General features: G+C 46.6%; 42 protein-coding genes and 1 pseudogene (1 of these 43 running past the window's edge). 7 read left to right on the top strand and 36 right to left on the bottom strand.

All coding sequences use genetic code 11. The features are described 5' to 3' along the window. The 16 genes from DFP97_RS30950 to DFP97_RS24105 all read right to left on the bottom strand — a co-directional run. Positions 1–107, bottom strand: the 5' portion of a protein-coding gene (locus DFP97_RS30950; RefSeq protein WP_181873661.1) for a hypothetical protein. 64 nt of this gene lie to the left of the window's left edge; only the first 107 of its 171 coding nucleotides appear in the window; it begins with the start codon at positions 105–107; its stop codon lies beyond the left edge, outside the window. Between the two features lie 148 nt (positions 108–255). Next, positions 256–1,569 carry a sensor histidine kinase gene (locus DFP97_RS24170; protein WP_181873660.1) on the bottom strand — a complete coding sequence of 438 codons (1,314 nt, stop codon included), beginning with the start codon at positions 1,567–1,569 and terminating at the stop codon, positions 256–258. 225 nt (positions 1,570–1,794) lie between these two features. Further along, complete coding sequence (locus DFP97_RS24165) at positions 1,795–3,003, bottom strand: HesA/MoeB/ThiF family protein (protein ID WP_181873659.1); 1,209 nt, start codon at positions 3,001–3,003, stop codon at positions 1,795–1,797. A 71-nt stretch (positions 3,004–3,074) separates the two neighbouring features. Further along, positions 3,075–4,298: a zinc metalloprotease gene (locus DFP97_RS24160; RefSeq protein ID WP_114383156.1), complete on the bottom strand. Its 1,224-nt coding sequence runs from the start codon at positions 4,296–4,298 to the stop codon at positions 3,075–3,077. 178 nt (positions 4,299–4,476) lie between these two features. Then, entirely contained in the window at positions 4,477–5,319 is an 843-nt protein-coding gene (locus tag DFP97_RS24155; protein WP_114383154.1) for a class I SAM-dependent methyltransferase, read from the bottom strand. A 5-nt stretch (positions 5,320–5,324) separates the two neighbouring features. Further along, complete coding sequence (locus tag DFP97_RS24150; protein ID WP_181873658.1) at positions 5,325–6,143, bottom strand: polysaccharide deacetylase family protein; 819 nt, start codon at positions 6,141–6,143, stop codon at positions 5,325–5,327. A 20-nt stretch (positions 6,144–6,163) separates the two neighbouring features. After that, positions 6,164–8,089: a DEAD/DEAH box helicase gene (locus tag DFP97_RS24145; RefSeq protein WP_114383150.1), complete on the bottom strand. Its 1,926-nt coding sequence runs from the start codon at positions 8,087–8,089 to the stop codon at positions 6,164–6,166. A gap of 676 nt (positions 8,090–8,765) precedes the next feature. Next, positions 8,766–8,939 (bottom strand): hypothetical protein, encoded by a 174-nt coding sequence (locus DFP97_RS30945; RefSeq protein ID WP_181873657.1) that lies wholly within the window; start codon positions 8,937–8,939, stop codon positions 8,766–8,768. Between the two features lie 159 nt (positions 8,940–9,098). Then, the gene (hutU, locus tag DFP97_RS24140) at positions 9,099–10,763 is read right to left on the bottom strand and encodes a urocanate hydratase (protein ID WP_114383148.1); all 1,665 of its coding nucleotides are present in this window, start codon (positions 10,761–10,763) and stop codon (positions 9,099–9,101) included. A 21-nt stretch (positions 10,764–10,784) separates the two neighbouring features. Continuing rightward, a complete protein-coding gene (gene hutH, locus DFP97_RS24135; protein WP_114383146.1) occupies positions 10,785–12,326 on the bottom strand; it encodes a histidine ammonia-lyase in 1,542 nt (513 codons plus the stop codon). Between the two features lie 234 nt (positions 12,327–12,560). Then, positions 12,561–13,454, bottom strand: a complete 894-nt coding sequence (locus DFP97_RS24130) for a carbohydrate ABC transporter permease (protein ID WP_114383145.1) — start codon at positions 13,452–13,454, stop codon at positions 12,561–12,563. A gap of 25 nt (positions 13,455–13,479) precedes the next feature. Then, the gene (locus DFP97_RS24125) at positions 13,480–14,337 is read right to left on the bottom strand and encodes an ABC transporter permease (protein WP_245976581.1); all 858 of its coding nucleotides are present in this window, start codon (positions 14,335–14,337) and stop codon (positions 13,480–13,482) included. A 206-nt stretch (positions 14,338–14,543) separates the two neighbouring features. Continuing rightward, a complete protein-coding gene (locus tag DFP97_RS24120; RefSeq protein WP_114383141.1) occupies positions 14,544–16,187 on the bottom strand; it encodes an extracellular solute-binding protein in 1,644 nt (547 codons plus the stop codon). A gap of 259 nt (positions 16,188–16,446) precedes the next feature. Further along, on the bottom strand, positions 16,447–17,829 hold the full coding sequence (locus DFP97_RS24115) for an ABC transporter substrate-binding protein (protein ID WP_245976576.1): 1,383 nt from the start codon (positions 17,827–17,829) through the stop codon (positions 16,447–16,449). Positions 17,830–17,852: 23 nt separating this feature from the next. Continuing rightward, a complete protein-coding gene (locus DFP97_RS24110) occupies positions 17,853–19,718 on the bottom strand; it encodes a cache domain-containing sensor histidine kinase (protein WP_114383139.1) in 1,866 nt (621 codons plus the stop codon). A 17-nt stretch (positions 19,719–19,735) separates the two neighbouring features. Further along, positions 19,736–21,340, bottom strand: coding sequence for a response regulator transcription factor (locus tag DFP97_RS24105; protein WP_114383137.1), 1,605 nt, complete (start codon positions 21,338–21,340; stop codon positions 19,736–19,738). 427 nt (positions 21,341–21,767) lie between these two features. On the opposite strand from DFP97_RS24105, the gene DFP97_RS24100 reads away from it, so the two are divergent. Continuing rightward, positions 21,768–24,161 carry a lamin tail domain-containing protein gene (locus tag DFP97_RS24100; protein WP_245976575.1) on the top strand — a complete coding sequence of 798 codons (2,394 nt, stop codon included), beginning with the start codon at positions 21,768–21,770 and terminating at the stop codon, positions 24,159–24,161. Between the two features lie 25 nt (positions 24,162–24,186). Here DFP97_RS24100 and DFP97_RS24095 read toward each other — a convergent pair whose 3' ends face one another. Both DFP97_RS24095 and DFP97_RS24090 read right to left on the bottom strand, forming a co-directional pair. Continuing rightward, entirely contained in the window at positions 24,187–25,029 is an 843-nt protein-coding gene (locus tag DFP97_RS24095; RefSeq protein ID WP_114383135.1) for a CPBP family intramembrane glutamic endopeptidase, read from the bottom strand. Further along, positions 25,026–25,592 carry a PadR family transcriptional regulator gene (locus DFP97_RS24090; protein WP_114383133.1) on the bottom strand — a complete coding sequence of 189 codons (567 nt, stop codon included), beginning with the start codon at positions 25,590–25,592 and terminating at the stop codon, positions 25,026–25,028. The genes DFP97_RS24095 and DFP97_RS24090 overlap by 4 nt, the downstream gene beginning before the upstream one ends. Before the next feature lie 182 nt (positions 25,593–25,774). Here DFP97_RS24090 and DFP97_RS24085 point away from each other — a divergent pair, with 182 nt between their 5' ends. Both DFP97_RS24085 and DFP97_RS24080 read left to right on the top strand, forming a co-directional pair. Beyond that, entirely contained in the window at positions 25,775–26,281 is a 507-nt protein-coding gene (locus DFP97_RS24085; RefSeq protein ID WP_114383131.1) for a TetR/AcrR family transcriptional regulator, read from the top strand. 87 nt (positions 26,282–26,368) lie between these two features. After that, positions 26,369–27,199 (top strand): hypothetical protein, encoded by an 831-nt coding sequence (locus DFP97_RS24080; RefSeq protein WP_245976574.1) that lies wholly within the window; start codon positions 26,369–26,371, stop codon positions 27,197–27,199. Between the two features lie 105 nt (positions 27,200–27,304). On the opposite strand, the gene DFP97_RS24075 is transcribed toward DFP97_RS24080, so the two are convergent. The 14 genes from DFP97_RS24075 to DFP97_RS24010 form a co-directional block, all read right to left on the bottom strand. Then, on the bottom strand, positions 27,305–27,619 hold the full coding sequence (locus DFP97_RS24075; RefSeq protein ID WP_114383127.1) for a cupin domain-containing protein: 315 nt from the start codon (positions 27,617–27,619) through the stop codon (positions 27,305–27,307). A 22-nt stretch (positions 27,620–27,641) separates the two neighbouring features. After that, positions 27,642–29,516, bottom strand: a complete 1,875-nt coding sequence (locus DFP97_RS24070; RefSeq protein ID WP_114383126.1) for an alginate lyase family protein — start codon at positions 29,514–29,516, stop codon at positions 27,642–27,644. Positions 29,517–29,597: 81 nt separating this feature from the next. After that, positions 29,598–31,004, bottom strand: coding sequence for an ABC transporter substrate-binding protein (locus tag DFP97_RS24065; protein WP_114383124.1), 1,407 nt, complete (start codon positions 31,002–31,004; stop codon positions 29,598–29,600). 142 nt (positions 31,005–31,146) lie between these two features. Further along, complete coding sequence (locus tag DFP97_RS24060) at positions 31,147–32,772, bottom strand: response regulator transcription factor (protein ID WP_114383122.1); 1,626 nt, start codon at positions 32,770–32,772, stop codon at positions 31,147–31,149. Beyond that, positions 32,769–34,532 (bottom strand): sensor histidine kinase, encoded by a 1,764-nt coding sequence (locus tag DFP97_RS24055; RefSeq protein ID WP_114383121.1) that lies wholly within the window; start codon positions 34,530–34,532, stop codon positions 32,769–32,771. Before DFP97_RS24055 ends, DFP97_RS24060 begins: the two co-directional genes overlap by 4 nt. 27 nt (positions 34,533–34,559) lie before the next feature. Then, positions 34,560–35,381, bottom strand: a complete 822-nt coding sequence (locus DFP97_RS24050; RefSeq protein WP_114383262.1) for a carbohydrate ABC transporter permease — start codon at positions 35,379–35,381, stop codon at positions 34,560–34,562. Between the two features lie 28 nt (positions 35,382–35,409). After that, a complete protein-coding gene (locus DFP97_RS24045) occupies positions 35,410–36,300 on the bottom strand; it encodes a carbohydrate ABC transporter permease (protein ID WP_114383119.1) in 891 nt (296 codons plus the stop codon). 303 nt (positions 36,301–36,603) lie between these two features. Continuing rightward, the gene (locus DFP97_RS24040) at positions 36,604–37,038 is read right to left on the bottom strand and encodes a hypothetical protein (RefSeq protein ID WP_114383117.1); all 435 of its coding nucleotides are present in this window, start codon (positions 37,036–37,038) and stop codon (positions 36,604–36,606) included. A 186-nt stretch (positions 37,039–37,224) separates the two neighbouring features. Then, a complete protein-coding gene (locus DFP97_RS24035; RefSeq protein ID WP_114383115.1) occupies positions 37,225–37,671 on the bottom strand; it encodes a VOC family protein in 447 nt (148 codons plus the stop codon). 323 nt (positions 37,672–37,994) lie between these two features. Beyond that, a complete protein-coding gene (locus tag DFP97_RS24030) occupies positions 37,995–38,648 on the bottom strand; it encodes a DUF4304 domain-containing protein (protein WP_114383113.1) in 654 nt (217 codons plus the stop codon). Positions 38,649–38,773: 125 nt separating this feature from the next. Continuing rightward, positions 38,774–39,667 carry a metal-dependent hydrolase gene (locus DFP97_RS24025; protein WP_114383112.1) on the bottom strand — a complete coding sequence of 298 codons (894 nt, stop codon included), beginning with the start codon at positions 39,665–39,667 and terminating at the stop codon, positions 38,774–38,776. A gap of 486 nt (positions 39,668–40,153) precedes the next feature. Then, a complete protein-coding gene (locus DFP97_RS24020; protein WP_114383111.1) occupies positions 40,154–40,768 on the bottom strand; it encodes a hypothetical protein in 615 nt (204 codons plus the stop codon). Positions 40,769–40,979: 211 nt separating this feature from the next. Then, the gene (locus DFP97_RS24015) at positions 40,980–41,690 is read right to left on the bottom strand and encodes an NHL repeat-containing protein (RefSeq protein ID WP_147275089.1); all 711 of its coding nucleotides are present in this window, start codon (positions 41,688–41,690) and stop codon (positions 40,980–40,982) included. 84 nt (positions 41,691–41,774) lie between these two features. Continuing rightward, positions 41,775–42,695 (bottom strand): aminoglycoside phosphotransferase family protein, encoded by a 921-nt coding sequence (locus DFP97_RS24010; RefSeq protein WP_245976573.1) that lies wholly within the window; start codon positions 42,693–42,695, stop codon positions 41,775–41,777. A gap of 400 nt (positions 42,696–43,095) precedes the next feature. Here DFP97_RS24010 and DFP97_RS30940 point away from each other — a divergent pair, with 400 nt between their 5' ends. Then, positions 43,096–43,269, top strand: a complete 174-nt coding sequence (locus DFP97_RS30940) for a hypothetical protein (RefSeq protein ID WP_181873656.1) — start codon at positions 43,096–43,098, stop codon at positions 43,267–43,269. Positions 43,270–43,644: 375 nt separating this feature from the next. Here DFP97_RS30940 and DFP97_RS24000 read toward each other — a convergent pair whose 3' ends face one another. Continuing rightward, positions 43,645–45,747, bottom strand: a complete 2,103-nt coding sequence (locus DFP97_RS24000; RefSeq protein WP_114383104.1) for an RICIN domain-containing protein — start codon at positions 45,745–45,747, stop codon at positions 43,645–43,647. Between the two features lie 880 nt (positions 45,748–46,627). Here DFP97_RS24000 and DFP97_RS23995 point away from each other — a divergent pair. Both DFP97_RS23995 and DFP97_RS23990 read left to right on the top strand, forming a co-directional pair. Then, positions 46,628–47,170, top strand: coding sequence for a DnaJ family domain-containing protein (locus tag DFP97_RS23995; protein ID WP_181873655.1), 543 nt, complete (start codon positions 46,628–46,630; stop codon positions 47,168–47,170). A gap of 347 nt (positions 47,171–47,517) precedes the next feature. Further along, entirely contained in the window at positions 47,518–48,204 is a 687-nt protein-coding gene (locus tag DFP97_RS23990) for a hypothetical protein (protein ID WP_114383100.1), read from the top strand. A gap of 91 nt (positions 48,205–48,295) precedes the next feature. On the opposite strand, the gene DFP97_RS23985 is transcribed toward DFP97_RS23990, so the two are convergent. The 3 genes and pseudogenes from DFP97_RS23985 to DFP97_RS23970 all read right to left on the bottom strand — a co-directional run bounded on the left by DFP97_RS23985 (position 48,296) and on the right by DFP97_RS23970 (position 56,445). After that, entirely contained in the window at positions 48,296–49,384 is a 1,089-nt protein-coding gene (locus tag DFP97_RS23985; protein ID WP_114383098.1) for an NAD(P)H-dependent flavin oxidoreductase, read from the bottom strand. 62 nt (positions 49,385–49,446) lie between these two features. Beyond that, positions 49,447–49,557, bottom strand: a pseudogene (locus DFP97_RS31740) (phosphotransferase); the annotation flags it as partial. An 852-nt stretch (positions 49,558–50,409) separates the two neighbouring features. Then, positions 50,410–56,445 carry a LamG-like jellyroll fold domain-containing protein gene (locus DFP97_RS23970; RefSeq protein ID WP_147275088.1) on the bottom strand — a complete coding sequence of 2,012 codons (6,036 nt, stop codon included), beginning with the start codon at positions 56,443–56,445 and terminating at the stop codon, positions 50,410–50,412. Positions 56,446–56,944: 499 nt separating this feature from the next. Here DFP97_RS23970 and DFP97_RS23965 point away from each other — a divergent pair, with 499 nt between their 5' ends. After that, positions 56,945–57,466: a DoxX family protein gene (locus DFP97_RS23965; RefSeq protein WP_114383092.1), complete on the top strand. Its 522-nt coding sequence runs from the start codon at positions 56,945–56,947 to the stop codon at positions 57,464–57,466. The last annotated feature ends 205 nt before the right edge of the window (positions 57,467–57,671 follow it).

Here is a 57,671-nt window from a genome sequence, read left to right as displayed (position 1 = left end):
GGATCGCCTGAAACGGGTCCATGTCCTTTATTCCAACTTTGAGACGTTTCAAAGCGAATCGGTTGATGCTTTAAAACCTTTGGCGCATGGTAAGCCGGCTTTTGCATTGTATCACCTCCATTCGCAATTGTTCCTTATAACGAACAATAAGATAAAAAAAAGGAGCACTGATCTGATTGTTTCAGTGCTGTAGTTACAAAACCACATCTTTTATTATACAAGAGAATTCGTTCTTTTTAAAGAACAAAATTTCGACTAATTCAAAGGAATGCTGATTTCGAAACTAATGGCCTTTTCATCCACTAACCTAACGGAGAGATTGCCGCCATATAGGTTAAGCTTCTGTTCCACAACGGCAAGACCGATTCCGCGGTCCCCTTTTTTGGTGCTGAACCCAAGCTTTGTGAAATTAGAAATATCCGCCGGATGAAGCGGCTTGGAGAGCGGATTTATTATTTTAAACTGAAAAACGCCGTTACTGGCCCGTCCCTCCAGCCCTATACGCCTATATTCATCTGCCACCAGCTTCGTTTCTTCAATGGCATTATCAATTAGATTTCCCATAATGGTAACGATAGCAATGGATCTGACTCCCAGCACCTTTCCTATGTCGCCGAAGTTAATATCCGTTTTGATGTCATGCGCCATGCAGGAGGAAAGCTTTGATTGGAGAAGCGCCACGATAGCAGGTTCACCGATTCGCATCAAATGGCTGACCTCCTCAATATCAAATTGAATGCCGTTTATGTATTGATTTGCTTCTTCCAGCTTGTTCAACTTCAATAGAGAGAGAGCAACTTGGGCGTGGTTCAAAAAGTCATGACGCTGCCCGCGGACGATCGTGAACATATCGTGAATTTCTTTGATATACACCTCTTTGGTCATCTCAACCACTTCGGTCTTCGTCCGGCTAATGACATGCAGTACGAAGAAAAAAACGGCGATGGAGGCGATACACAATAGGATAGAAGCAGTAATGACAGCTGACTCGGGCAACCCGAAAACTCCATTGGTGATGACGACTACGAGAGCGCAAAATTGTAAAACAAAAAAAAGAATCAGCGCGGGAAAGCTCGTGTTCCGATGCTCGGCCACATAAAGGGAGATAGGGACGCCGACATGAACCCTGCGTTTATCGAGATAAAAGAGCAAAAATAGAATACCGAGCAATAACGGGTCCACAATAAATAACCAAATATATAAATGGCTAAGCAAGTACTCTCTGGAAACGAACATGGTGAGGATAGAGCCTGCAATGCTTTCCAAAGCCACGTATATCAATAAAGACAGCACAGAGGCTTTGAATAGCGCTAACCACCTCAAACGGAAGAAGAATGCGCCGAAGATAACAAGAAAAGAAACAAGAAAGTTCACAAGATGATATTGAAGCGGAAGAAAATTAAAGCTGATAGCGGCATATATAGAGCTGACAAGAACAAAACCAATTGCGCTTTTCAAATTCCGCTCCGTTGTCCTGCCCCAAAAAACAAGCGAGGCGTACACGCTCACGCAAGCGAGGGGAATCGAGACAATTAATAAAGTAGGCAGGGCATCAATGATGTTTATCATAGAGGCATAAATTCTCCTTGCTGGAAAGTCTATTATGAACGAAAGTAAGTCCATTGTAACCCGTATGGGAGCTATGCGCATTAGAAATTTATGTCGCCCAAGCAAAAAAATAAAAGCTTGATTTCTCAAGCTTTCATCGTTATTACACCATCTATTTCTTAATCGCAAGAGTCAAGTCAGTTAAAAGCCAACCCTGTTGTTTTTACCGGTTTCACCGGTTTAATTTTAACTTTTTTCAAGGAAATCACCTCCTTTGCAGATTGAAATATCCCCCTGTTCCAAAGCACGAAAAAACTGAAAAATGGGATCCAAACCCTCGCCTTGACCGCATGTAGGGCAATCCGGGACCGGACTTGAAAAGTCCATCTTAATCGCCGTTTGCAAGGTTTCGAAATGAATGGAAACCACTTTCCCTTCCGATTGCAAAGGACCCGTCCCTGCAATCAGGCGAGCTAACTCCCCGCAAACCATCCCTGTGAGAAGCATGTAATTGGCGGCTATTGCCGTGCTTGGCATTCTAAAGCCGGATGACAGATAACTTTGAATGAATTGGAGATAGTCATCATCTTGCCGGCTGTGAAGAAGATAATTGCAATCCAGACAGCCTGTTATTCCCGGAACGACGGTATATAACTGCCCTTCTACTACATTCACTCCCCCGCCGATAAAAGGGATGCCTTTCTTTACGCAAGCTTGATTCACCCAACGTTCCACCAAAAAATGAGGCTGATCCGCGCAGAGAATGACCAAATCGCTATCTGCGATAGCTTTTTCCGCGTCTTCTGTTGATCTGATCTCGCCAGAAATACATTCCAATTTCAGCTTCGAATGAAAGCGATGGATAAAATCCCGGGCTGCATCAATCTTCCTTCTGCCGATATCTTCTTCTTTAAATAACAGCTGCCGATTCAAGTTGCTCCATTCAACAACATCAAAATCGACAATTCGTACTTTACCGACGCCCAAACCTGCCAGATTAAAAAGTACGCCCGATCCGAGCGTTCCAACGCCGATAACGGTTATTCTTGCATGGTTGAGCCTGCGCTGCATTTCCCATGGACCGTTCTCCAGATTGGAGAAGTAAGAAAAATAGTTCAAGTTCGCTTTGTATCTTTCCAGCTCCATAGAGGAAAAGCTGTTGTAGGCCGTTGACTCAGAGTTATCCAAAAAGCCAAGAGCATCAAATTCGGAGATGAGCTCCGATAGCTCGGATTCTGAAATCCGTATACCGCTGCCATGCAAATTGATTAGTATCACTTTTATCGTTCTGGTGCCATCCATTAGATTGATAAGCTGCAGAACGAATCCATTTTCATCTTCTATTTCAACAGCCCGATCAGGAAAAAGTTCGCCGACTCGAATTAAGCCTTGTTCCTTCACTCTTACAAATACTATTTTTTTCACCATCGGCTTCATATTCAAATTCAAAGCCACGTTCATCCCTCCGGTTCCCCTGCTAATTGAGGCAGAGACCTGTTGTTTTTATCGTTTTTACGGATTTGATCTTAATTTTTTTCATCTTGCTCACCTCCTTTCAAGTTATTTAGCCATGACCATATAAGAATTGCGTTTGGAAGCAAACAAATAATGATCAATAGCATGCCTGCTGCAAAACTCCACGATAAAAGAGACGTTCTGGATATTTGTATGATCGTATCTGTTAAGGACCTGTATAAGTTTGGAATTTGAAAGAGGATCAATATCGCTGCCGTTAATAAAACCCCGACCATATAAAACCATGAAAATCCGTATATGATTAGCTTTTCCTGCTTGGTGATCTCATCCCATTGTTCAGTAAGGTCAGTATTTTTAATAAAGAAGCGATTGAAGTATAAAAAAGTATGTTCAAGCAGATTCGGGCAGCGGAAATAATTCGTAAACACGTAATATAAATCGGTTTTCATAAAAAAGAGAAACTGGAACAGAACGAGCGCCGTTAAATGACAGTTGATCAAGCGGATCGTGTTCAGGACACTCTCACTAAAGACGATCAAGTTCAGATCATTAAGCCACTCGAGCCATATGCCCAAAGATAAAAAAACAATATCCCAGCACATACCCGCCGTATAGGCCCCGTATCTTTTATTGCGCGAAACTAAAACGATGCCGGACATATCCGTCTCGGCGACCGGAAATATCAATCTGTGCCCGAGCCCGATCCTGCATTTGACTCCCAAAGAACGGGCTGCGATGAGATGCGCAAATTCATGCAGAAAGAGGAAAAACCAAACTGCTATAATGGAAATAACGATGTTTAGGGGCATGGAAGAAGCCAGTAGGAAATCTCTGTGGCTCGGAATGTATCTTGGGTGAAATACTACGATGCATGCAGCGGATAGAAGAATAGCGAAGTAAATCAAATAGGAAAGCGGATTGAAGAAAATCCGGCCGGTTTTGGCAGGAATCCAAGCGAAATGCTCTTTGGCCTGTACGTTCTTGTTCACGACGATGCCATCCAAGCGGTATACGAATTTATGATCGTGAATGAGCTCATCGACAAATGCCGAGACATCGATAGGTTCAGCGTATTTTTGATACAAGATTTGCTCAGTTTCTCCGATTGTTTTTCCTTGCTGTAAATATTCGATGGTTTCGTGACCGATATTAGGCAGCACAATGAACGTCCTGGTTTCCGTGCGGCCGATGGTGACCTCCGTTTCATTCTCCTTATGAAAAGCAAGCTCGTGCATCACGATTGTGCTGTTTTTTCCAAATGCATTTCCATTCACTCTCGTTATCACCTCTTCTGTTCATGTTCATTATGGCGTATGTTTCGCATGCTGAGGAGGCTGAAATTTTATCACCCCGCTAGTTACCCTGCGTCTTCTGAGCTTACACAAAAAAAAGCCCAAGCATTAATTCATGCCTGAGCTTTGAATGATATAAATTTATCTAAATAAAACGCAGTTATCTTTTTGCGGTTACAGCGAAATATACAGGGAATAGCCCTAATTTTATCCACCTTTTAGATGTATATATTTTAATATCTCTGAATCCTGCAGCTAGCAGCTTGGTTTTTAAATGATGTATGGTTAGAAAATTGGCTTGTGAACGGTAAAACTTATGATTAGGGCCGCTTGAATAGAAATGTTTATTAACAAAATACTCGATATATTTTTTCTTAAATATCCCCTTTCTGGAGAACAGATAATCATATATATAACCTGAACCATGAACCAGAAAAAAAACTTTCCCGTGCGGGGAGATTACACGATACATTTCTTTAAGCACCTGTTCGACGTTCAAATATTGTAAGGCTACTCTACAAACGACAAAATCAACGGAATGGCTCTCAAGGGGGATGTGATGTGCATCAGCAGCCTTTGCAACAACCTTACTATTAACACCACTCCATACCTGAAGCAGTGATTCCAGCAGCTCGATCTGATTTTCGTTGGAATCAAATCCGTAGATAATCTCTGGCTTGTTTTTTAGCAAAGAGAATATCGTTGCCCCTCCCCCGCAGCACAAGTCCAGTATTTTTTTCTGATTTTCGGCTTCTTTCATAAGGAGTGAATCAAAAAAATCTGGAGCATAAATCTGCCTATGATATTCGTAACAGGCATAACCAAATTCTTTATCCACAAGCTTTAGTTCTTCAGACACGATACCCTGTGAAATCAAATCATTTATTTCTTCTACTAAAGGTCCTTGAAGATTTGGTCTGCTAACGCCAATTTCTCTGCTATACAAATAAGCTGCGCCATCCAACAATCGTCTATTAAGAATAATCTCTGTTTTTATGCTCACTCAACTTATCCCCCTATTCGAGGATAATACTTACTTATAGATGTACATTTAAAATCAGACAGTAAGCTTTTTATTTTTAGGTAAGTATCCCTTAATCCATAGTATCTTCTAAAACCATTTGCCCAAGAAGTATTAAAGATTTGAGGCTGTTCATTATCTAAATCATAAGGATGAATATAAAATACAAAATTACCTCCGTTTTCAATAATTCCTTTTGCTCCTAAATTAAAAAAACGGTAGGGATAAATCCGAAAATAACCGCCTCCGCCCCAAGGAATATTGACTCCGCCAAAACGTTTTATAGGCAATGGTATTTCCCATAGATCATTCTTTATTTTAAAAGCATGATTGACAGATGAAGCTAAGTTGAATTTAGAATAGAGATTGTTTAATGTATTGGGAATAATGCTTGAATCGAAAGAAAAACCTTCTTCAATCAGCATTTCAAGCCCCCAATCCGTCATTGAAAAACAAGGTGCCCGGTAACCATATACCCTGGAACCTATTAACTGTTCTAAAATATCTTTTGACATTCTAATGTCCTGTTTAAACTCTTTCGGTGACTGATGATAGACCAATCGATGGGAATAGCCGTGAGAGGCTATTTCGTGACCTCTTCGATGTATTTCTTTAATTAAATCGGGTCTTTTCTCTGCGATCCATCCAAGTACAAAGAAAGTCCCGGTCGAATCCCTCTCGTCCAAGAGATCAAGTATTTGATGAATAGGTTTCTCCAGCCTTAATTCGTAGCCTTCCCAGTCAGAGAGAGACAACTGCGGGCTGCAAAACCAATCCTCCACATCGACGGTAAATACCATTCTCATACGCTGCCCCCTTAACCGCTTCATCCCATCTTCTTCACGGAATGCTTTTGCTCCTGACGCTGCTGCTGAACCTCGTCCAAATAAAGCGTAAACTTGGAATCTCCACTGTAGGAGATGTAAAGCCACTCCATTGCGCGTGTCATAGCGATATAAAACAGCGATACCTCGTGTTCCTCCACCTCTTCGAGGGAGAAAGGCATGTTCTCGGCATTTACGATAAAGACCGCCCGGAAATCGAGCCCCTTCACGCTGTCGATGTCTGATACGATAATCGCATCCCCGCCGGTATAACCCAGTTCCTGCTCCGTACCGGCATTCTCAGAAATCCAATGAAACGGAAGCCCTTGCACCTTAAGCATCCTGCGGATCGTATCCATGTAGGAGGAATAGTAGTTGTCTTTCACCCGGTACAAGATCACCATCTCGGAATAAGGGACCCTATGGTCGTTATGCAAATACCGGATATGTTCGACGACAGCCCGCAGCTCTTCCTGAAAGCTGCCGCACCGCTTCATAGAGGGCTCCGGCCCGTTTCTCCGGGTACTCTGAGGCGGGATAATCTCGACCCCCTTGGCCGAGCCGAACTGTACCTTGTTCTGGAGCATCGAATGCCGCTGATAGAAATCCCACGCAAACTGGGCAATCTGGGCCGTGTTCCTGTAATTAATAGAGAGAAAACGTGAACGCCCCCGAAAATCTAGCCCCGTGTCCTTAAGCAAGCTCGATTTCCGCTTAAACAACGATTGAGCCCGATCCTCTACCAGCAGCAGATTTTGTGTAGCCGGATTAAGCAAATAGCTAAGCAGCTTCAGCCATTCCGGCTGAAAATCCTGGCCCTCGTCAATCAGAATCGCCTCATACATAGGCAAAATAGCTTCCTTCTTCTCCAGCTTGCCGATGAGCGAAGGGATGTCCTTATCTCTAGAGTTCAGCGCCTTGTTCAGCCACTCATGAAAGTTATAGACCTCGACGTTTTGCTGGCGGGGCCTGCCGTCCTTTTGCTCCTCCAGCCTGATCCAGTCCAGCAGATCCTCCGGCTCTTCCATCATCCGGTCAATCATTTGCTGAAGGCTTTGGGATAAGGCGATACTGCTGCAGAGGACGAGAATTTTCCAATCCGGATAATGATTGGACAGAAGCTTAGCACGGCTTGCGAGGACAAGCGTTTTCCCGCTTCCTGCCACGCCGCGAATCAGCCGGTGGCGATCGCCAAGCTGCTTTGCCATATTTTCCTGCTGCAGGTCCAGCGCCTTCATATTGTGAAAAGAAAGCACAAGCTGCTCCTGGTGCTTCGCCGGCTGGCGGAATTCCGCGCTGATCCGCACCTCATGGATGAGGTGATTACGGATGAACCTAATATCCTCCTGCGATAATATGTACCGGCTGCGGCTCCATACCGTAAACATGCCATGGATTTTCTCAATCAGGGAATCGGCGGAAAAGCCTTCATCTTCCGGATCGATTTCGTCACGGCACAGCACGAATGACTGAGCAATGGCATCGTATAAGCTATATTCGATAAAATCCTTCTGCTTCATCCGCGTAAAAACCGTTCCGAAGCCTTGCGGGAATTTGAGCTGTCCTTGAAATTTACCTTCCTGCTGAATGAGGTTATCATCCTTCTTAAGCTGCTCCACCACATGCCGTAAGCTCTCCCTTGCTTGTAGATAGGGGTTCTTAACGGCTTCCATTTGTCCGCCGGACCCATGCAGCAGCCACTCCTCGCGGTCAACCTCGAATAGGGCGGACTTCGTATAATCCTTGACTTCCAGAACGACCAGTCCCAGATCGGGGCCTATAATGACAAAGTCCGGCCTGCTACCCTGAATCTCCGACTCAAAATAAACCACATAATCGCTCGGCAGATGATCCTTAAGCGTCCGAAACAATAACCGTTCCCCGGCAGCCGCGCTCGTCCGGATAACCTCCGGGACCATATAAGCCATCCTATTTCACCTCTATTTTGATTTTCCAATTGGTTTAAGTATAAACCATCTTGGCTGGATTGGCAGGAGAAAATGGGGAATGGAATAACAAACCCTTATTCGCGGTCTTCCGAATTAAGAAGCTTATCTCATTTTCTAAGGGGATAAGTATGCTACATTGGATTCGGTACAGGATAGGAGCAGAAGTTTGTTGGCGTGCTGAGCTATGTTGGATTACGTACAGTGAAATTAGCTAAATTCGGTACTTTCGAGGACAACAGGTTACTATGGGGACTCTACATTGGATATATTCCATTATAGAGCAAACGCAAGGGGCGAAATGCCAAAAGTTACTGTATTTATCCATCATAGATGTGTCCATATCCAGATGTGTCTATATCAGCTAAGACAAGATCGAATATTAGAAAGATCTGTCCCTCGAGTAAGAAAGTAAGTTTACTTACTTATGGGACAGTCCCTCCTTTTTATTTGGTCCGACGTGCCAGCCGCTGTTTTCACGTATTCAATTGATTCGAGGTCCGAACAATCCCAACAACACTTGAAGTAAAGACTCCCGGAAAAGAAGGGAGTGCAGCGATAACGGAAGCTGTTGCGAATGCAGGTTGGTCCGCCTGAATAAACGATCTAAACGTTGCGGTAAATCCCCCTTTCGCGTCTGTTACCGTAATAGCAGGAATTACGCGCCAAGTGATGGGTCCACTGAAAATATGACGACGATCCCTGCGGCAGGACGACCCTTTACCCGCACTTGTCCTGAAAGAGTCGAAGCATCACCGGCCCTGATTATGGTCGGCACGGCAATCATGTTAATCGTTGCTTTCTTTCGAACGGGTTTTGCTATGGAATTCATACGATAACTCCTCCTTCTATGTTTAGCTATCACAGTGATAACATTTGAGAATGGAGGTAGTTTTGTATGTGCTAATGTAGACAAGCGGTATTTTCAATAGAAACGTAGAAACCTGCTGACGGTTGCAACTTGCGCGCTGCGTTGATATAGATCACAAGGTCACACCTCTTCGCCGCCGATCATCGGCATCCGAATCCCCTTCTTCTTAGCGGTTTCGATAGCCAAATCATAGCCTGCATCCGCATGGCGGACGATGCCCATGCCCGGATCGGTCGTCAAGACGCGCTCCAAACGCTCCTCCGCATCCTTCGTACCGTCCGCGACGACAACCATGCCGGCATGGATGGAATACCCCATGCCCACGCCGCCGCCGTGGTGAAGCGATACCCAGCTTGCCCCGGCCGCCGTATTGATGAGAGCGTTCAAGATCGGCCAATCGGCGACGGCGTCGCTTCCGTCACGCATCGCTTCCGTCTCGCGATTCGGCGACGCGACGGAGCCGGCGTCAAGATGATCGCGTCCGATCACGATCGGTGCCGATAATTCCCCGGAAGCAACCATGTCGTTGATAATGCGGCCAAAAAGAGCCCGCTCGCCATAGCCAAGCCAGCAAATCCGGGACGGCAGGCCTTGGAACGCGATTTTGGCCTGCGCCATTCGAATCCATTTGCATAGGTGTTCATTACCCGAAAACGTCTTTAGGATGGCCTCATCGGTTTTATAAATGTCCTCAGGATCCCCGGATAACGCCGCCCACCGAAACGGACCTTTCCCTTCGCAAAATTGCGGGCGGATGTAAGCAGGAACAAAACCGGGAAAAGCAAAGGCGTCCTTGACGCCTTCATCGTACGCAACCTGCCGAATGTTATTGCCATAGTCGAAGGCGACGGCTCCAAGCCGCTTCATCTCAAGCATGGCGTTCACATGCACGGCCATGCTCGCTTTTGCCTTCCTTACATAAGCTTCAGGATCTTCCTCACGCAGCCTGCGGCCTTCTTCCAACGAAAAGCCCGCCGGCAAATAACCGTTAAGCGGATCGTGTGCGGAGGTTTGGTCCGTAATAATATCCGGAATGAAGCCGCGGCGGATCATTTCCGGCAATAGCTCGGCCGCATTGCCGACCAGACCAATGGATAACGCCCTTCCTTCCTTCTTCGCCTCGTTTGCGAGAGAAATGGCATCATCCAAGCTTTCCAGCATGCAATCACAATAACGGGAATGAATGCGCTTCTCGATCCGCGATCTGTCGACGTCGATCCCGATCAGCACGCCATCGTTCATCGTGACCGCTAACGGCTGAGCGCCTCCCATCCCGCCCATGCCGGACGTTACGGTAATCGTTCCTTTTAGACTGGCGTCGAAGTGCTGCTTCGCGCATTCCGCGAACGTTTCATAGGTGCCCTGAACGATACCTTGGCTGCCAATATAAATCCAGCTGCCCGCTGTCATCTGACCATACATCATAAGCCCCTTCTTATCCAACTCGTGGAACGTATCCCAGTTCGCCCATGCCGGTACTAGGTTGGAGTTGGCTAGAAGCACGCGCGGCGCATCCCGGTGGGTCCGGAAGACTGCGACAGGCTTCCCTGACTGCACCAGCAGCGTTTCGTTTTCCTCTAACTGCTTGAGCGTTTCGACGATGGCATCGAAGCTCTCCCAATTGCGCGCAGCTTTGCCGATCCCCCCGTACACAACCAGTTTGCCCGGATATTCGGCCACATCCGGATCCAGATTGTTCATCAGCATTCGAAGTGCCGCTTCCTGGACCCAGCCTTTCGTATTCAGCATCGCGCCCCGCGGCGCGCGAATAACTCTTTCCTTCATACCGTTCAACCTCCACTCCTATTATTCGATAGGGATGACTGAAGCGATTTCTTCCAGCACATTCGTATTTCTCATCCATTCGGCGATGACGCGAAAATCGTCCGATAATACACGGTCCTCGTCCAGGAAGCTCACATGCTCGCGGCACCGGTCGTAGATCCATTTCGTTCCCTTCCCAAGATGCTCCGGATCCCGGAAATCAACGGCTTGCGCGGCGCACAGAAGCTCGATAGCGAGCACCGAATAGGCGTTCCCTACAATTTGATGGGCCTTACGGGCCGCGATTGTTCCCATGCTGACATGATCCTCCTGATTGCCCGACGAAGGAATAGAGTCAACGCTGGCCGGATGAGAAAGCGACTTATTTTCGGAAACAACAGCAGCTGCCGCGTATTGGGCGACCATAAAGCCCGACTGTACGCCCCCGTTCTTCGTTAGGAAGGGAGGAAGCTGCTCATTCAAATGCGGATTGACGAGCCGTTCGATACGGCGTTCCGAGATATTTGCCAGTTCGGAAGCGCTGATGGAGAGATGATCCATCGCTAAGGCGATTGGTTGACCGTGAAAATTCCCGCCGGATATGACGCGGTCCTCGGCAGCGAAAATAAGTGGATTGTCTGTTGCGGAATTGATTTCGATTTCCAGCTTCTCTTGGATATACCGCAGCGAGTCCCGGGTTGCTCCATGGACCTGCGGCGCGCAGCGGATCGAATAGGCATCTTGTACGCGCAGCTCCCCTTGACTTGTCATCAGCCGGCTTCCGAGCGTCAACCGCCTGATATTTTTTGCCGATTGTCCCTGCCCACGGTGTGGGCGAATCGCGTGGGTGAGCGGTTCGAAAGCGTCGCGAATACCGCGAAGCGCTTCTGCCGTTAACCCGGCCGCGCAATCCGCCCACCTGGATAAATTAATGGCATCAAAGCAAGCAAGCGCCCCGATCCCCGTCATCACCTGCGTCCCGTTAATCAAGGCAAGACCTTCTTTGGCCTCAAGCGCGATGGGCTGTAAGCCGGCTTTCGCCATAGCTTCGCTGCCGGGCAAACGTTCGCCGAGATAATAAGCTTCTCCTTCGCCGACCAACACGAGCGCCAGATGGGACAAGGGCGCTAAATCCCCGCTTGCCCCAAGCGAGCCTTGTTCCGGGATGACCGGCGTTACGCCCGCATTCAGCATCTCGGCCAGAAGCTGAACAACTCCCGGCCGAATACCGGAGTACCCGAGCGAAAGGGCATTTACGCGCAGAAGCATGGTTGCTCGTACGGCTTCTACTGACAGCGGCGGTCCAATCCCGCAGGCATGGCTTCGGATGAGATTGAGCTGCATGCGCTTGGCATCCTCCGCTGAGATATACGTGTCGCTGAATTTCCCAAAACCGGTCGTGAGCCCATACACCACCCGCTTCTCGCGAAGCAGTTTTTCGACGTATTCCCGGCTGAGCCTCATCTTCTCGACGCAATATTGACCTATTTTCACCCTCTCCATATAGCGGGCTACCCGGACAACCTGTTCAATCGTCATCGTTCCCCCATTAACAAGCACAAACCTATCGTCCATTGGCTGCATGCTACCACCTGCTTTTCCAGTAATTAAAAAAACCAATACCCTGGTTAAGGTACCGGCTTCTAATCACTAAACACGAAATGGCCGCTGGCCCTAAGGCTCAACCGCTGCTCTTATCTCATTTTATGCTCTTTGCTGCTCCTTAGTACGCGATTCATTAAAAAGGGGGTTATCCCTAGTCTTACGACTTAAGAGACAGCCCCTCCCTTTATTTAACCCTATCTAAGTCAGCCTCCATTAACCTTTGACCGATCCGATCATGACGCCTTTTTCAAAATATTTTTGCAGGAAAGGGTAAAGGACTAAGATCGGTAAAGTCGATACGATGATCACGCCGTACTTGATTTGATCGGCATACCGCTGCGCATAGCCCCCCGAATCTCCGCCGACGCCTGCGCCACTCGCAAACACCTGATTCGACAACAGAATGTCCCTTAAAACAATTTGCAGCGGCTGCAATTCATTGCTTCGGATATAAATCAAAGCCGTGAAGAAATCATTCCAATGCCCGACCAAGTAATAAAGCCCGATAACGGATATAAGCGCTTTAGATAAAGGCATGGCAACAAGCGCAAAAAATTTGAAATGGGAACAGCCGTCGATGGCAGCCGCCTCATACAATTCGGACGGCAATGACGTTTCAAAAAACGTCCTTGCGATAATAAGGTAAAACACATTCACGCAGAAGGGGATTATAAAAACCCACATCGTATTGGTCAGGTGCAGCCCTTTCATCAACAAATAAGTCGGAATCAAGCCGCCGTTAAAGAACATGGTGATGACAAAGAGAAGCATGATAATCCGTCTTGCCTTAAATTCCTTTCTGGATAAAACATAGGCAGCCGGCAGAGTGAATAATAAATTCACAAATGTACCCAGCGCCGTGTAAAAAACAGTATTCCGATATCCGGTCCAAATCCTGGAATCCTGAAAAATTTCCGAGTAGCCGAACAGACTGATTCCTTTCGGAATTAAGAATACCTTACCGGTTGATACAAGGGTGGAGTCGCTAATCGATGCAATAATGATAAAGTACAATGGATAGACAATGATTAGAAAGATAATCGTACATACTAGGAATAAAAATATGCTGAACAAGATTTCACTGCCGCTTTTTTGAGTAAGGCCCATAGCTATTCCCTCTTTCGAAAACCGATTAGAACAAGCTCATGTTTGAAGCTCTCTTTGCAATTGCATTTACGGCAAACAAGAAAATAAAGTTAATGACGGTATTGAACAAACCGATGGCCGCTGCGTAGCTGAACTGATTGGACACAATACCGATCTTGTAGACATAGGTTGCTATAACCTCTGTTACGGGAAGATTTAATGAATTTTGCATAAGGAAAATTTTCTCAAAGCCGGTGCTGAGTATCCCACCCATACTGAGAACAAACAGGATAATAATCGTTGGAACAATAGCCGGAAAATCTACATACCGTACCGTTTGCCATCTGCTGGCTCCATCAATTTTCGCGGAATCATATAGTAGCGGATCGACAGTCGAAAGAGCTGCCAAATAGATAATGCTGTTCCATCCGCAATGCTGCCAAATGTCTGAAAGCACATAAACAGGTATAAAAGTATTCGTCGAAGCCAATAAGTTGATATGGCCAAGCCCGATGGACTTCATTATATAGCCGACAATGCCCGTTTCCGGCGACAGCAGGACATTCAGCATCCCCACTAATACGATAATGGATATAAAGTGAGGCAAATACACGGTCGTTTGCATGATTTGCTTCATTTTTTTTCTTCGGATCTGATTAAGAATTAGCGCCAATAGAATAGGTGCGGGAAAACCGATGACAATCGTTGCGAGACTGATGAAAAATGTATTTTTCATTAAATCGATAAACAAATAGCTGTTAATAAATTGATCAAAATAATACAGTCCGCGCCATGCGCCCCCGGTAAGCCCCTTGCTGAAATCAAAGTCCCGGAAAGCTAATTGAATGCCGTACATCGGCAAATAGCTGAAAATAACAATAACGGCAATAGCCGGCAGGATCATGATCCACAATTGATAGTCGCGTTTAAAAGTGTTTAAAACCGTCGGTTTCTTCGATAACCGGACACCGGCCTCACTATTGCTGCCGATTTCTATCGTTTGAGAGCTCATAAAGGCATTCTCCTAAAAGTCGTTTTGTAGGCTAAGTTCAGGAAGATGCTGTACCGTACGGGGACGGTGCAGCATCTTCCATCAAGTTAGGGTTACAATTAATTCTTGCTCATGTAGTCATCGTAGTATTTTTGCATGATTTCAATATTTTTTTCCAATCCGGCTTTGACGCTTTCTTTCACATAAGCATCCCATTCAGATTCAACGCCGCCTTTGGTCACCCATTTCGCAAAATTAGTATTCGCCAAATTCATCACGTTGGTGTTGTTCAGGCTCATGTTGTTATTGTCCTCTTTGCTATACTTGATAAACATATCCGGTAATACATCCTTCTCTACATCCACACTCAATGCATCCTCCAAAGGCTCCGATTGGCCAAGGACCTCTTGCATATCTTTGCCAAGCTCCAAGCTTAACGTATCGGCAATGTACATCGGTCCGGCATCGGCCATTGTCGATGTCCACTTCCAGGTTCCCGGATCCATCTTCGCATCTGTCGGCGGCAGTACGCTGTAAGAGCCGCCTCCATTATCCTTGATATTCGTACCTAATGAACCGAATAACACCTGCATGCTTACAACCGGGTTATATAATTCATTGATGAATCTCATTGCCGCTTCTTTATTTTTCGTTTTTGCCGACACGACAATATGATTGGTACCATAGTTTAAATTGTTGTAATCATAGCTCCAAGATACTTTGCCCGCATAATCGGCTGACACCTTGAGCGGTGACATCGAAGTATATTGCGGCGCCAGCTGCTCGCCGAACCGGTCCGATGCGACCCAACCCCAAGTGAAGCCGACTTTCGCATTGTCCCCTTCTCCCCGGGCAGTCGATTGGAATTTTGTATAATCGTGAGTAAATACTTCTTTGTTAATCAATCCGGCTTTATTAAGCTTGTTCAAAAACGCAACCAATTGCTTATAACGCTCGTCGATCAGGAAGTTTTTCACTTTGCCGTCTTCAACAAAGTAGCCTTGCCCGCTTCCACCGGATAAAGTAACGCCCATGCCTCCGAGCAGGAGTGCCGGATTGAAAAATCCGCCAATGCCTCCCGGCCAGTCCATCGGGATTTCATCGTTCGGATCTCCGTTCCCGTTCGCGTCCTTTTCTTTGAATGCTACCAAGACGTCATATAATTCATCCCACGTCGTCGGCATTTGCAAGCCCAAATTGTCCAGCCATTTCTGATTAATATATTGTCTTGATGCGGAAGCAGGCCAGAATCTTTGGTATTTCGGCAGACCGTAAATTTTTCCGTCCGGCTGGGTCGCAATGACTTTCGTTTCCGGCTTCGCATCGAACATCGCTTGTACGTTCGGCGCTTGCTGCGGGATTAGTTCTGTCAAATCCGCAAACAATCCTGTAAATTGCGCAAAATCGGCGTCCGTAATGACATTGCCTCCGACAAACAAATCAGGGATATCGCCGCTGGCCAGCATGGTGCCCTTCTTCTGGCCCCAGTCCGCCGTAATCTCCTGCCAAACGATGTCCACACCTGCGTCTTCTTCCGCTTTTTGCAGCCATTCCATTTCTTTGAGCGGTTTCGTCAGCGGGTGTTTGACCATAACGGCCGTTAATTTTACGATTTCCTTTTTCTCGGTGCCTTTATTATCGCTGTTCACACTGCCAGTATTGTTTGCGGCGTTCTGATTTTCTGTATTGCCGCTGCCGCTGCAACCTGCCAAAGACAGGGCGAGCAGGGACGAGGCCAGAACAAGGCTTATTATTTTTTTCATATCCCCATATCCTCCGTTTTTTCGTTTGATATCGCTTACATTTCCTTCAGGCCAATCCTATTCTTTTCAGGTGACCCCCTGAAGGTTCGAGGGCGGGTTGTCTCAGCTGCAGCGTTTGACAGCTTTATCTTAGCAAGCGTTTACATGTCGGACAATTCGGAAATTGATTGGATTTGGGGTATTTTTATTGGATATGGGTTGGCTGAGACAAAAAAAAGGACCCGCGTTTTATTGCCGCGGGCCCACTGTGTTCGGTTTGTTACGGATACGTTCCTATAAACTCTGCATTGATTTGCGCCGAGACGCTTGTGAACGCTTCTTTGACGCTTTTCTTGCCAAGCCATACCTGATCGAGCGCCGGATGCAGAATCGCATGGATATTTTCTATATTTTTAAGGTGAAATTCGTAGGAATTGACCCCGTTCTCAAGGGTCTGGCGCATGACCGCATCCTCATAACCGTCAGGATGTCCCGGCTTCACGGATGCCCATCTGGCGATTAGCTCCGGCTTTAAATAGTAGTCCTTCAGAATCGGCATCCACAGGCCGCCGGCATGCATTTCGATCAAATTATCGGCATGAAGCAGCCATTTGTACAACAGCCAAGCTTCTTCCGGATGTCTGGTCGACGCGGACATGACCACCGGCTCACCGAACTGAATCGTCTTGCTGGTCTTCAGCTTCGGCAGCACGCCAACGCCAAAATTAACTTTGGCCGCGGCAAGGTCAAGCTGAATCCATTGCCCGTCAAGATCCATCGCTACTTTCTTGCTTTGCAGCGCGAGCGCCGGCTGCGGAAGGTTCTTCTCCTGAATCGGGGACGGGGCCACATGATGGACGAAAATCAGGTCGGCCAGCTTCTGGACGGCATCGATCACAGCCGGATCCTCCAGATTCATCCTGCTGCCGTCCGGCGCGATGATGCTCGTATCGTTGGAAGGCACCATCAAATACCACATCCACGAATGGAATCGCACGCCGTATTGCTTGATGTTTGATGGATCGAATGCCGGGCTCAGGGCGTTATGGCCATTGCGGTCGATCGTCAGCTTCTTCGCGGTCCGGACGAATTCATTCCACGTCCAGGCTTCCTCAGCTTTGACTGGCGGCAGCGGGACGCCGGCTTCAAGAAACATGTCTGTATTGTAATAGAGTGCAAAAGACTCTTCGGCTACTTTAATTCCAGCTACCTTCCCCTCATCCCAATACATGACGGCGTTCGGGATCAAGGAATCCTCATTAATTTCCTTATCGCGGGCAAGAAAATCATTCAAATTGTAAAGCTTGCCTTGTTCTGCCCAATGGAGAGCTTTATGCTTGTGCAGCGTGAATACATCCGGCGCTTTATTGCTTGCGTACAAGGTCGTAAGCTTTGCCCAATAATCGTAGGGAACATACAAATAATGAACGGTAATCCACGGATATTTCTCCATAAATTTCTTGATTATTCGCTCTTGGGCCTGTTTCTCGTTCGGCGAACCCCAGGAAGCGTACGTTAAGACGACGCGTTCCCGCTCCACGTCAGCAGAGTCCTTGCCGGACACTTCGCCTTGCGTATTGCCGCAGGCGCTCCGGCAGCCACTCGTAAGCAGTGCTGTGCATACTAACAGAATCACTATGAGTCCATATCCTTTTCCCTTCACCCGTCATTCCCCCCTTTCACCCATCATTGAATCTCGGTCCTGTCCTGCGTGTCCTGCGAGCCAGGCTGCCTGCCAATGCGAATCCGTATGCTGGTGCCCTTGCCTTCGGAAGAATAGATTTCGGTGCCATATCTTGGTCCATAAAGCAGCTGAATCCGCTTTTCTACATTGGACATACCTGTAGACCGAACCTGACCAGATTTGAGCTTGTCAATGTGCTCCCTGCTGATGCCGCTTCCGTTATCTTGAACCGAGAACAGAACCATACCGTCGTCAGCCCAACCTTTGATCACGATTTCCCCGCCATGCTCCATTTCGGCAAAGCCATGAATGATGGCATTTTCGACGAAAGGCTGTAGGAACAGCTTAGGAACCTCCATGTCCAGAAGTCCCTCTTCCACATCCATCCTGACGGAGAACAGGTTCTCAAACCGGCTCGACATAATATAAATATACTTGTCCAACCAATCCAGATCGGTTCGGAGCGGCCATGTTTCATTTTTGTTCCGAGTGGAGGTTTGCAGCATTTCCGCAAGGCTAAGCATGATCCGGCTCATCTCATGCTGGTTATTTTCCACCGCAATCCAGTACATCGTCGTCAGTGTATTATAGAGGAAATGGGGATTGAGCTGGAGGTTCAATGCCATCAGCTCGGCCTCCTTTTCCCGTAGGCGGGAAGCATAATTCTCTTCGATGAGCGTCTGAATCCGCCCATTCATCGTATTGAACATCCGGGTTAACTGGCCCAATTCGTCCCGGCCCTTCTCCGGGATATGGATATGGAAGTTACCGCGCTCCATCATCTTCATGGCCTTCTTAATCCGGATGATCGGCTTTGTAATGAATATCGACATCAGATAGGCGAGCAGAATGGATACCATCAGCATGACGGCCAGAAACAGTATGGAATACAAGCGAAGCGCCTTGAGATCGTACAGGGCATCCTCGACAGGAATTTCGATATAGGAGATCCAACCGGTGCTTTCCATGCTGCCAAAGCTGATCAGCATTTCCCTCCCGTCAATCACCTTCTGAAAGCTGCCCTGCTTCCTGTTTATGGCTTCGCCCAGCCACGAAGGCGGTTCACGTTCGGCGATTCGCTTCTCATCGGAATGGACGACAATGGTCCCGGTCCCGTCAACGATGCCGTAGGATAAATTGCGGAATTCACTCTGCCGCGCGTACTCGGCGAATAACCTTCCAATATAGTCCGGAGTCAGATTAACCATGAGTACCGGCCTTTTCATAGCCCTCGGCAAGGTGTGGAAATTGCCATTGTCGTCGATATAGGTGAGATTCAATTCTTTCACGGCCGACACCAGACGGCTATATTCGAAGCTCAGGTTCGTCATGTCAGGCTCCCCCAGGCTTTCGGCAAACGGGTACGTCGGAAGCCACACAAGGTCTCCCTGCCCCATGGTGGCTTTGCGATATAAGGCGGAATTGAAAAAGCCGTCAGGCGTAACGAACATCCTGTACATATTACCGAAGGTATATTCGGGGGTTAAGATAAACGAAGCGTAGATGCTTTCATCACCGCCGAAATACTTGAACAAGCTTTGCGTAATACGCCGGTCCGCCTTCATCAGAGATTCATTGTCAGCCGGGTCCGCACCGGTGATCATCTGGTATAAATCATTGTCGATCGGGAGCACTTCGCTCTTGTCGCGGATATTCTGAAGCTTCTCGTCCAGCAGCTGATTGTTGTTGAGCACGACATTGCCCAAGCTTTCCCTGACGTTCGAGAGCATGTTGCCGGCGCTGATCTGGTAGTAGGCGAATCCGAGAATCAGAATGATGAAGCTGACCAGCAGAAAGTAGGATACGATTAATTTGATCCGGAATTTCGCATTGGCTGCCAGCTCGGCCAGTTTTCTCATGATGCGCATCTGTAAGCCTCGTTTCATCAGTTTGAGAACATTCTCCGAAACTCTTCGGGTGAATACATAAACATTTTTTTAAATACCTTATTAAAATATTTGATATCTTTATAGCCGACCTGGCTGGCGATATCCGCCACCCTATGATCCGAGTGAAGGAGCAGACTGCGTGCTTTCTGCATCCGGGTTTTCACCAGAAAATCGGTAAAAGAAACTTGGAAATGGTTCTTGAACAGAATGCTGAAGTAAGAGGGATTATAAAAGAACCGCTGCGCTACCGTCTCCAGCCCCAAATCCTCGTGGAGATGCTCCTCCATATACTCACGGCATTTCTGCATGATCATTTCACTGCGCGAACCCTTATCCTTCTTCATCTGATTCACGATGTCCGTAAGCAAACGCGCAGCGGTGCCTTTCGTATCCTGCAAAGAGTCTGACGCAAGGAGCTCCCGATCGATCCGATCGGTGAGGCCGCGGCAGATTTCTTTGTCGAGTACCGGTTCGGCACGCTTGATGCACGTTAACAGCAGATGGATCGCATGACATTTCATGCGGAAAGGAGATGGATAGGCGGCCGCAATGTTATCCAGAATGGCATCCAGCTTTGCGACCGCAAGCTCCACGTCGCTTTCTGTCACCGCCTCATCTAAAGCATCGGTATCACCCGGCGTGATAGGCGCGTTTGCAGCTTTGTCCAGCATATTCTCAAGCGCATCCGCGGACAGCCACATGCCTTCGGGAAAATAATAAAGATATTCCAGCGCCGTTCCGGCACTCCCGCAGCACTTGCGGATATCCTTTTCGAGGCTGGCGGCTTCCGTACCGATTCCCGCGCAAATCGAACGGCTGTATACATTCCCGAGCTGAGCCAGAGCCGTCCGGAGCTTCTCCAGAACTTCCGTTCCCGACACACCGGGCTTCCATGCAACAACCACATAAAGCCGGTCCTTCTCGTGCTCGGGTGCAATTACCAGGTTCTCTCCAAAAGGGCAAAGCGTTTGCTTAATCGCCCGTTTCAGAATGCTCTTCCATTCGCTCTCCGATTCCATGCGGGCGGCCGCCTTAGTCTTTAGAATCAGCACCGTGCCGCATCCGGCAGCCGTGAAATGGCTGTTGACTTCACTCTCTTCAGACGGCTGCAATTCTTCGGTCATCCATTTATACAACAGGTGCTCCAGATAAACGGATTTCGTGTGGTCCAGCTGGTCAGTCAGGTTTTTCTCCTGCGTTTGCCGGCTGCTCTCCTTGTCGATTTGCTGTTCCAAATCGACAAGGATGGCTTCAACATGCTCGCTGCTTACCGGCTTTACCAAATAATCCTTGGCTCCGAGACGCAATGCCCGCTGCGCATATTCGAATTCGTGGAATACGCTTACAAAAACAACTTTAGGAGGTTTGGCTTCTTCTTTATTTAATGCTTCCAGAAACTCAATGCCGTTCACAATCGGCATCTGAATATCCGTAAATACAATGTCAAGCGAATGGTTCCGCGAAAGCTCGAATGCTTCTTTGCCATTTTTCGCCTCGTGGACCCGGTACTCCGGCCGCAGCGAGCGAATCATTGCGGCCAGTCCGCGCCGCTGCTTGGGCTCGTCGTCAACGACCAAGATTTCGGTCTGAATGGATGGCATGCGAATATCCCCCTAAACATTTCTCTCAATATATTGATGTTTGCACGGTATTTCCCGCGTATGTCTATTGTGCTCCGCTCGGCCTCGAACGCGCCACATCTGTGATATAGAGCTAAATTAGCTCTAAATCTCGAAAACTAACAAATATTGCAAATATAGAGCTAGAAAATAGCTCTATATTTATGTCACGCATGACAGGTAATTGCTACTTCTATTATAAATGGCGCTGTTTACTTTTGGATAGAAAGAACCGGCGAAAATGATTGGAAAGGAGGGATTTTATTGGGTTTCTCTGTAAAGTAACTTGTTGGCGGTAATTATTTCTCATACAAATTTTCACCAAACCTTATCATATGGCAACATTTGTATATGCTAGAATGATCCTGTGTAGAGAGATTCGAAAAATACTAGATAGGAGATGAGTTTAATGAAAGCTAGCTATCCCATGCTTCGTGTGTTCCTGGCTTCAGCTTTAAGCTTCAGCGTTTTATTCTCCAGTTTTAGTTATGCACCGCAGGCTCATGCAGAGGGTCCGAACGATCCGGCTCCTGAAATCCTGCATGTCGGAACAGCTAACGGAAAAAAAGTACTTTTCGATAATACGCACGGTCAAACGGCAGGTGCAGCGGATTGGGTCATTGATGGCGCGTTCTCCGACTTCGGAAATGCTTTGGCCAATGAGGGCTATGATGTCAAGGAGCTGCGTAAATCAACTCCAATCGTCCTAAGCGACCTGTCCGCTTATGACGTCTTCGTAGTTGGAGAAGCGAATATTCCATACAAAACGTCGGAGCAAGCAGCTATGCTCCAGTATGTGCAGAATGGCGGCAGTATTTTTTTTATAGCGGATCATTATAATGCGGACCGGAACAAGAACCGTTGGGATTCCTCAGAGGTGTTTAATGGCTACCGCCGCGGAGCTTGGGAGAATCCTGCACTTGGCATGTCCACGGAAGAAAGCAGTTCCGCAGCGATGAGCGGCGTGGCCAGCTCCGATTGGCTGGCTGCCAACTTTGGAGTCCGCTTCAGGTACAACGCCATTGGCGATGTAACGGCTAACCAGATTGTAGCTCCATCGCAAGCCTTCAATATTACAGCCGGCGTATCTACAGTAGCCATGCATGCCGGGTCAACACTAGCTATTATCGATCCTAATAAGGCAAAAGGGATTGTATACCTGCCTGCCACCACCGCAAAATGGAGCAATGCAGTCGATCAAGGCGTGTATGCAGGAGGCGGAACCGCCGAAGGTCCTTATGCTGCTATATCCAAGGTAGGCGCAGGCAAAGCTGCCTTCATCGGCGATTCTTCTCCGGTAGAGGATGCGACTCCGAAGTACAAAAGGGAAGAAACTGGCGGCACCAAAACAACCTACGCCGGCTTTTCAGAACAAAATGACGCGACTCTCCTAGTCAATACAGTGAACTGGCTTTCCACGAAGGAAAGCTATACAAGCTTGAATCAAGTCAGCGGTCTTACGCTTGACCAAGCTACACCGCTTCTTGCTATGGAAAATCCCCAGACATCCACCGAACCGCAAAGCGAGCCATGGGCTGCTCCGGCAGCAGGCTACAAATGGTATGATCCTTCTACGTTCAAAGCGGGTTCTTACGGCTACGGTACGACAGGCGGAGGATCCGGAGGGGGCGGAACTTCAGGGATCTTCTTCTCCGAATATATAGAAGGCAGCAGCTACAACAAAGCGGTTGAAATTTACAACGGCACGGGTACAAGCGTTGATTTGACCGGATATTCCGTTAGCTTATCGAACACCGGAACAGCTATTAATTTAAGTGGAACATTGTCAAATGGCGATGTTTACGTGATAGCGAATTCTAGCGCGTCCGCCGGTATTTTGTCAAAAGCAGACCTGCAATCCAGCAATTTAAGCTTTAATGGTGATGATTCCGTTACGTTGATTAAGAATGGAACTAGCCTCGACGCCATCGGTACCGCAGGTACTTCATTTGGCACCGATAAAACGCTTGTCCGTAAAGGAACGATCACTTCCGGTACAACCACTTACAATGCATCTCAATGGGATGCTTATGCGATTGATACTATTTCCAACCTCGGCAGCCATACGGTTACGGCGTCCAACCAACCTCCAGTCGTGGCGAATCCGATTGCCAATCAGAGCGCTGCGGCAGGCGGTAGTGCGATAATCATTGATGCCACGAATACATTCAGCGATCCTGATGGCAATGCGCTCACTCTTACGGCTGTTTCGAGCAATACATCCATCGCTACCGTTAGTGTTTCCGGCAAGCAGATTACCGTTAACCCGCTGGCGGCAGGCACAGCTACCATTACGGCTACTGCTGCTGACGGGAACGGAGGCTCCGTTAGCACATCCTTTACGGTCACCGTTACCGCAACAGCTGTCATGATTCTAAACGAAGCTTTCGAGAGCGGAAGCAAGGGCTCTTACACAGCAGGAAATGTCACTCTCGCGACAGGCTCATGGAATATGGATAATGCTTTAATCGGCAACCTGAGTACGGATAAGAAAAATGGACTGCAGGCTGCCCGTATTAAAGCAGCAGGCTCCATCTCGATGAACTTCAATGCTGCCGGTGCGAAAACGGTCAAAATAAGCCACGCCAACTTCGGCACAGACACAGGCGCGACCTGGAAGCTGCAGAAATCCATAAACAACGGCTCGAGCTGGACCGATGTGACGGGAACCTTTTCAAGCTCCTCCACCCTGGCTGTTCAGAGCATTACCGTAAACGAGACTGCCAGCGTTCGCTTCCGCATACTCGTATCCGGCACAGCCGGCAGTCGTATCAATATCGACGATGTTCAAATCTACAACTAAAGCTGCAATTCATCGAAAAAAAAGCTCAGGCAATGTACATGCCTGAGCTTTTACTTTTTATAAGCGTTGTATTCCTTCTATACAGCCAGAATCCCACTAGTAAGGCAATCACAATAGGGATTACTCCCGAAGTTGGCATAACCAAAAATTCATATGCTTTAGGTACGACCAGGTAGTTTTTTAAAAACAAAGTATCCAGAACGGAATTTCCTACTGTATGCATGATCAAAGCGGGCCATACGCTTCGGGTGATGATCCATATTTCCCCAAACACGATGGATAAAGCTGCAACGCCAATTAACATACGTGGAATAAAGGTGATCATACTTTCGGTAGTGTGCATAATGACAAAGGTATAGGGAATATGCCACGCGCCCCAAATCAGTCCGACGCAAATATGAAAGAAAAGCCTGTTGGATCCGATCGAATACAGCTTCGGAGCCAGGTAACCTCTCCAAGCAAATTCTTCGAAAATATTTTTAATAAAAGCAGGTATGAGGGCCATCCCAAATGCAGCTACAAATGATGATGATAAATTCGCTGCATCCAGCCACTTTAAATTATGCCCTAACAAAATAATGATCACAGCCAAAATGGGGAAGAAAAGAATGCTAACAATGTAAGGGAAGGTATTCCCCTTCAGGTTTAGCTTAATACCGAAATCCTTCCAACCATCTCCCATGAAAGAACGAAGAATAACCATCGTAAGAAGAGGTGAAACAATCCAAATCAGCATGCCAAGACTGCCGTTGTCATCCGTACCGACCTTCAAATCCACTAGCCGGCCTATCCATCCGCAGCTTAATACAATCAGTGAAAAAATAATGATATTTCTTAGCGTTTTTTTATCGTTTGCTCTTTCGTTCATGAGCCATCATCCTGCCCTATTTTATTTTTTATCTGCGTTAAATATTTCTCATACCACTCGTTCAAAAAAGTATAATAGTCCAAGCCAAATGTTAATGTAGCCATTCTGCTTTCGATCTTTCCGGTATCCAAAGGTTCTTTAATCTTCGCAATCTGTTCGAGTGACATTTGTTTCATCATCGTCATGGTTGCTATCACGGATCTAATTTCATGCAAATATTGTTCGACCAATTCAATCTTCCGGTCCTGTTCCACATAATTAAAGAAATACATTTTCACAAGCGCCGGATCTCTTGGCTTTTCTAAATCGATTGCTTGAGAAGCCCAGTTAAAAAAATCTTTTTTGCCTTCATCCGTAATTTGATAGACTTTCTTTACTCTCTCTCCTTGATACTCCTCCGAAAATGTAACATGACTATTGCTCATCAGCTTCTTCAGCGCAGGTTGAATGCTGCCTTGGCTCGCATTGTAAAAATACCCTGTACTTTTTTCCATCGTTTTTTGGAGATCGTACGAGGATTTATCCCCGTCCAAAAGCAATCCTAAAATGATTTTATCCTGCATATGCCCTCCGTTTATGTCTTATAGATATGTCTTATAGATATATAATGAATGTTTTATCTTGAGATGTCAATAGTTGGATATGTTGAAGCCTGACTATACCCGATATTAACACCTTGACATTATTTCAAATTCGAGAAATAATAAATTTATTTATTAATAAATAAATAAAAGGGGATGAGAGAATGGTCGTCCGCGAAGATCGGAAAGAACAGATCATCGATAAAGCCGTGGGGGTATTCGCGGAACAGGGATATTACAAAGCGACGACGGCTCTGGTAGCAAAGGCGGCGGGCGTAACGCAGCCTTATGTGTTTCATTTCTTCGCCAGCAAGGAAGAGTTGTTCAAGGCGGTCGTTGACCGGGCAGTGACCCGCATTTATGAAACGTTCTCGGGGATCGAAGCGCCGGCCGACCGGTTGGAGGAAACGATGGGAATGGCGTTCGTATCGATCATGAACGTGCATCGTGACGAAATTTTGCTTGTCATGCAGGCGTACACCATCGCCGAACCCGTCATTCGGGAACATGTCAGGGACAAATTCGCTATCATTTACAAGGTGATAACCGCCAAGTTCCACGAGGCCCATATTCCGAATGCGGAAGCGGCGGCAAGCCAATTCATCGGAACCGGTTTGCTTATTACACTATCGGAAGTATTGAATTTGCCTCAATTGCTTTGTTTCAAATAAGGGCTGAGCAAGCGGTTAATTAGGTGGCGGCAACATGCCGCCAAGGACGTGAACGGGAGGCTGTTCGCAGGTGAACGATTGCTTGTCATGATCGGTCTGCTAGGTTTTGCGCTTGCCGCAATCATTGCTCTTTACATCGGATTCAATGGAGCGGCCGTACTGCCGGAAGGGAATTTGGAAAGCGCGTTTTCGTTCGATGCAGCAATCGGGTTATTTATCCTGTCCATTGCCGCAATCATGCCGTTATCCGGCCTTAGTTCCCGCAAACGGGCAATAATCCGGTGGCTATTTATTCAAGGCACTCTCTATTCCTACGCCGCGGAGACGATCCAGCATTTCCGCGGCATCAATCCGCGGTTCTCGCAGGCCGGCACGATTGCCGACTCGATATTCAGCGCTTTATTCGGTCTGGAATCGCTCTTGATTATCGTCGCCACCGTGCTGCTTGCGATCCCTTTTTTCCGCAAAGGTCGGCCCGAAACGCGCCCGCTGCTTGTGCTAGGCATCCGCTATGCGTTCGTGTCAACGATGGTCGCCTTCGCCGGAGGTGTGTCGATGATCGTGCTGCAGGGCCGCTATATGGGAGACGCCGGCAACCTGATCGTCCTTCACGGGCTTGGCTTCCATGCGCTGCAGGCACTTCCGCTGCTCGGTTGGCTGCTTGAACGGGCAAATACAGACGGGAAGACCGCCCGCACGTGGATACACGCCGGCAGCATCGCATGGATGATAACGATCCTTCTCATCGCCGTCCAAACCGCTCTCGGCCTTACCGCATTCGAACTGACGGTTCTCCCGGTTCTCGCCGGCGTCATGCTGCTTGTATGGCTCGCTGCCGCCGCAGTCTCCGTTCGCAAGCTGCTGAAGTCGACGGATGGCGAATCGCTCTTCAATCTCTTGAAAGATAGGGGATTTTAACGATGGAGAGTCACCCTTAAACTTACTATAAATGCAGTAAGGGAGCCGCTACATGGCTCCCCAAATCCTTTCTTATCTTTGCCGTCGGCCTGCGGGCAGTCCGTGCTATCCGATTAAGTCCTGCCTGATTGGAGTGAAGGTGTCTAGCAGCTTGCTCTTCTGAAGGGCGCGGCATCCATGCTCGGCAAGGCTCGGAATGTAGATCGTCTCTCCCGCCGAAACGACGACTTTCTCTCCGTTGACCGAAAATTCCAACTGCCCTTCCATACAGTAAGAAAACTGTTCATGCACATGACTGTGCAAATAACCCTCCGCTCCTTCCTCGAAATGAACCTCCATCATCATGATCGTCTGGCCCGGAGTAAATATTTTCCGTTTTACGCCCGGCTCGGCGTTTTCCCATACGTTCAATCTGCTCATAGCAGCGTACTCCCCTTTCTATTCAATTTATATGAAACCGGGTTGTTTCTCCAGTCCTGCTCATGCTAAGGATGGGACGGCTGCGTTCATCCGTGCTAACTCTCCACTCCGCTGGCTGCAATTCACCGCTGCCGCGGCACGGCCTCAGCACAGTAATAAACCAAGCGCCTTCCTCCGATGTCATCAGACCCTGAAGCACCTTAAGGGGCTGCATCGTCATCGGATGGACCGATTCCCAGCTGTCCTCCACGTCAAGCTCCAACGCTTCAGGTCCAAAAACAAGCATTTCGCACCCGAGCGGCGAAGTTCCGCCTGCCAATCCGCTGCCTTTGGCGTAAAACTTGGCAGCATGCTCCTCCACCAGCTTTTCCACTTCCCAGTTCAGCAGCCTGCTGTGCAGACGATGTTGATAGGTATGACCTCCCGTTCCCGTCAAGCGGTCATAGATAACCCACTCGCCGCTTTCCAGAAACCACACGGCACGCTTATGAATAATGCCGCGGCCCGCATACCCGTCATGCTCCGCGCAAATCATCTGTCTCTGGGGCTCCCAAGCCGTCAAAGCTACCCGCGCCTCCGGCTCTCCCCACCGCTGCGTGCGCAAATAAGGCGTTTGATCCTGCCCGTCCACAAGGACGGTGTTATGCGCGGACGTACTTTTGAAATAACGGCGCCAAGGGTTCTCCATATAGGTGTAAGTCCCCGGATCCACGAACAAAGCTTCGCCGTATGCGCACAATTCGAAGGAAAGCGCATCCGCATGCCCATGAGGGCCCCCTAACGCAGCAGCATCGAAAATCAGCTTCTGCTCGCCGTCGCCAAGCCCGTAATACCCGGCTTCCGGGAATGCGAAAGGCAGCTTCTCACCGTTAGCAAAAGCCTGGAGCCTCCTGCCATCATCATCCGCAAGCAATTCGCCAATCCGCTCAGGACCAACCGTCCAAAACTGCTCATGCAGCTGCTCGGCAAGCATCCAGTCCGGGTAATTATAGTAAAGGGCCGCCGCGTTGAGATCAGGCGGGTGGCTCGCATAGGAATCCGCGAACGGAGCCATGCTGCCGTCCTGCCTAGTCATGCAGCACGAGAATCGCACCATCCCGGCCAAAATGCGCTCATACTCCTCAGAGAACGCGAGCCCCCGCTTTTTCAACATAACCGCGCAATCGATGAACAGCTCTAGCGATACCATATGATAGTGCGGAGTAAGCTCTGAATGAACGCCATCGGGCAGTACCTGCACGCGAATGCACTCTTCCAGCCTTTCGACCGCGATGCTGCACCACCCCGCGCTCTCCTCCCATGACGCGAAGGTAAGCCCTGCGCTAAGCAGGCCGATCATATGCATGATAGAATGGTTGATTTCTATGCTTGCGGTGTAGGTCGAGAGGAACCAGGCATGCTCCTTGACGGATTCGAAAAATCGCCGCTCCGAGCCTTCGGTCCAGCTTTCCGACCCATGAAAGAAATGATAAGCGTAAACCCATTGGCGAAGCCTAAGACCCGTCTCCAGCAGCCGCCAGGGACCGGGCCTTTGAAAATACGTGATTTCTTCTGCCGGCAAACCGCGCGGGCACTGCTGGGTATCGATCCATCCCATAATATGCTCCAAGGCTTTGGCCGCATATTTCTCGTCGCCGGTACAGGCATAAGCGATACCTAAGGAACGGAGATGCTTAAAGCGGTTAATTCCCCAAGTAAATTCCTTGTCTCCGGTCGGATTATGAAGCCAATCGATCGGAGAGCCCATGTCGATCCCGGTATTTTTCCAAATAAAGCTGCTCCACTCGTACCATCGGTTTGCCTCCGCAATCGCTTCCGACGCCTTCTCGGGAAAAAGCAGTTTGAAACGATCTCCCCACTCTCTTCTTTGCCCTGTTCGAAAGAACAAATGGTCCACCCGAATCCTCTCCTCCTCTCAGTAAAACAAAAATAAAAACAAAGGCTGCCCTTGCTGGCAGCCTCTCCTTCAACTGAACGGCTATTCGCCGAGGGAGCCCTGAAGGCTCTTGGCACTGAATGCCGGATCGGCCTTGATATTCGTCAGTCCTTCCGCACGCGCCGCTGCGAGCGCCTTTCCATATCTGACGTTCAGATCCGAAATGGCAGCATCCAGCTCCTGATTATCCGTCAAAATATACTCAATAAACACATCCGACATTTTTTTGCCTTCCAGCTTCGTCTCTGTGATCGACAGAGGAGTCGCCGGATAGATCCCGTCATACTTAGTTGGGAGAAATCCGTCTATACCTGGCAGCTCAGGCTTGCCTGCCGCCTCGTTGACGAATGGCAGAACCGAAATTCCAAGCCCTTTCTCCTGGTATTCCGAACGAAGCTCCGTGCTGTACAAGAACTCCAAAAACTTCACAGCTGCCTCCTGCTTATCCGATTTAGCGCTGATCCCCAAATAACCGGCTGCATTGACCCATGTAACGCCGTTAATTTGGCCGTCCTTCGTAGGTACGATCGTCGATGCCCAGCGAATGTCCGTCGGAAACTGCGAGGTGTACACCGCCGGTTCACTGGAATGGTTCACATACATCCCGATTTTGCCTTGTGCGAATTGCGCGCGCAGCGGATCGATGTCCAGTGATTCAGCCCCGGGGATCATGCTGCCGTCCTTTTTGATTTGGTGAAGCGCTTCCGCGATATCACGGAACATGCCGAAGTCGAATTCCCCTGTTTGATAATTAAAGCCTTCGTGGCTGGTGTCCGAGCCGAGCGAGCCCGATGCATAAGCCGGACGCGTAAATCCGGAACCGTTTTTAAAATTGCTTGCAAAACCATAAATGCCTTCCGACTTGCCCACTTCGGTTATTTTCTTTGCATACTCGACCATTTCATCAAGCGTTTTTGGAGGCTCGGTGTAGCCGGCCTTCTCCAGCAAATCCACATTATACAGCAGCCGCCAGAACTGACCGGTATTAGGAAGCGTATAGACATGGCCATCCATGGCATAAATATTTTCAACCAGCAGACCATCGAATTTCGCCAGGAACTCCTTGCTGAGCAGCGTATCAAGCGGGGCAAAGTAGCCTTTATTCACGTAAGTTTGAAAATCACCGCTCTTGAATATGTCAGGAGCCTGATTACTCGCAAACGCAACCTCCACCGCCTGATTGTAATTATCCGCCATTACCTTCATTTCCACTTCAATATTATCTGTATTCGTGGCGTTATAGGTATCCACCTGCTGCTGCATATAATCCATATCATGACGATCCATCGTCCAATAGGCAATTTTGGTCTTGGCAGCGCCGCTGCCCCCCTCCTCAGCCTCCGGCTTTGCATTCGGCCCGTTATTGGTCGAGCATGCCGCCAGCATTAATGCAATAACCAGCAAGTAACAGACCGAAAGCGTACTCTTCGTGACAAACCTATTCTTCATCTGCTGTACCTCCCCTTTGTTTGGCAAGCGGTGTTCCTCGGCACATCCCGTCCGGTTCACCTTGCTGACCTCATTTTAGCACCTAATCGCGTCCAGCCATGAAGGACAAAAACACGATCCTGGGAGGGGAAAATCACTCTGATTAGCCGTCATGGCCCGCTCCTTCATATTTGGTCCGAAATTCCGTGGGCGTTACGCCCGTATGCTTCTTGAACAGCTCGCTGAAATACGGCCTGTCCCGGTAGCCGAGCTCGAAGGTGATATCCTGTACCTGCATGCCTTCCAGAAGCAGCTCCTTTGCTTTCTCCATTCGCGCAGACGTCACGTACTGCATGAACGTCATCCCCGTTTCCTTCTTAAACAGGATGGAGAAATAGCTCGGGCTCAAATGCACGACATTCGCACATTCCTGTACCGTCAGGTCATTACTAAGCCGGCTGCGCACATAATTCAGAGCCTGATGGATCAGCTGGCCGACATCATTTTTCTGACGCTTCTGAAGCCATTCGCAGCCGGTTAGCCCCAAATCCTTCACATCCCTCATCAGCTCGGCGGTTGACAGATAGCGTCCCTTCTTCATGGCGCTTAAACGCTCATCAAGCCACATGCGCTGATTGGGGTCGGCTTTCTCGGCTATGACGCGGTACATGGAGAAAGCCAGCCCGTAGAATAAATTCGTCATGACTTCGGGATCGGGCGGTGCCGGATAGCGCAAGCATTCCTCGAAAATGCTTGCGAGCAGCCGCTCCGTCCCCTCCCGGTTGCCCGACCGCAGGCAGTACAGCAGCTCCATCTCCTTGTCCGCGGAATAATGCGGCGTAATAGGATCCTGCCGTTCAATATCGCTGTAGGAAATAATACAGCCGCTGCCGGAATAAAACTGGTAGCTGAGCGCCGTTTTGGCTTGATCATAGGAAAGAGCGATCTCGCCGATCCCTTCCACCCGGCCTCCAACGCCAATCGAAATATCACGTTTCGCATATTGCTTTACATTGTGCCTGCAGGCTTCTGCGAGAGCGGGCACATCCACTCCCTTATCCGGATTCAGCAAAATGACGAACTGGCTCGAATGCTCCCGGAACACGATCCCTTTCGCCAGCTTCTTAATGGTTTCCTCCATAATATTTTGAACGGCAAACCGGGTAAGCTCTACTTCGCGTACGGACAATGGTGAACGCTCGTTCATTAACCCGTCGATTTGAACGGACATAGCCACGAAACCGCGTAGTTCCATGTCAATGCCGAGAAACTCCCATTTGTCATAAGCCCGCTCAGGCAGCTCATCATGGCGGATCAGCAGACGGAAGTACTCCTGGCGCAAATAAGGGAGGCTTTCCCTTACCTTCCTCTCCAGCGCCATCCGGTCCAGCTGTTCCAGCCTTTGCGCCTCAATCAGGGCTTTGGCGCGCAGCACGACATCCACAATCTGCTGCGTCGTAAACGGCTTGACCAAATAATCGAATGCCCCGAGCCGTACCGACTCCTGAGCATAAGCGAAATCGGAATAGCCGCTGAAAAAAATAACCTTTGCCCCTTGCTCTCCGCCTTCCTTTAACTCCCGGACCATATCGATTCCGCTTCGCATCGGCATCCGGATGTCAGTCAGAACGATATCGGGGCGCTTGTCCTTGATCAATTGCAGGCCATCCTTGCCGTTCGCGGCCGTGCCCGCGATTTCTATTCCGTGCTCCGACCATGGAATCTTCTTCAGGATGCCGTCTATAACCGTTTTCACATCATCTATAACGCACATCGTAATCCCGTTCATCCGTTTATCACCTCTTGAATAGGAATGATGAGCTTAACTGACGTTTGCACGCCCGGCTCGCTTTCAAGCTTCATAGAAGCCTTGTACCCGTAATACAGCGATAGCCTGGCTCGAACGTTGGAAAGCGCATAGCTGGTTCGCTCCGCCTCTGTCCCGTTCAGTATCTTTTCGACGCGGGCCGCATCCATCCCGCTGCCGTTGTCGGTTACGGTGAGCGTCAGGAAACCGTCGGCAGCAGCAGCCTCGATCCGGATTCGCCCCTGATGAGGCAGCTCCTGAAAGCCGTGCAAAATCGAATTTTCCACGAGCGGCTGCAGCAGGATTTTGAGCACGGGAATATTCATCAGCTTCTCATCCACCGCCACTATTTCATATTGAAACAAATCGGGATAACACATCGCCTGCAAACTCAAATATTGCGCAACATGCTCGAGTTCCTGCCGGAGCGTTGTAATCTCTCTGCCATTGTTAAGCCCAAGCCGGAACAGCAGCGAAAGCGAAACAATCATCCCGCTGACATCTTGATGCTCCTCCATTTCGCTTTTCCAATAAATCGTATTTAAAGTATTATACAAAAAATGGGGATCAATCTGCGCCTGCAGCGCTTTGATTTCTGATTTTCGTTTTTCCTGCTCGGATGCCTTGACCTCTTCGATTAATTCGCCGATCTGCCCGAGCATCCGGTTGAACTTGTGGCCGACCTGACTGATCTCATCTTCGAACACGCTCTCGAATCGGACGTCGAGATGATTCTGCTCTACCTTAAACATAAGATTGCGAAGCTTGAACAACGGCTTTAGCAGAAGCTCCGACAGCATGCTGGACATGATCAGGGCCAGCACGACGCAGACGCCCATGATCGTTAGAATCGTCCAGCGCATATGCTGGACGGGAGCCAGCAGCTTAGACTTGGATTGATAGCCGATGAGCACCCAATCCGGATTCATGCCAAGCGCCGCATAGTTAACCAGATAAGAGTTGCCGCTCTCCGATAAATATTCAAAGTGGCCTCTGTCGCTGCTGCCGATCCGTTCATTCAGCTGCATATTCTCCGGCATGGCGGGCACGGAGGAGAATACTTCCTGACTGCTGCGGTCAACGACGAGCTGCCCGAGGTTGCCCTCCTGCAAATGAGCCTGTATCAGCTCTTGCAAATGATCTTCCCGGATATTAACAACTACATAAACGCCCGGCAGCTGCATTTCGAATAAAGGCTTAATGATTAAGGAAATAACCGGGTTTCCCCTGCTGAACAGCTCCTCGGCATGCCCCCGCACCCAAAGCGTGCTCCACCGCTTCTGGGTGTCCAGAATCATCTCATTGATCGAAGTATCTTCAAAATCAACCGCCATGCTGCGCCTGCTCTCCGTCGGATAAAAATCGCCAATTGGCGTATGCACCAATACCGAGTCTATTGACTGCTCGGCAAGCATCATTTGGGCAAAGGGAGTTTGCAGCTGGGAGAGCCTGTTATAGTAATCCTTGCTGTTATTTGCCTGGGCATCGCGCATTGTACGCTGAAACGGCTCTCCCATCATGAAGGTAGAGACCGAAACGACGATATTCCGCAAGCGTTCATCGAATACTTGCGCCGTTTTATTCAGCGTATCCTGGCTTGTCTTTGTCGCCTGGTTTTCCATTTCATGAGAAAAAAACACGGAAACATAGGTTCCCGTGACTGAAATGCAAACGACGGTCAGTAAAACGAATGAGACCCAAAGCCGTTTTTTTAGAGACATTTTTCTGAATAAACGTTTCATGTTGTCCAGCGCCTTAATATTAGATTATCAGCCCTTAACGGAGCCGACCGTTACCTGCATGAAGGAGCGGTTTGCGAAAATGTATACGATTAGAAGGGGTAAAATAGAGATACATGCGCCTGCCAGCATCAGCTGATTCTCCACCGCCGCCCCCGCCCCGTACCTCAGGTTGGCCAGGCCGACAGGAAGCGTTTGCAGATCAGGCCGCGACAGCGAGAAAACAAGCGGCAGTATATATTCGTTCCATGCGTTCCGGAAGGTGAACAACGCCACGACAGCCAGTGCAGGCCTGAGGAGCGGTAAAATGATTCTCCAGAAGGTGGAATAGAAATTGCAGCCGTCAATGAGCGCAGCCTCATCCAAATCCTTCGGAATGCCGCGGAAAAAGCCAATGATCATGAAAAACGCCGTAGCGTGGGCGCTAATTAAAATGATTATGACACCCCATAATGATTTCTGCAATCCAATGGATACCATCAGATCGAACTGCGGCCGCAGCACTACGGCTCCGATGGATATGAACAGCGTGAACGATTGGAGAAAAATGAACAGCTTCTTTCCCTTGAAGGCGACGCGGTCGACAGCATAAGCCGCCATAGCGGATACGAGTAAAGTACCAACCGTAGCGAAAACGGCTACATATAAGCTGTTAAATGTAAAGCCGGAAAAATCGGCTTGATTCCATGCTTGCACATAGTTCTGGAATTGCCACTTTAAAGGGAGAAGCGTCGCTCCCGTCGTCAGCTCCAGATTCGTCTTGAAGGAGCCCAGCAGCGCGATGATGATCGGAAACAGCATGAGCGCCCCCGTGATCAGCAGCAGCAGCCATAACGGCGTTCTGATTAGCATTTTACGAATGGTCAAGTTCCTTCCCCCTTTAATAAACGTTGTTCAGCTTTTTCGACATCGAGAAGTAAAGCCAGGTGACTAAACCGACGATTATGGCAGTCGTGAAGCCGACCGCGCTGCCATATCCGATGTTCTGAACGGAGGTCCCCGTCGTGGTCAGCGGGAAAAACAGCTTGTAAAGGTACAAGTACATGACTTCCGTTTTGCCGAAAGGGCCGCCTTCCGTTAATACCATGATGCTCTCATAGCCTTTAAGTGAGGTCGTGATTGCCAGCATGATGATCATCTGCAGCACAGGCCCCAGCATTGGAATCGTAATATACCACAAGCGCTGGGCCGGATTCACGCCGTCCAGCGACGCCGCCTCATAGACGTCCTCCGGGATGTTCTGAAGTCCGGCAATGAAGAGCAGCATATAGTTGCCTACAGCTCCCCAGACCGCGATAACAACGATAGTCAGCATCGCATAAGCTGCGCCTAGCCAATCGATTGGTCCGGACACGATATTCAGCTTTAGCAGGTATTGATTAATAATGCCGTTGTAAGAGTTAAATACGATATAGAATACGATGGACATGACCGATGCGCTGAAGATCGTCGGCAGAAAAAATATCGCCCTGAAGGCATGCCGCCCACGCAGCTTGCGGTTCAGTATAACAGCCAAAATAAGCGATAATGGCAGCGTAATAATGAGCTTGCCGCCCGCATATATGAAAGTGTTAACAACGGACTGCCAAAACTCGGTATCCCGGGCAACCCTCGCAAAATTGCCGAGTCCGATAAATTTTGGCGTACCGTAGCCCTGATAATCGTAGAACATATATCGAAGCGCCCATATTACCGGATAAATGCCGAGTGCCATTGTCAGAAAAAAGCTGGGAAAGCTGAACAAATAGGCTCCGATTCGATTTTTATGCATGCTTTCATCTCCTCCCGTCTCGTAGCTTCATTGTATAGGATGCCGCCAGGCATACGGGATGGGGCAATCAATGAAGCTGGGGGGACGAAACCACTATTGTCCTGTTTGTCCTTGATCGAAACTATAATCTTCGTAGGATTCTTTTTTTAAAAGGGTGGGTATTTTTTTGGCAGTAAAGATCTGGAAAAAATGTGGGGAATTAAACTCTGAAGAAACCAGCCCCTCTAAGGACTGGTTTATGATGCGTTCATTCAATATCGTTATCCGTTAGAGTCTTCAGGCTAGTCGCCCATCGAATCGAGTTTATAACTTCCTCATTGCCGTTTGAATCTTCTCACCGAACTTCGTATTTTTTTCTCGGGAGCTAAAATAAATTACCAAAGCGTTTTTTTGCTCATAAACTATGGGATATGACACTAATTTGGCTGTTTCTATGTGCTGATTAAAAATTTTAAGTCCTTCTATTCGAGCCTTTTCAGAATCGAAAATATAAACGGAAATAGATTCGGGTTTGGAACTTTCTATTGGATTCGAAATATTGAATACATTGGGTTTTACATTGTTAAGATTAGAAAATGCATCATCAGCTTGCCCTTTTGAAATTAACTTAGGACCTTCAGCTTGAATTGCTTGAATAACATTTTCTACCGTGAATTTGTCCTCTTCTTTTTCACTGTTTGTGCAGCCTGTGATAAAAGCAACAATTGCAAGCATGAAAATAATAATTCGAAATTTCATTTCACATTCCCCTTATTTCGCAGATACTCCTTTGACGTTCTATTTGTTCAATTGTTCCGTTCAACCATTTGGTAATTAGTGGGTCTTCTCCAGTGCTGTTAAGCTATCCTGAAAAACGGCAGCCGGATATTCGACTGCCGTTGATTCCTTTTTACAGGTGTGAATGTACTAATTTTTCTATTTCGATTATTCTTGCAGCCGTCCCTGAATTTTGAAATTCAGCATCTCTAAATAGTGAGAATTATACATAATGCCAAGAATGTTACCAAATGGATCTGTAACGGAAGCCGTGATGAAGCCCTCTCCGCGCTGTACGAGTGGTTCGTACTCTTTCGCTCCCATGGCTTTCAAATTGTTAAGTGTAGCTTCAATATCATCAACATGCCAGTACATGATGGCACCACCTGAGCCAGCCACTGCATTAGCCGGTTCAAAACGTCGATGGATCAGTCCCAGTTCGTGTTGGTAGTCCCCTATGCGAAACTCGGCATAAGCAAGTTTACCATCAGGCCCTGAGCGTTCAAAATAAGGCGCTATGCCCAGCAGCTCTGAATACCACACCTTTGCCGCCTCCATATCATCTGCCCAATAACTGATAGTCGCAAATCCTCGTAATGTTTGTTTTATACTCATATCAATTTTCCTCCTATAATAAAAATGACTATTCTTTATTGCCATTATAAAGAACTATTACTGACACCTATATGTCAGTGTTTTGTTTTTCTTTAAAGGGAATTGGCGTAATCACGTAACAACAGATTCATAGAAAACTGAAAAAATTCAAATCGGTGATCCACTAGCACAACTACCCGCTAGGTGAACAATAGGCTGCCGACTATGCCGGCAGCCTTGTCCTGGTGTTATTCTACCGTACCCGTAATAACAGGATGTGATGTAATGGTCCACAGTTCCTTCGTTTATGAAACTATTCATCTCCAATAGCGAGATAATATGTATTATTTGAATTTACTCGATTTCAAATACGCTTTAATATGTGGCTCGAATGCTTGGTTATTCATTAACTTCTCCATTACAGCCAATCCTTCACTGACCAGTCCATTCTCCATTTTTTTCACAGCTATGAATAATTGACCGAGAAGTGGAACGTTGGCTTTATCTATTAGATAGTGATATATTTCTTCTTCACTTTTTAAAAGTTCAATTAATGTTAAGACCTTTGTTATATCTTCAACAATTATATTTTTTACAATGATTGGGTCTTTCCAAACCCAACTATATCTTTGAAAGGGGTTATTAGGATTCATGTCATCCTCTGTTAAACCCCTATATGGTTCAAACCCAGGAATTTCCCCCATCTTATACCACTCAGAGTTAAAATATAAATCATATACTCCCGAATAGAATTTAGATGGCAACACTATTTCCATTTTTCGCGCAAAATTAGGTAAGCACACTGAACCGACTATTGTGAATGTTGCATACATAGACGAATTATTTCTGCTCTTTTGAATATGAGCTGTGACTAAAACATCATTTGTTTCCCGAATTAGATTCCTCCCGCTACGTTTGAAACCTGCGGAAAAAAACATAGGATCAATAGTATCTGCAATGAACTCTTTTAGTTTATTCGCATAATGGATTTCAGACAAATGGCTTCCTCCTTCTGGTAGATATCAATTGCCACGTTAACCTGCCCATTACTTAAACAAAGAAAGGAGCCACCGCTTACCGATCTACTTATTATAGTTGCCCCTTAGCATAATGGAAGCGAACATCATTTCGCCCCCATACCCTCGGTAATCAGTTGAGTTTTAGTATCCACAGGAACTAAACTCCATATATTATCTTGGAGGAAAAATACATATTTATCTCCCTCCCGATTTTCAGCTAAAATTACAGCGTTATCACCAGCCTGAGTTTCCTTTTTTACAAAGAAAGGTTGTTCGTTGTTCATTGCTGATTCTCGGTAGACCCTTTCCATCTTATCCTTCCCAGTAGGACTTATGATGACTTCACCTTTTGAATTGTAGATATAATTTACATTGACAAAATTATCCTTTGTCAATAGCGGTACAATACCCCTAATATCCCTTTGCGAGTCAGTTATATTATATCCTAATTTCCAATAATCACTTAACTCCTCGACTTGATATTCTTCTAAGGGATACACACTTATAACCGCGTTTCCTGTAAGAGCATATTTCTCACCGATGTGTTGTTCTATTTGCAACACCGTGATTAATTTTATTCCCAAATAAATAATTACAAGGGAAACAAACATCCAATCAACAAATAGCTTTCGTTTGATCGGAAGGAGGAAACTAACGATTCCGATTAAAATAGGAAACCAGACTGTGGGATCGCTAAGAAAAATGAGGTGCAGGGAAAAGGCCTTTTGTGAAATTGGATAGAACATATGTACTCCATGCCCCAGATAATCAACAAAGATGTGACCTATCAGCACACTCCCCGTTACACTTAAATATAAGGATAAATAGGTGCGGTTAAAAATAAACCTCTTAAGTAGGTAAGCTATTGGTATCATTATCAAAGACATTATAAGAATAGAATGTGACCACGGCGAAATATCACGAGGCCCAAAAAAATCTGGGAATATACCAAAAAATCCTCCCATCGAAATAAAGGCGATTTTATTATAGAAAGACATCTTTTGTCTTCCCGCCAGTAGAGTGCAAATAAACCCCCCTACAAGAAAATGTGTAAGAATATGCATTGCTAACACGACCGAAATAAAAACACCTCATATCTTATTTGAATGTGTAGTTCCCTTAAAATTACCTATACTTTTCCATTTTTATGCAATTTAATCTTTATGTCAATAGAGTTAGTGTCCTTTTAGTTCCCGCCATAATTTCCAACTATTGAGCTATCCTGTCAGTTACTTAAATAAACAAGACTAAACTATCCTGACCGTTCGAGATGAAACAAAAAGAACGGCTGTCAATGTAGCCGTTCTCGAAAATCTGTCACAGCTTATGAAAATCCAATTCCGTGATTGTTGATTTCTTACCATAAGAAAAACCGCCATATCATTAGGCAGCTAATTCTGAACTATCGTACCTGTTAATGAATGGGTTCCCGAAGTGAGAATATGGTGTTATCAGAAGGTCGTAAGGTCGTGACCATTGAAATATTAAATATCGTTGAAGTAATACATTTTAAAATAGGATTTGAGTAATCTCGATTCTGAATGCTTTTCATATATTTTTTTCATTAATTCTTTCCAGTACGTTTTAATTTCTTTATAATCAGCATTTAAAAAAACTTGTTCATTCGTGTTGCTTTTCATAATTTCTAATATTTCTTCTAAGTCAATACATGCCTGTTTCCATACACTATAGTCTTTTTCGGTTTGAATAATATCATATAAACTGATTTGAATGTTTTCAAAAAATTGAGAAACCTCAGCCACTGAATCATGTCGATTCTTATCTTCGATTGTAAGATTCCAGTGATTTGATGCAATTGAAGATGTATGTGCAGCTAATTTCATGTCCGATGTAATTTCAAGCAGCCAGGTCTTAACATCTTCTTTATTAGTAGTATCCTTTTTTATTTTTTCATTTACTAATTGAATTGTACTATATGTATTCATTATGCCAATCACATAAAAACGATTTACTAATTGAGAGTATGAAGCTGTCTCTACCTGTCTTAGCTCTTTAAATTTAGCGAAAAAAATAATATTTGTCATTACCAAGATAATTAAAATTATTATGACACCAATTTTCTTATAATTCTTGTTCATTTTTTAATGTTCAACTTCTTTCAATAAGATTCATTCACAAGACTTTCTGGTCGACCTCATTTTTGCGTTATCATAAGATCTAAACAATTAGACGTGACCAACATATGCGCATAACTGCTAGTTAGCGTGGGGAAGGGGCTGCCAATTGGCAGTCCGGTATTGAACTATAGTACTCGTTACTTCAATGGTAGAAAATGATTATTCTACCTGCTCACAGAACATAAATACCAGATTCCAGTCTCACGTATTCTTTGTTTGTGGTTCTAATATACTCCCAAACAGGTTCATCAAACGTTCTGTAATCCGTTATTTGCAAATTGCTCACATCAACTTTCCTGATCCGACAATTGCCCATATCACATACATATAATGAATGATCATAGAACGCAATACTTTCAGGAAATGAAAATATGGATTCATCAAATCGGTCACCAAGCGATACTTGCTCGGTGAATGAATCTAAGCTATACCTTTTGATTGTATGCGCAGTTGGATATGCCAGCCATATTGATTGGCTCTGAATTTCTATATCATATATAGTATCGTAGTTATCTTCATACGCATGTGTTAAAACGCCATGTAAATTGAATTTTTTAATAACACCGTCCTGATAAAAACAAACATATATATTACCAGAAGAATCATAGGAAGTGTCTGTTATTGTCTCCTTATAAATAGCAGAAATACTTTTGTATGCTCCGCGGTATTTTGACCTAAAATATTCTTCACCGCTTATTTTTGTCAGCTCTTCGTGGTAAGTATAAAAATCGTTCTTTTCTCCTCGTTCCCCACTAAAATGAAAAAGGATTCGATCACAATCTTTAACCATACCCCAACCATTAAAGATGTACTTCAGCTCATCACCCCACTTATAACACATTCGCTCTTTAACCTGCCAGTTAGCGTAACGATGGGCTACCACGCGGTTCCTTTCAGTGTTCAACTCCCGTTAATTTCTTCACCCTTGGTTGAATTGAGATACAGAAACACCGCTCTATCTCCCTAACTAATCCATAATCATGTCAACGACTTGTTTCGCAAACGAAGCATAGGGTTCGATCAGATCAGGACTTCGATCAATAGCCCACCTGAGGTTATCGAAAGCCCTTAATAGCAGCAAATGCCTCGTTTCAGAAAGGTCTTTTTCACTTATTCCGTACCCGTCCATAAACGCTTTGAATTCCTCAACACTTGCGCTTTCTTCTAGTCCTAGGATTTGGTAATGCATCAATTGAGCAACAGTTGTATGCGGTACCACGTTTACTTCTGCATTCCAATCCAGCAATATAACTTGGTTTGCCTGGTTGACAATCGTATTCTTTATAGAGAGATCTCCATGGTTTAAACCGAACCGGAACGTTTCCTTCTTCAGATTCTCAAACAGTTTTCTTACTTTCTGCGATTCCATCTGAGTGATTACTCCAAGCTCAATCAACCGGTCAGACTCAGTCAAACTATTGATATTATACTCCACATACCCTTGCCAACTGCCGTCTGATCCGGGATGAGAAGGTGACTGAAACTCACCATGGACTGGATCAATCAGATTCCCTCCATATCCCTTCACTTGAATCGAATGAATAAGCTTGGCATATTCGCCCAGTTTCCTCCAAATATCGGGCCTGGGAACCGTACTGTCTAACCCGTTGTTGCCATCTATAAAAGTTTGAATCATATAGGCTGTTTCATCAACGATGCCAGTGGACAACACCTCAGGTCCAGGAATGCCAACTGCGGCTGCTTGCTCGATACACCATTTTTCTTTGATAAAGCTTGGAAATGTATCTTTATCGTTCATGCGGACAACGACTTTATGGCTCTTAGTTTCGACTACGCAAACCTGATTTGTGATACCTTTACCTATGATTTGGTAAGATGTTTTTATTTGTTCCCGCAGAAAATCGCTTGCAATTCGTTCTGCTTGCATAACTACTGAGTCCTCCATAGTTTCTTTCATCCCCCTCAAGTGTCGTGCTTCGAATAGTTTACCACACACTTTTTTGGAAAGTACGTTTATAACTAAACTATACTGCCGTTTCTTCGTTATTATTGTTATCCGACGGAACTCCCAGATGGTACCGAGTACAGTGCTGCCGAGGTACCCGGAGTTTACACAGCGGAGTGGAGGTTGGAGGGTTAAGGGACATACGGACAAAGATTATAGTCCGGATAAGAAAGTTTTCGTCTATGTGAGCATCAAATATGACAATCACTGAAGATATTGCTATGTTTACGGAAGCTTAATGACCGTCCGCGGGATCGCCCCGCGGCCTTTTTTACACCCCGGAAAACCACCGGATTCCATTCGGAATTTTTAACGGGATTGGATGAAAGCTCTCCGTTTGGCTGCGGCCAGTACTTCAAAGAAAAAAGCAGAGTGCCGCGGCACTCTGCTTCTTTCTATCGTGCCCGTTAGTGTAGCGCAGGCTGCCATTTCCTCTTACGGCAGTCTGCGAAACGTTATTGGTTCAAATTATCAAAGGCTGCTGCAAAAAGACTAAATATTTCGTTTCACATACTCAAAGGGTTGTTCACACGAGTAAATATGATGGAAAATCCCATGTACGGGATAGCGTCTTCCAGGCATTTTATGCGATACGATAACTCCTCATCACACTCCGGCTCTTCGCCACTTGACTTCTACATCTTTTCAATCGAACATCCTGCTCACACCATTCATCATTTTCTAATCCCATTGTACGCTCATAAAGTAATACCTTATTACAGTAATAACTTTATGACTGTAAGTGCATTTTATCAGATTTAATAAGGGAGTTAATGCAAACCCCCGACCTCTAGCGGTCGGGGGTTTGCATTGAGGAGGGAACCGTCGGGCAGCACATCCGTCCGCCCATGGGATAACGCCTTCTAGACTATTATTTCGAACCCCAAATCGCTTTATTGTTTGAGCCGATTAGCGAAAATGTCATAACTTCATTATGACTGGACAGTTCATTTCTTTGTTTGAAGAACACGCCTTTGTAAGTGATTCCACCGATTACCATCGTGCAGTGATAGGTTCCTGCCGTATAAGACCATGAACCTGTGACACCGCCCGTTATGGTACCATTCGAATTCAAGGTCACGCTTTGGGTTGACAGCATACCAACGTTTGATGTAGACGCATCAAGACCCATATCGACAAACTGATAAGTTCCCGTCATATCAGTCGCACTGTAGCCCGTAGGCGAGATGCTGCTTCCCAAAAATTCGTATACGGCGGTTACAGGCCATTTGTCGGCGTTCATGAATTGTTGGTGCACGCGAACCTCATGCCCCTCGGTACCGTTATCAAATCTTGTGTGGTACAACAAGTATCTCAAGCCGTCCGTATCGATCAATGCGGAGTTATGGCCTCCCGATTTATACCCCACCGGCAATCCCGACAAATTATAATTTCCAAACAATTTAATGCCGTAATTGGATTGATTCACAGATGAGGACGCATAAACCGCCGAATTGCCCGCAGCATCGGTGTATGGTCCGTTAACAGATGTAGAACGGTATAGACGAATGTGGTATCCGCCCGAATTTGCCAGCCAGCCGTAAGTGACATATAAATAGTAGTAGCCGGCCGCCGAATCATAAACAATGTAAGGTGCTTCGCCGGATTTCGTGTATCCTCCGGCAATTTTTTTGCCGAAGTAACGATCAGTATCGCCGTTATCCACGCCCGGATAGTAAGGCTTTCCTGTTGCCTTGTTAATCTCTAGGATAAAGATACCGCCGGACCAGGATCCATACGTCATCCACAATTTCCCTGTACTATCGTACACAAGCGCGGGGTCGATTGCATTAGGAAAGAGATTGTTATTGAATGATCCGTCGCTTTTAAACCAGCCGCTTCTCGTTCCCGAGGTCGTCCCGTTGTCGATCAATTCCGGGATATTCGTATTTTTATACCATGTATTAACCGTTTTTGTCCCTAAAGACGAGGTTGTCGTAATGGAATTGCTTCCGCTTGTAAATCCTGAATAGATGATCGTATCCACATATTCGTATGGACCTGTTATCGACTTGGATACAGCTAAACCAATTGCGGAACGAATATAAGTGGATGAAGTACAGTAATAAAGCATATAGGCGCCTGTCGAACCATCCGCCCACACATACGATGCATTGTAAACCGGCTCGGGTGCCCATACCGAATGGCCGCCTGAACTGTCTTGATCGTTATAGCCAGCCCATGCAAAAGAAGGAGCTAATGCATTCTTTAGCGCTGTACCCGTAGCTCTTGAAGCATTGCCCGTGCCGCCGGCTTTAACCAGCTCCCATTTTTGCATGTCGCCGCCCGAGTACTGCCACTGTTGAACATTGGCACCGAGAGCCGTACTGCCATTAATGACATCAAGAGCACCGGTATATCCTGATGCTTTCGTAAGGAACGCAACTGTCCCGTCATCGTTTTGTTGTATTTTAAACAATTGCGGATTGCCGCCCCAATACGTCCATTGATTAATGTTGGCACCATTGGCGGAGGAACCATTTACTACATCGACTGCGCTCTTGTAGGACGAATTGGCGGTCAACATATAATAGTCTCCATTGCCGAAATACACAATTCTAAACTTTTGCGCATTGGAGCCGTTATAACTCCACTGTTGTATATTCGTGCCATCATCCGCAGATCCGTTGGCGACGTCCAAATATAACCCGCTGTTCTTATTCTTGATATAATAATAGCCCTCAAAAGTAGATGCTGCGTACAAGCTTGAGTTGGTGTAGCCCTGCGTTCCCAGATACGACCAATTCCTTAAATCCGTACTTGAAGCTTGCGCCAAATGAGAGCCAAAAATATAATATTTGTTTGTCGCGGAATCATAAGCAACGGCCGGATCATGTACCGAAACTCGGGTCGTTGTTGAAGTCGTCGAAGAACTGGCTGCTCCGAAGGCGCTGGTTGCGGCGGTTGCTAACAAAGCAATAATCATTACCAGTGCGAAAAGCTTTTTGCTCCAACCTTTTTGGAAAAGCGTCATGATATAACTAGTCTCCCTTCTTGCCTTAAAATAGTAGTTTAGGATTAATAACTTGTCTGTCATCCATTGCCGATACCTAAAATTAAAGCGTTTCCAATAAAGCGTTTACATTTTTTTGAATTCGGCCACTTTGCGTTACCCGATCATCCATAAGCATTACGTCCGTTTCGCAATTAGGTGGATATCAAAAATGTTATCATGTTAATATAAAAATGAATCAACCTCCCTCTGGCTCTTAATTAGAACCGAGTAAGAAAGGTGGCAGCGAATTTATACCTATATTATACCGGAAAATTTATCGAAGCAAGGAATATTTTGATTATGTTATTACCTGAATAATGTTTTTGTTAATTGATTTAATATTTAATAAACTATTTCTTCATTGAGATCTAATACTCCTAATTCGAGCAAAAGAAAAAGCAAAAAGAACAACCGTAAAGCGTACAAAACGCTACGGATGTTCTTTCTGCCAAATTATTCACCCTTACAGTTGCGATATGATCCATTGCTGATTGGTTCCATTCTTATCCGGCCACTGAACGTTCGCGCCTCCCGAGTAGAACCACCATAAACATCCAATAGCTACATCCTTCTCTGCAGATCACAGATACGTTTGAAATAGCTGATAATATTAATCATTTGATATTGCTGGATCCGTTTACAAGCAATAACATAACGTCGGAAGCCAAAACACTGTCTCATTTAAGGCCTCCCGATAAGGGAGGGATCGCCTTGACCGACCCGCAAGCGGCTACACCTCCTCACCCCATTTGTTCTTAATCTCGGGCGCTATGAATTCACAGAATAGTCATACAACTTTGCGACAGCTTCCGGATTTTCAAGTATGATAATCTCATCACGGGATGCGGAGGGGAAAAGAATGTTTCTTTGGTTCAAAAAGAAGAACACTCATTTTTCTGCGAACAATGACGACCACGATACTCCAATAATTAAAGTGGATAAGACTCAGCCTCAACCTTCTGATGTTTTAGCTGAGACTGACTCTCCGCTGGTATCGGACACCGGTGATTCTACGGTTCATCAAATGCAATATTGGAATACTAATGTATCGCAAAGCCATTGGCTCGATGAAATGTACAAGGAGCAACAGAAAAAGGGCGCATTCGATCATCTTCCTGGCAAAGGAAAGCCATTGAATCTCGATTCTGGCGATGTCTTCAACAGCATACTCAAAAATGCTAACGTGCTGCCCGATTGGTTACAGCTGCAGCGAGAAATAAGAGAGCAAATCCGCAAGCTGCTAACCTCTCTCCCTGATAACAGCGACAATAAATTGGACTGGGAAATAGCCGAAATCAATATAAAAATAAAGAAATACAATACGATGGTCCCGGTAGCCATTTTGCAAAAAAGACAGGTTGTAAGAGACACGATACAGGAACAATATCAGCAATGGCTGTAGAGGGTTTACCGCACAATTAATCACTTTGAATGTATTTTTTCATAATAACCTTTTTCAAAATATCCAAAACATGCACCCCGACAGTATGATGTATAGGAGGACCTAATGTCATTAAACATGACTTAAAAAAATGATTGCAGAAAAATTTTTCCAAATTTTAACGATTGATGTTAGATAAAATTACATATAACAAGAAACTCAGTTGATTTTGTTTGAATTTCACTTTAAACTTCATAGTACGGCACCCTCCTGGATGACGGAATTTTGACCGGTTGAGTATTCCCAAACTGAGGTGCTTCTGTTTTTTCAAACCCCAAAATAAACAATCTACAGCAAGGAGGGCTCCTATGCTAACTTCATTAATGACATCTGTTCGTCAAGAAACGCACGGAACAATGAAACTAAATCTGGATAACATGAGCCAACTTGCAGAGTATTACCCGTTTATAATCCAAAACCAAAAAGACCCAAGCTATGTGTTGTTTCATTTTCATCCCGATTCCTATACGGCTCCCATTCTTAAGGTAGGGAATGTGGCGCATATAGATTTTACTCACTTAAGGTCAATCGTTAAGCAAGAAGTCGAACAACTGTTCACCATGTACAATAACCGAATCTATACCCTGTATGCTTTCGCTTTTATGTTCACCTATGAAGAAAAAGGGTTGATATTATTATGGGCACAACAGCTAACCACTCCACCTACCTTTAACCGCAAACAGACGAACGAATTGCTGGAAGAGGCCTTAAGGCTACAAGAAGAAGGGTCATATTTTGCTTTCTCAAGCATTTTCCACCCTTCTCAACTGATAGATTTGGTTTACGATGAGCAATTAATTGCGACTGCTGTAGGTGGTCATTCGATTGTGATGATCATCCCTGTAGAAAAAAAATGGAGACTACAACTTCGTAAAAACAAAAAGGAACCAGAAGACGAATTCAAAATTTTGCGAAGATTACTCTCTGTGTATAAAGAAGAGGTAGCTTATCTAGAGAATTACTTCCGTAAAAACGATCTCTGGATTAAGGGTTGAACGAATTCCGCACGAAAGAATAATTTCAGATTCACCGCTCTGAGAAAAGCTGCAAACTTGTCGTACTACCCGTTTTGTTTAAACACTGTACTCATTCCTCTACAACACCAAGACTACTAAAGCTTTTGACAAGAACGAAAGCCTGATCTATGGTCTGTTTCACGATTTCAGCAGCAGCGTGATCTTTGGCTAACCTAAGCCCCTGGCCCGCCCAGAGTGACATATACTCTGGGTTATTCGCTTTGGCGGCCGCCTGGCGAATGTCTCTCGTCATTACGTTCTGAATCGGGTAGGCGGGAATGGTTCCCGGATAAAATCGCATGTCGTTCATAAAATCTGTGAGAATGCCACGTGCGGCTTTACCCGAATATGCATACGTCATTTCGGTGGAGTCTTCGTTTGACGATATGATTTTTCGTTTATGCGCTTCATGGGCACCGCTCTCAGGGCTTGCCAAGAAAGCGGTGCCCATCTGTACTGCAGAAGCCCCTAATGCAAGGCTCGCAATAAGCCCACGTCCATCCATGATGCCACCCGACGCGACAACTGGGACCGAAACATAATCCACAATTTGAGGAACGAGAGCCATAGTACCGATCAGTGCGTCGGTAGTGCTTTTTAAGAACGTTCCACGGTGTCCACCTGCTTCGCTTCCCTGAGCCACAATCGCGTCTACTCCGGCGGCTTGCAACTGTTTGGCTTCCTCGACCGTCGTTGCCGTGCCAATAACAACGGTCCCAAGCTGTTTCATGGCCTGTATTACGTCCAGCGGCGGTATACCGAAGGTGAAACTAAATACCGGTACATTTTCTTCAATTAATACTTGCACCTGCTCCTCGAACGACTCTGTAAACTTCGGGATCGATGGGTTTGGAGCAATGCTTAGCTCCGAACGATATTTATTAAGATAATCGTTCATACCGGCGATTGTTTCTTCCGATGTACTCAGTTGCTCGGGTACGAATAAGTTCACACCAAACGGTCGATCTGTTCGTTGTCTGATATCCCGAATTGCGTTGCGGATTTGTTCTGGAGTTAAGTAACCTGCCCCCAGGTTTCCTAGCCCCCCAGCGTTTGAAACTGAAGCCACTAAGTCTGGAGTCGTGGGGCCACCTGCCATCGGTGCTTGAATAATCGGATATTTAATTTTCAGCTTGCTTGTTAATTCTGTCTCCATCATTTTCAATCCTCCCGTTTATTTTCTTTACACTGGATCGACGTGCAATCAGTCGTACCCGCAACTCCTCTAAGATGAACTGATTTATCGAATTTCTCGGAAAGTAATTGTGCTACTGTCGATTTTCCACTTGCCATGATCCCGGTTACTAAAATAATACTTAGCTCCTTAACCATACACTCACCCATTCGGACCGTGTTTTTTTGAGCATAATTCAATCTAAAGGCAGGCCGCAAGGATAAGAACATTTATAGAAGAACCTTCGGCCTCCCTATGTCCGTAATTTCTCGGGATGTATACTCGAAAACATCAGCTATTAAAACAACAACGACCTGGAGTGGGAGAACTGCGGAAACCAAGAGATCCAGTGAATCTTTAATATCAAACGAATATCCATCAAAATCAGCGGATATGCCCTCATAACCGGCCGGCAGACCTACATCGGTTTTTCTTTTTCGACATTCATCAATCCTAGCAGCCTCTCTTAATCGTCCATTTCCTAGTATATATTGGACTTCAGCGCCAAAACTCCTTGTTTATGGACTAACATGGTAAGGAATTTGGAGAATGCGGGAGAATATTTCAGAATAGTCAGACTTCTTAGGGGTATATCGCAAATAAACCATTTATAACGGCTTTGCCTTCACCAAAAAGATAATGATATGATATTTTTGACTCATCTCACATCTCGTTACACCCATATGCGGGCTCCTCATTTTTCAAAAACAGTGAAGGAGGAACAATGATGAAGTGTAAACCGTGTGAAGGAACCGGGAAGACAAAATGCTCCGATTGCAATGGTGAAGGATTGGGCTATGGACATGGAAAGTGTATGACCTGTGATGGAAGCGGTTTAATTGAATGCACGCCGTGTGAGGCATCCGGTAAAGTTAGCCTCTTCCAATGGATGAATCTCAAAAGGGCCGAGTAATTTCTATTATCCCCTCTATAAAAAAAATAGCGAGTGTATGATTGACATACACTCGCTAAGATTGATGACTAAGCCCCGGGACCCGGGGCTTTTTCTTTTAAACGTTCTTCTTCTCCAGCGACTCAAGCGCATTCCGAAGCTGTGCAGCCGCATTGTCGATAGTCTCTTGAGCTGCATCCGCTGGCAGTGCATTTGCTTCCGCGACCGCTGCCTCAAGCGCTTGCCAGCTCGATTCGGTATATAGCGCTGCATCGAGCGCAGCAGCTTCTGCCAGCAAGACATTGACCAGGCTGCTGTCAATCCATTTCTTCGCCGTATTGTTCATCGCTGCCTGAATTTCTTCCGCACTCAAGACGTGATTATAAGTGCGGAATTCGTCGATCATGCCGTTAAACAGCGGATCGGGCCATTGGCTCTTGCCGATGTAATTAACGCTCGGCTTGAAATCGCTCGGCTTGATTGTGACACTGCTATTAGTAGCCATCAACACTCCGCCTACATACAATTTCGCCGTACCTCCGCCCAGCGTCACCGCTACATGCACCCATTCACCCACGGGAAGCTTCGCGGTTTGCACCAATTGTTCGGTGCCGCCATTCTTAATCGCGAAACGCAGCGTATTGCTGCCGCCGGAACTCGGCGTAAGGAACATGTATTGGTTCGTATTGTTGCCAAAGTCGAAGATTCGCTGCCACGCATTTCCACCCTTCCAGTTCACCCAGGTTGCCACTGTGACGGCATCGGATGTGGATAGAGCATGCGCCGAAGGCAGCGTAACGGAGCCGGTTCCGTTCAGATCAATCGCCTGACCGAACTTTCCTTCTACATAAGCAGGCGTCCCGCTCACGGTTGCGTGAGTTGACCCGAATGTATTGTCCGCATGGCCATCAAACGAATAGAGTGATAGAGGAACCAGAACCAGCAAACCTTTGGCCTGTTCAAGCTCAGCCGCAAGCTTCACTTTATCGGCATCCGGTTTGTTCAATTCCGATTCAATCCGCTCCACTTCTTTCTGGTACGTGTAGTAGCTTCCTTTCGTGTAGCTTAAAGATTCGCCGACGTAAGTCTTTGCCGTTTTTTCGCTTTCCAGCTTGAACGGGGCAGTTGCCGAAACATACAGGGTGCCTGGACTTGCGCCAATTTGCGGAATGCTTACGGTTCCGTACGTGCTTTCGATTACGGTTGAGCCAAGCGCTACGGAATCCGAAGACGTACGGTAGACCTTTACAACCGTTCCTGCCTCATATCCAGAAACTTTAACCGTGTCCGCAGTTCCTTCCGAATGATTGGTTACTTTGATACTGGTTTCCGAAGGCGGTACAGTGATGTTATCCGATTTATATTTCACAATTAATTCAGGTCCGTATTGACCAGGGCTGCTGTTACCGGAAATATATTCTTTCGTAACCGGGTTCACTTCGCCGCTAGGAACGGATAATAGGAAGGTTGCTCTGTTCCCTTCGTTTGCTTTCACAATTTCGGTCACGTCAAGAGTCCAGCTCCCGTTAATAGCATGCATCGTATACGCACTCTCGGGTTTAACTACGGCTGAAGCGGACGGTCCTGCCAAAAAGGCTGTGGCCGCTTCCCAGCTTCCATTAAAGTACTCGCTTTTCAATTCCGCTCCAAGCGTACCGCTGGTCTCCTTCCAGTTATCCCACTCCAAATGCTGCGCACGCAGGGTCGCCGTTCTTCCATTATTCCGATACATTCTTAATGATACGGATTCAATATTCCCATCCTCGAAATCCGGTACGTTGTTGAATGTAACGATACCAAATCGTTTAGCCCCTTCGTCCGGTCCATTGGAAAGAATAACTAACTGTGGATCTCCGCCAGGTGCAGTGGTGTTAAACCGCAGCGTTGCATCCTTTTCCGCCTTCAAGTTAATTAGTCCGTCTTCCCCTGGATATGACTTGGCCGTTCTGGCACTTTCCATTTTGCCCGGTGTGGTTGCAGATACATACAGGACACCGGAATTCGCACCGATTTGGGGGATGCTGACGGTTGCGTAGGTGCTTTCGGCAACGGTTTTGCCAATCACAGCAAGGTCCGTAGCCGTTCTATATACCTTTACAACATCGCCTGCCGCCAGACCGGTCACTTTTACCGTATCTGCTTGTCCTTCAAGATAGTTGGTTACCGTAATGCCGGCTACGGAAGGCGGCGCCGTTACAGCAGGAGGATAGACCGTATCGGAGAATTCTCCCAACGTTCCGTCCGCAAACCTGGCAACTACCTTATAGCCCGGCGAATCTTCAAAACCCGGCTCGGGGTCAACAAATGACAATGCCGTCGCATTCGTAACGAGCGCGGTCCAAGGCGAGCCTTCCGCCAGCTCCGCAGTGCCTTCCTTAAATACCGGGTTTGTTAAGCCGGCATCCTTGTCATAGGTACGGTACAAATTGAAGCTTACCGCATGCTTCGGTTTGTTCCAGGAAAGAGAAATACCGCTGCCGTTATTCACTCTTTGAATATAAGGATAAAGCTTGCCGCGAGCCGTTTCTTCGACAGTCACCTCGCTGAACTGCGCTTGCTCCGCAGCCGCGACGCCCGTAAAGATGGCGTAAGGGAATGGGGTGAACATTTTCTTCACCATGATCCAATCCGCTCCGTCCCTGGACACATAAGCATGAATATAATGCGAATCGTAGTCACGCACCAATTTCAGATATGGATAATCATCCGCGTGCAATCCAATGAGTTTCGCATTCATCGGACTTTTCTTCTCTTCCGAGAATGCGTGGCGGGAATCCCTTGTACGGTTCTGCAATACAAGATTGCCGTTTTGATCGGCTCCAAAATAAATGTAGCGGGTATTGGACTGCAGCAAATCACGCATCATAATTCCGCTTGCGTTCCCGCTGTGGCTGTCCAATTTCGCACGGATGGAGCTGCTGCCGGCTGCGACCTGATTTACGAAATGCAGAGAATCGTTGATATCTCTATCGTACATGTTCAAGTCGTCGCCTTCACCCAGGCCTGTGCCGTCGGCACCCTCGATTGCAATAGTTGTGCCTGTATTTGTTGCGCTGCCTGCTTTTGTGCCGATGCGGTCATCACGCCATAACGCGCCCGGATCGTTTAAGGATACCGGTGCAGTCAAATTGACCTTTGCGCGATAGGATTCATCTCCAGCACCTAGATCATTTACTGCAGAAACTTTATAGTAGTATACTTTTCCATTTTGAACCGTCGAATCTTTATAGTAATTGCCTGTTACTCCTGTTGCAATGACTTGGTACGTACCATTTTCCGTTTCAGAACGCTTAATAGTATAAGACTTCGCTCCGGCGGTTGTAGTCCAGGTAATTCCCGCATATCCGTTGCCCGCGAATGCTTTTACGAAATTAACGGTAAACGGCAACGGGTCTATATGGACATCGGACGTTAATTTCAACACCATCGCAGATTTCGGCGGAACCGTTACCTTTCCAGTTTTGCTAACCGGAATTTGTTTTCCCGATACAAGGTCCAATACGGTACTGTTCCCCTTATAATCTGTCGGCATTTTCACATCAAAGGACTTTTTATTTCCATATTCGTCGCGGGTTGTATTGAAAATCATGAAATACTTTCCGTACCTTGCCGATAACAGATCAGGATAACCGGCATAAGGCGTGTCCGCCTCAAAATTATCCCGTTCCGTCTGGCCGACACCAGGCTGATAAGTAATCGGTAAAATTTCTCCCGCAAGAGCTTGAGGGGCGTCAGCACCATTCGTTACTTGATCTTCAAAGAATATCATATCGATATTTTCCATACGCATAAAATAGTCCTGATACTGAAATTTGCTGTCGGTTGCAATTTGTACGATATTGTCATAGTTGTCGTTAATCACATGAAGTCTGCCGTTGCCGCTGTAACCTTTATTAAGCTCGTTCAGGTTAGCGAACATACGAAGATCGCCATCCCGGATCGAGAGGAACATATTGTCAACGTCCGCCCAGGCAAACTGTTCGTAGTCGGCCGGGTTCACATTAAGCGCCGCGATTTCTTCTTCGGTATAATAATTAAAATCTGTCTGCGGAAGGACGGCTCCTGCCGTCACCTGGCCGCCGAAGCGATTGAAACCTGCCCGGTCGCCGGTGACGTATTTATAAGTGTTTGCCAGATGGTAATCCTCTCCGCTATTCGTGCCTCTAGTTCCGAAAGTGAAATTGAACAGCTGGTGATCCGCAAGCTGCTGCTGCGCGAAACCGACCGCTTCCTTCGCATACCGCCAGTACTCGTCCCATTCCGGACCGCTGTACCTTTGCTCGTTATGGACCATCTCCATTTCCAGGGAAGCGTACTGCAGCGACAATCCGGTTGAAGTTCTCGCGCCATACGCGTAGAAACCTGGCAGAGCCGTGTTCCGCTCATCCGTGACTTGTTCCGCTCTCATAATTCGTTTTCCGTCGTCATCCAAAGACGTGTACCGGACAAACCCGCGGGCATGCATGTTTTTCAATGCAAGCTTCAGAATTTTATCGTTCAATTCCTCATCGCCAGGGTGGTTTAACGTTTTGTAGAAGTTCTTCAAAAGGTAGTTGGCCGCCTCCCCGTAATTGGCGACATATCCGTTTTCCCTTGTCAGCCCCGCTTCCGTCAGGCCGTAGTAATGCTCGCCGTACGGCACCCGCCTGACGACGTTCCCGTCCGCATCCAGCTTGCTCTTCGCGAGTCCCTTAGCTACAATTTGCAAAAAATCTTCCGTAAATCTAGCCGTCTGGTCATGATAGAACAAGGAATGGTACAAATCCAATTCCTCGCCGTTCGGGCCGACCAGCACTTCTTCCCCGAGGAACGGCTGCCCCCCTAACGCTTCAAGAAGAATCTGATGGCTGCGCTCTCTGCCTTCAAAGAACGGAGAACCGATCAGGCGCAGACCTTCGTGCGCTTCCCATGCGCCTTCATACGTGTACACCACTTGATTATAGATGTAGGACAGCCGCGTACGGGCAAAATCGAAATTCGCTTTCAGCACGCGCTCCCACGCTTCACGGCGAGATAAAGCTCCGCCATTCCAGTCTACTCCCGCTAGCGAGTACAGTCCATCGACCGTTCCCGTCGCAAACGGCTGATCGAGGAATGCGTTGAATGCCGCCTCGCCAAAGATGGCGTCATCCTTGATGAGCTGTTCGACAATATACAACGCCTCGCCTAATGCGCCGTAATATCCGCCCCAATCGCCTTGATGTCCGCCCCGTGTCACCAATCTGATATTTCCGTAATAATCCTTGACATGATTGTCAATCACTTTAAAAATCCGTCCAAGCGCCGCTTTCTTTGCTTCGGCCGTTTGAGCCGGCGACCAATCGTAATGAAGCGCGTTCGCATAAAACTTCAATTCATCCTGATAACGCACAATGGATAATTTGCCGGCTGCGCTGGCATCAACCCGGTTGGAATAATCATTGAACGTCTTTACCAGATTTTGCGTGTAGCCGTTAATGAGGGCTTGCTTTGCCTCATCCGTCAGATCCTCTCTAAGCATTGAAACCGGATCTTCTGCAATATCACCCTGGGTTTCACCCGATACATCCAAGTGAGCCCCCGTGTGCGTATAGGCGTTGTAATACCCTCTGGATGGCGCGTTCACTTTATCGCCAAAATTTCCGCTGTACGTTCTGACGGTAATTTGTACGGTATTTTGTCCATGTGTGCTTACTAACGGAAGCATGGTTGTATTATAGTAAAACCGCTCCGGCAAACCTTTGCTAATACCCATGTTGATCGGTTGGTAATCTCCAACGCGGCGATAGCCGACTTGCTCGCCATTGATGAATACCATACTTTTGTAGAATGATTCATCGCTTCCCCAAAACTTCATGGTGAAGTAGTTTTGAGCGGCAGGATCGACTTTCATCGTAAAAGTTAATTCTCCGCCTTGAATATCTTCTGGTATACGCGGCAGGGATACCCGTGCAGGCTCACCCAATGCGCCGACGATAGCGCTGGTAAATTCACCTTTGAACTGGTGTTGTTGTTCTGACTCCGAATTACCAAATACCAATTTATCGGTATATGGATTAGCAGCTGCAATCGGTTCAGCATGTACGGTCTTTGGTTGCAGCGGTAAAGCTGCCGGCAGCATCAGGGCGACGCTCAGGCAAACAGCCAGGACACTTTTGAAATGTTTTGTTATCATGTTGATCTCCTCGTTCCTCAATTGGATTGAACCATATGCGATTTCCGAATATGAAGCTAATAAATCTATCAAATGAGTATGTATCGCCCTCCTTGTTTCTTGCCTCGTAAATCATTCGAGTAAATGGTTAGTCATCCTCTCTTATTGAAAACGTTTACATTCTCTATTAAAAAATACAGCACCTATAGTTTGAATACAATGCGGTTTTTTAAGGATAAACTGTATGTTTTTAAAGAAAAACATTTCGAATAATGAGAAATAATAAATAACCTTAACGAAAACGTACAAATCATTTGAAAATTGGCGTTTGCAAAATTTAGTTTACAAAAACCTTTGTTCAGCGTATATTAAATTCATTAAAAGTTTCCGTTGTGCAACAATTTGTCTCTTGGCTTAAAATTGTTTCCTCAGGAAACATGGGGGGGTGATTTATTAAGCTGTAAACCGTGCATATCAGGTCGACTTATGATGGTCAAATACTTATTTTGGAGGAATTTTTATGATGAATTGGTTGCGAAATAGTACGACGGCGGCAGGACTCTTGACGGTGCTGCGGCTGTATGTGGGATGGAAATTCATCTCGGCCGGATGGGGGAAATTATCCGGCGACAAGCCGTTCGATGCATCCGGATTTATAAAGGGGGCTATTGGCAAAGCAGGTGGAGAAAAGCCTGTCGTACAACAATGGTACGGGGACTTCCTTCAAGGTTTCACCTTGACGAATGTGGATGCTTTTAATTTCCTGATCCCATGGGGCGAATTCCTCGTCGGTCTTGGCTTGATTACAGGTACTCTTACCACATTCGCGGCATTCATGGGCATCTTCATGAACTTCAATTTTTTGTTTGCGGGGGCGATCAGCCATAATCCAAACATGATCATCGTCCAATTTTTCCTCTTGGCAGCAGGGATGAACGCGGGCCGCTTCGGCGGGGATTACTGGGTTATTCCCTGGGTTCGGACATACACCCGGAAATTTTCGCGGAACGGACGATCCTCCGTACAATCCCGAACTACTTAGACTAAATACGCTGTTAAGATTGGGTGACTATCGACGAGTTTCATACTGCAACTGAACTTAAGAACAAGATCACTCTGCGGGTGTTTTCCAGGAAGGCATAACGGGAAAACTGGACCTCAGTCAAGAAAGTGGACACTAAATAAGAGCAATTAGCTAATACTTTTTTTGTACAGAGCTTCAAACTGCTCTGGAGATAGGTAACCCA

Origin of the sequence: Paenibacillus prosopidis (assembly GCF_003337375.1) — a bacterium.
In the GTDB taxonomy this organism is placed as follows: Bacteria; Bacillota; Bacilli; order Paenibacillales; family Paenibacillaceae; genus Pristimantibacillus; species Pristimantibacillus prosopidis.
The sequence above is the reverse complement of the archived record's forward strand: the minus strand, read 5'-3'. Positions and strand labels throughout refer to the sequence as shown.

Excerpts from the sequence above, each read along its gene's own strand:
- DFP97_RS24060 (WP_114383122.1), bottom strand. The coding sequence starts at position 32,772 with ATGAACGGGATTACGATGTGCGTTATAGATGATGTGAAAACGGTTATA.
- hutU (WP_114383148.1), bottom strand. The coding sequence starts at position 10,763 with ATGAAGGAAAGAGTTATTCGCGCGCCGCGGGGCGCGATGCTGAATACG.
- DFP97_RS24120 (WP_114383141.1), bottom strand. The coding sequence starts at position 16,187 with ATGAAAAAAATAATAAGCCTTGTTCTGGCCTCGTCCCTGCTCGCCCTG.
- DFP97_RS24020 (WP_114383111.1), bottom strand. The coding sequence starts at position 40,768 with ATGAACAAGAATTATAAGAAAATTGGTGTCATAATAATTTTAATTATC.
- DFP97_RS24145 (WP_114383150.1), bottom strand. The coding sequence starts at position 8,089 with ATGGCTTATATGGTCCCGGAGGTTATCCGGACGAGCGCGGCTGCCGGG.
- DFP97_RS23970 (WP_147275088.1), bottom strand. The coding sequence starts at position 56,445 with ATGATAACAAAACATTTCAAAAGTGTCCTGGCTGTTTGCCTGAGCGTC.
- DFP97_RS24025 (WP_114383112.1), bottom strand. The coding sequence starts at position 39,667 with ATGTCTTTCTATAATAAAATCGCCTTTATTTCGATGGGAGGATTTTTT.
- DFP97_RS23990 (WP_114383100.1), top strand. The coding sequence starts at position 47,518 with ATGCTAACTTCATTAATGACATCTGTTCGTCAAGAAACGCACGGAACA.
- DFP97_RS24080 (WP_245976574.1), top strand. The coding sequence starts at position 26,369 with ATGATCGGTCTGCTAGGTTTTGCGCTTGCCGCAATCATTGCTCTTTAC.
- hutH (WP_114383146.1), bottom strand. The coding sequence starts at position 12,326 with ATGCAGCCAATGGACGATAGGTTTGTGCTTGTTAATGGGGGAACGATG.
- DFP97_RS24100 (WP_245976575.1), top strand. The coding sequence starts at position 21,768 with ATGAAAGCTAGCTATCCCATGCTTCGTGTGTTCCTGGCTTCAGCTTTA.
- DFP97_RS30945 (WP_181873657.1), bottom strand. The coding sequence starts at position 8,939 with ATGAATTCCATAGCAAAACCCGTTCGAAAGAAAGCAACGATTAACATG.
- DFP97_RS24130 (WP_114383145.1), bottom strand. The coding sequence starts at position 13,454 with ATGGGCCTTACTCAAAAAAGCGGCAGTGAAATCTTGTTCAGCATATTT.
- DFP97_RS24125 (WP_245976581.1), bottom strand. The coding sequence starts at position 14,337 with ATGATCCTGCCGGCTATTGCCGTTATTGTTATTTTCAGCTATTTGCCG.
- DFP97_RS24085 (WP_114383131.1), top strand. The coding sequence starts at position 25,775 with ATGGTCGTCCGCGAAGATCGGAAAGAACAGATCATCGATAAAGCCGTG.
- DFP97_RS24090 (WP_114383133.1), bottom strand. The coding sequence starts at position 25,592 with ATGCAGGATAAAATCATTTTAGGATTGCTTTTGGACGGGGATAAATCC.
- DFP97_RS24075 (WP_114383127.1), bottom strand. The coding sequence starts at position 27,619 with ATGAGCAGATTGAACGTATGGGAAAACGCCGAGCCGGGCGTAAAACGG.
- DFP97_RS24000 (WP_114383104.1), bottom strand. The coding sequence starts at position 45,747 with ATGACGCTTTTCCAAAAAGGTTGGAGCAAAAAGCTTTTCGCACTGGTA.
- DFP97_RS24105 (WP_114383137.1), bottom strand. The coding sequence starts at position 21,340 with ATGCCATCCATTCAGACCGAAATCTTGGTCGTTGACGACGAGCCCAAG.
- DFP97_RS24065 (WP_114383124.1), bottom strand. The coding sequence starts at position 31,004 with ATGAAGAATAGGTTTGTCACGAAGAGTACGCTTTCGGTCTGTTACTTG.
- DFP97_RS24095 (WP_114383135.1), bottom strand. The coding sequence starts at position 25,029 with ATGAACGAAAGAGCAAACGATAAAAAAACGCTAAGAAATATCATTATT.
- DFP97_RS24150 (WP_181873658.1), bottom strand. The coding sequence starts at position 6,143 with ATGAGAATGGTATTTACCGTCGATGTGGAGGATTGGTTTTGCAGCCCG.
- DFP97_RS24010 (WP_245976573.1), bottom strand. The coding sequence starts at position 42,695 with ATGCAAGCAGAACGAATTGCAAGCGATTTTCTGCGGGAACAAATAAAA.
- DFP97_RS24050 (WP_114383262.1), bottom strand. The coding sequence starts at position 35,381 with ATGCTAATCAGAACGCCGTTATGGCTGCTGCTGCTGATCACGGGGGCG.
- DFP97_RS24055 (WP_114383121.1), bottom strand. The coding sequence starts at position 34,532 with ATGAAACGTTTATTCAGAAAAATGTCTCTAAAAAAACGGCTTTGGGTC.
- DFP97_RS23965 (WP_114383092.1), top strand. The coding sequence starts at position 56,945 with ATGATGAATTGGTTGCGAAATAGTACGACGGCGGCAGGACTCTTGACG.
- DFP97_RS24110 (WP_114383139.1), bottom strand. The coding sequence starts at position 19,718 with ATGCGCATCATGAGAAAACTGGCCGAGCTGGCAGCCAATGCGAAATTC.
- DFP97_RS30940 (WP_181873656.1), top strand. The coding sequence starts at position 43,096 with ATGAAAGCTCTCCGTTTGGCTGCGGCCAGTACTTCAAAGAAAAAAGCA.
- DFP97_RS23995 (WP_181873655.1), top strand. The coding sequence starts at position 46,628 with ATGTTTCTTTGGTTCAAAAAGAAGAACACTCATTTTTCTGCGAACAAT.
- DFP97_RS24040 (WP_114383117.1), bottom strand. The coding sequence starts at position 37,038 with ATGAAATTTCGAATTATTATTTTCATGCTTGCAATTGTTGCTTTTATC.
- DFP97_RS24045 (WP_114383119.1), bottom strand. The coding sequence starts at position 36,300 with ATGCATAAAAATCGAATCGGAGCCTATTTGTTCAGCTTTCCCAGCTTT.
- DFP97_RS24035 (WP_114383115.1), bottom strand. The coding sequence starts at position 37,671 with ATGAGTATAAAACAAACATTACGAGGATTTGCGACTATCAGTTATTGG.
- DFP97_RS24170 (WP_181873660.1), bottom strand. The coding sequence starts at position 1,569 with ATGATAAACATCATTGATGCCCTGCCTACTTTATTAATTGTCTCGATT.
- DFP97_RS23985 (WP_114383098.1), bottom strand. The coding sequence starts at position 49,384 with ATGATGGAGACAGAATTAACAAGCAAGCTGAAAATTAAATATCCGATT.